The sequence below is a fragment of the Stenotrophomonas sp. STEN087 genome (assembly GCF_056759115.1).
The window spans coordinates 1-57,671 of record NZ_JBRRCR010000002.1 but is presented as its reverse complement, the minus strand read 5'-3'; the positions used below and the strand labels follow the sequence as shown (position 1 = coordinate 57,671).

The following is a 57,671-nucleotide window of genomic DNA, read 5'->3' as shown; positions in this document are numbered from 1 at the left end:
GCCGATCATCGTCTTCAACGAGCAGTAGACGGTGCATGTTTTTCAGGAATGTTTGCAGACCAGCCCGGATCGTAGTTGGCAGGGGGCGGAAACGTTATTGCCAAAAGCGACATGAGCTGCCGCGGGCAGGGTGGGGTTCAGTCGGCTGCACGGTTCGGCACGCGCGGTTACACGCGCCAGTGACATGGTCACATCGCCACCACGGTTGCGCTGAGGAAGCGAAGCGGCGCTGTCGCCAATCTGGGGACTCCAACAACGTGGAGTTCCACATGAGCAAGTCGCTGTCTCCTCTGATCGTCGCCCTGGCCCTGGTTGCCTGCCCCGCTGTTGCGCTTGCCGATGCCGGTGATCGAGTCGGTGCATACGGGGTGGTGGGCCTGGGCAAGGGCAAGGTCACCGCACACGGCAAGCAGTCCGCTGCGCACAAGAAGTCCAAGGACGTAGGCAGCTCGAAGCTGGCCTACACCCTGGGCGCCGGCTATCGCATCAACGAGTACCTGGCCATCGAGTCGGATTTCAGTGGAACGGCCAAGGGTAAAAAGAAGAGCTCCAAGAAGCAGGGCACCAGCCAGCGTGCCGATGTCAGCAGCCGCGCACTCACCGTTTCGGCACTGGGCATCATCCCGGTGGGCAACAGCGTAGAGCTGTTCGGTCGCGTGGGTGCAGGCCAGATGCAGACCAAGTACGCGCCTGGTGGTGATCTGGGCAAGGTGAAGGCGCGCGGCCTGGCGATGCAGTACGGCGTGGGCGCCAACATCTACCTGACCGACAGCAGTTTCCTGCGTACCGAGTATGACGTGCTGCGATCCCGCAAGAACAGTGAAGTGGCCAAGGCAGCAGGCGGCAAGCGCCTGAACAATTCGCAGCTGACCGTTTCCTACGGGTACAACTTCTGACGCCCGGGCCGGGGCGGGCGGTGTCTCTCTCCCACCGCCCGCCCTGGCGCGTGCACTGCCACGGGCGCGTGCGAATGAATGGTATTGCAGGGGTCTGGACCCCTTACATGCGGGCGCTGTCGCCCAAGCGGCGTGCCTTGGGCATGCTGGCCACGCTGCAGGGTGCCACTGAGGAAGCCTCGTGCTGGCAGGATCCGCTGAGCACCATCGCTCTGGCGCGTGGTCGCCAGGGCCAGCCGCCGGGCAGGCCGGTGCAGGTATCGGCCTGTGGCCGTTACGTGGTCGCCGTTGACGGGCTGATGATGGCGCCTGGCGGGCAGGGACTTGCCGCAATGATCAGCGCGCAGGGTATTGCGCGGGTGCTTCCGCAGCTGCGCGGTGCCTATGCGCTGGCGGTGCTGGATGTGCAATCGCTGGAACTGTGGCTGGTGCGCGATGTGGCCGGCCAGCACCCGCTCTACTATGGCTGGCTGCAGGGCGATTTCGCCTTCGCTTCTTCATTGGGCATGCTGCGCGCCGACCCACGCTGTGAGCCCACGATAAACCGTGATGTGCTGGCCCTGTACCTGCAGCGCGGTTACGTGCCTGCGCCGCACTGCATGCTCGACGGCCTGTTCAAGCTGCGTGCCGGTGCGGTGCTGAAGGTGGATGCGCGCATGCTGGTCAATGGCCCGCGCATGCACCACCCCGGCATTGACCAGCGCATCCAGTCGCTGGCCCATACCGCTCCAGACCCCATCACGCTGCACGCTGCGCAGGATGACCGGGTGGCCGTGCAGCGCTTGGACGCACTGCTGCATCGTGCGGTGGGCGATGCGCAGGCTGCGGGCGCGCGGGCATGCTTCCTGTCCGGCGGCATCGATTCATCGCTGGTGGCAGCGGCCTTGCAGGCGCAGTGTGCATCGCCCATCGAAACGCTGTGCGTGGGCTTCCGCGACGAGGGCCATGACGAGCGTCCGTGGGCAGCGGCCGTGGGCAAGGTGCTCGGTGCTCATCATCATGAGGTGGTGCTGTGTGGTGCTTCGGCGCGTGAGCTGCTGCCGGAGGTGGCCGAGGCCTGGTGCGAGCCGTTCGCCGATGCGTCGCAGTTGCCGACCCTGCTGGCCAGCCAGTGGATGGGCCACCGCTGGGGCCGGGCCCTGGCCGGCGATGGCGGCGACGAGTTGTGGCTGGGCCACGCGGCCCACGCCAAGGCGCTGCGCAACGCACGCCTGGCCCGCTGGCTGCCTTCACCGCTGCGCCGCCTGGCCGGCAGCTGCGTGAAGCGGTACGGCGAAGCACCACGGCTGGGCGGCTGGCCGGCGCTGATGGCGAACGTGGCCAGTGCTGATATCCGCCATCATTTCCATCTGCGCACGGTGCGCTGGCGGCAGCCCTGCCAGCTGGTGAACGGCGCGCGGATGCTGCGCACTTTGTATGACGACCCGCATGGCGTGCCGCTGCATGCCGACGACGCGCTGCAGCTGCAGCAGCTGGAAGTATCGATGGAACTGGCAGAGGGCATTCTCACCAAGACCCATCGTGCGGGCCTGCATGCGGGCCTGCAGGTGCATGCGCCGCTGCTGGATGCGGAGGTGATGGCGTTGTCCTGGCAACTGCCCACGCACATGAAGTACCGCGACGGCCAGCACAAGTGGTTGCCGCGGCAGGTGCTGCGGCGCTACCTGCCGGAAGCGCTGGTGAACCGTCCCAAGCGCGGGTTCGGGCCGCCGCTGGCGACATGGCTGCGCGGTCCACTGCGGCCATGGGCCGATGCACTGCTGTCGCCCGCCGCGCTGCGTGCGCACGGCCTGTTTGATGAACAACGGATTCTGGCGATGTGGCACCAGTTCATGGCCGGCGAGCGGCGCTGGCACCCGCTGTTGTGGACCGTGCTGATGTTCCAGGCCTGGTACCAGCGGCACATGCTCGGCCCGGCCCTGCAGGGGCGGCCCGTGCTCGGGTAGGTGTCGACCTTGGTCGACATTGCTTTGGTAGGTGTCGACCTTGGTCGACACAGATCAGGAGCGCCAACCGAGGTTGGCCTCTACCAGAGCAGGTCTCAGCCGCTGACGTAGGCGGTGATCTCCGCTTCCGCCAGCAGCTGCCGCAGCTGCGCGATGGACGCCCGCCGCATCGGCTTCTCATCCACCGACGACAGAGGTGCCTGGCGCAGGGCGTCATAGGGCAGCACGGCCAGATCGAAGGTCAGTTCCTCCGCGCTGAACACCCAGACCGGGACATCCAGGCTGCGTTCGCGGTCCAGGCGCAGCCGCCGCACGCGCGATTCGGCGGGGATGCGGTGTTCGTCCAGGAAGCGGTGCACGGCCTCGGCGTCGTCGCTGTGCAGGTGCAGCTGCACGGGGCTGTTGGCGTCGGCGGTGCCATCCAGCACCGGCCCGACCAGGCGCGGGGCGAAGCCATGCAGGAACTCCAGGGCATTTACTGCCGCTTCGCGGCGCCGCTGCAGTTCGTTGCCATGCTGGGGGCCGGCGAACAGCCGCTGGTGTTCGCGCAGGGCGTCTTCGATCTCGGAATTGCGGGGCAGGGAGGCATCGTCGTGGATGCCGAGACGGCTGGCGGCCTTCAACTTGGCCTGGTGGTAATCGCGGATGCCGCCTTCGGCCATGAGGCGGGCGGCTTCGTGGGCGAGGCGGTGGCGCCGCTCGCGGGTCTGGCTGGCAGCATGCTGACGTGCCCGATGCATGCAATGACTCCTGATGCGACCTGCGGACAGGTTAGCGCAGTGATGTGACATCTGCGTGGGGGCGGGCATTGGTAGCGGCCAACCTTGGTTGGCATCTACCGGTAGCGCCGGGCCATGCCCGGCGGATGTCCAAGTGCCAACCAACGGTTGGCACCCACCTGTACCGGCACCCATGCCGGCCTTAGAAGATATCGAACGCGGCGGCGTCGGCCTGCGGGGTGTTCTGCAGGTTGAGGTCGTAGTCGGTCAGGCGGTCCATGTCTTCCACCTTCACCCACTCCACCGCGCCGTTGAGCGTGGCCTGGACCATGCCGGCCGGCGGTTCGTTCTCGGCCAGCGGCACGTCCTTCAGGGCTACGCGCATGTAGTCGATCCAGATCGGCAGGGCGGCCTTGCCACCGTATTCGCGGTAGCCCAGCGAGCGGAAGTCGTCGCGGCCCACCCAGACCGTGGTGACGTACGGGCCGCCGAAGCCGGAGAACCAGGCATCGCGGTGGTCGTTGGTCGAACCGGTCTTGCCACCCAGGTCGGCGCGGCCGAGCACCTTGGCGGCGGTACCGGTACCGCGCTGGACCACGTCGCGCATCATCGACACCAGCTGGTAGGCCGTGCGGGCGTCGATCGCGCGCGGGGCGGTGCGGGCGTCCGGGTTGACCGGTGCGGCCGGGGTTTCGGTGGCCGGCTTGGCAGCCGCGGTGGCATCGGGCTTGGGCGCGGGCGCGCCGAAGTTGAAGCCATCCACCACCTGGTTCACCGGCTGGTCGCTGGTGCCGGCGCACTCGCGGCAGGCCAGGGCCGGGTTCTCCTTGAACACCACGGTGCCGTCGCGGTCGGTCACCTGGTCGATCAGCCAGGTGTCCACGCGCGAGCCGCCGTTGGCGAACACGGCGTAGCCGCGGGCCACCGACAGCGGGGTGAGCGAGGCGGTACCCAGCGACATCGACAGGTTCGGCGGCAGTTCCGATTCGGCAAAGCCGAACTCACTGATGTACTTGCGTGCGTAGTCCACGCCCATGCCGTCGAGCAGGCGCACCGAGACCAGGTTGCGCGACTGCACCAGCGCTTCGCGCAGGCGCATCGGGCCGCGGAAGCCACCGCCATCGTTCTGCGGGGCCCAGGTCTTGCCGCGGCGGTCGCGGAACACGACCGGGGCGTCGAGCACGATCGAGGCCGGGTTGTAACCCTTGTCGAAGGCGGCCGCGTAGACGAACGGCTTGAAGCTCGAACCCGGCTGGCGACGGGCCTGGGTGGCACGGTTGAACTTGTTGCCGGAGAAGCTGAAGCCACCGACCAGCGCCTTCAGGGCACCACTGTGGGCATCCAGCGAGACCAGCGCGGACTGGCCGCGCGGGATCTGGTCCAGCAGCCACTCGCCTTCCTTGGCACCAGCGCGCACGCGCACGATGTCGCCGCGCTGTACCAGCTTGCCCGGGGTCTTGTTGGTCCACTTGGCGGCGCCGGCCGGCAACACGATCTCGCTGCGGTTGGCCAGGACCACGGTGGCGCTGCCGTCGGCGCCGGTGCTGGCGACGATGGCCGGCAGCAGTCCGGCCTGGCCGACGATGCCGCGCAGGTGCTCGGCCAGGGCGGCGGCGTCATCACCGGCGCCCAGCTGCACCTGCTTCTCCACGCCGTGCCAGCCGTGGCGGTGGTCGTACAGCAGCAGGCCGTCACGCACGGCCAGGTTGGCCGATTCCTGCAGGGTGGCATCGATGGTCGTGGTGACGTGGTAACCCTTGTTGACCACGTCGCCGCCAAAGCGGGCGATCATTTCCTGGCGCACCAGCTCGGCCACGTACGGGGCGTACACCTCCACCGGCGGCTCATGCGGGGTGGCGTGCATCGGCACGGCCTTGGCCGCATCGGCCTCGGCCTGGCTGACGAACTTCAGGTCGGCCATGCGCTGCAGCACGTAATTGTCGCGGCGCTGGCGGGCACGTTCCGGGTTGGAGATCGGGTTGCCGGAGGAGGGGAACTTGGGGATGCCGGCCAGCGAGGCCATTTCGTCCAGGTCCAGCTCGTTCAGCTTCTTGCCGTAGTAGAACTCGGCGGCGGCAGCCACACCGTAGGCGCGGTTGCCGAAGAAACTCTTGTTCAGGTACAGCTCGAAGATCTCGTCCTTGCTCAGCTCGGACTCGATCTTGCGGGCCAGCAGGATCTCGGCCAGCTTGCGGGTGTAGCTGTACTCGGAGCTGAGAAAGAACTGGCGGGCGACCTGCTGGGTGATCGTCGAACCACCCGGCACGCGCTTGTCACTGGTGGTGGCCAGCAGCCACACCGCGCGGGCGATGCCCTTGTAGTCCACGCCGCCATGCTCGTAGAAGCGCGCATCCTCGGTGGCCAGGAAAGCCCGCTTCAGGTTCTCCGGCACGTCCTTCATGGTGATGGGGGTGCGCCGGGTCTCGCCGAAGACGGCCATCAGCTTGCCGTCGGCGGCATAGACGTACATCGGCTCCTGCATCTCGACATCGCGCAGGGCCTGCACATCGGGAAGCTTGGACGATACGGCGTAGTACAGGCCGCCGATTGCGGCAGCACCGACCAGCGCCAGGACCAGGACAACAATAAAGATCCAGCGCAGCCAGCGGCGGAGACGGGTCATCGACGTCAGATTCCGATTGCGGATTTCACGGTCGCAGAGTATAGATTACGCAAGGTGACGGCTGGGGCCGGTACCGGGGAACGCAAGGGGAATCGCCAGGGGCTGCGTGTTCATCCTGTGAAGGGGTTCACAGCAGGGCGGTTGCGATTTGCTAAAAATACGTTATTAATGCGCGGACGCAGATCCTGTGTCCAAGTGCCCGTCGGCAGGGGAGAAACCGTGGGGCTCATCCCAAAAAGTCAGTCGCCGCTCATTGGCGTCGACATCAGTTCGACTGCGGTAAAGCTGTTGCAGCTTTCCCGCAGCGGCAACCGTTTCCGCGTGGAACACTACGCCGTGGAACCGTTGCCGCCGAATGCTGTGGTTGAAAAGAACATCGTCGAAGTAGAGGCCGTGGGTGAGGCCATCCGCCGGGCGATGAACCGTTCCGGCAGCAAGGCCAAGCTGGCCGCGGCCGCCGTGGCCGGTTCGGCGGTGATCACCAAGGTGATCCCGATGCCGGCCGACCTCGACGAGGGCGACATGGAAGCCCAGATCGAGCTGGAAGCGGTCAACTACATTCCGTACCCGATCGAGGAAGTGAACCTGGATTTCGAGGTGATCGGGGCGATCCCGAACAACCCGGAGATGGTCCAGGTGCTGCTGGCTGCCTCGCGCTCGGAAAACGTCGAGCTGCGCCAGTCGGCGCTGGAGCTGGGCGGCCTGCAGGCCAAGGTAATGGACGTGGAGGCCTTCGCGGTCGAGAACGCCTTCGCCCTGGTGGCCAGCGAGCTGCCGGTGTCCCACGACGGTGTGGTGGCCCTGGTCGACATCGGCGCCACCATGACCACGCTGAACGTCCTGCGCGGCGGCCGTAGCCTGTACAGCCGCGAACAGGTGTTCGGCGGCAAGCAGCTGACCGACGAGATCATGCGCCGCTACGGCCTGAGCTACGAGGAAGCCGGTCTGGCCAAGCGCCAGGGCGGGCTGCCGGAGAGCTATGAAGTGGAAGTGCTGGAGCCCTTCAAGGAAGCGACGGTCCAGCAGATCAGCCGCCTGCTGCAGTTCTTCTACGCGGGCAGCGAATTCAACCGGGTCGACCACATCGTGCTCGCCGGCGGTTGCGCCGCGCTGGCCGGTCTGCCGGAGATGGTCGAAGAGCAGCTGGGCGTGCCGACCGTGGTCGCCAACCCGCTGGCACAGATGACCCTGGGCCCGAAGGTGCAGGCGCAGGCGCTTGCCCAGGATGCCCCCGCGCTGATGATCGCTACCGGTCTGGCACTGAGGAGCTTCGACTGATGGCACGCATCAATCTATTGCCTTGGCGCGCCGAACGGCGCAAGCAGCGCCAGCGCGAGTTCGGCGTCATGCTCGGCATGGCCGCGCTCGGCGGCCTGCTGCTGTCCCTGCTGATCTGGTTCTACTACGACATGCAGGTCAGCGGCCAGCAGGAGCGCAACGCGTACCTGCAGACCGAGATCGACAAGGTCAAGAAGCAGAACGAGGAGATCAAGCGCCTCGACGAGCAGAAGAGCCGCCTGCTGGCGCGCAAGGCCGTCATCGAACAGCTGCAGGCCAAGCGTTCGCAGATGGTCCATTTGTTCGACGCGCTGGTCCGCACCATTCCCGATGGCGTGGTGCTGACCGCCCTGACCCAGGACGGCGACATGCTCACCCTGGAAGGCCGCACCCAGTCCAACGCACGCGTTTCGGCGTACATGCGCAACCTGGAAGTGTCCGGCTGGATGACCAATCCCGAGCTGTCGATCATCGAGGCCAGCAACCCGGAGAAGGACAAGGAAATCCGTGCCGGTGGCCCGGTGGCTGACATCAAGGCCCTGCCGTACCTGTTCAAGGTGACGGTGAAGCTGCCGGCACAGAGCGACGAGAACACCACCCCCGGCCTGAATGCCGATGGCTCGGTGGCGACGCCCGCTGCTGCGGCTCCCGCTGTTGCGCCGTTGTCGGCAGGCCCGGATGCGGCTGCTCCCGCAGCTGGCCAGGCTCCGGCACCCGCGGCAGCCCCGGCCAACGCGCCGGCTGCCCAGCCCGCGCCGGCAGCGCCGGCCGCCAAGCCGGCGGCCCCGCCCAAGCCTGAGGGGAGCCGCCTGGCGCAGCCGCCGCAGGCCTTCCACGCCCCGCTGCAGGGGGACCGCGCATGAGCAAGAAAGTCGACCTCAAGAGCCTGGACTTCAACGACATCGGCAACTGGCCGCGGAACGCGAAGATCGTGTTCTGCACGCTGATCGCCCTGGTCATCATGTTCGTGGCGTACATGCTGCTGATCAGCGGCAAGCGCGAGGAACTGGCAAGCCTGGAAGGCCAGGAAGCCACGCTGCGCGAACAGTTCAGCACCGAGCAGGCACGCGCGGTGAACCTGGAACCGCTCAAGCAGCAGCTGGCACAGATGGAGCAGGTCCTGCAGCAGATGCTGCGGCAGCTGCCCAGCAAGACCGAGATGCCGGACCTGATCATCGACATCTCGCAGACCGCGCTGTCCAGCGGCCTGACCAACCAGCTGTTCGAGCCGGAACAGGAACAGATCAAGGAGTTCTACGCCGAGAAGCCGATCAAGCTGAAGATGGTGGGCAGCTACCACCAGTTCGGCGCGTTCGTCAGTGGCGTGGCCTCACTGCCGCGCGTGGTCATCCTGACCATGCACGACATCAACCTGAAGCCGGCCGACAAGACCGGTGGCAGCATCCGCGCCGGCGCGCTGGAGCTGTCCGGTACGGTCAAGACCTACCGGTATTTGGATGAGTCCGAGATCGCAGAGCAACAGGTTGAACCCGGCAAGGAGGCACAGAAGTGATCCGTTCCTTCATTGCACGGGGTGGCATGGCGATGGCGGTGTTGTTGCTGGCCGGCTGCGGCCGCGGCATCACCAGCACGCCCGGCGACGCCCCCAATCTGGAAAAGTGGGTTGAAAGCGAGCGCGCACGACCGGCGCAGCCGTTGGAGCCGCTGCCGGTAATGCAGCAGTTCGAGACCTTCGAATATTCCGCGCAGGGCATGCGCGATCCGTTCACCGATGCCTGGGCCAATCCGCAGCAGGGGGCTGGTGGAACCCGTCCGGATCCAAACCGGCGCAAGGAGCCGCTTGAAGGCTTCCCGCTGGATGCGCTGGACATGGTGGGCACCATCGGTACCGGAGGCGGCACGGTCGCCCTGGTGATGGGGCCCGACAAGGTGACCTACCGGGTGCGCCCGGGTGGATACCTTGGGCAGAGCGACGGGCGGGTCACCGCGGTCTACGAAGACCGCGTGGAACTGATCGAACTTGTGCCGGACGGTGCGGGGGGCTGGCTGGAACGTCCGGCCACGCTCGCGCTCGATGATCAATGATCGTTTACTGGGGATAGCACGATGACTTTTCACCAAGCCAAGGGGCTGCGACCCATCCGGCGCTCTACCTTGAACCGCATCAGCGCGCTGGGAGTCGCGCTGATGCTGGCCTGCGCCCCGGCGCTGGCTGCCGCACCGGCCGAGAAGCCGGCAGGCACCGCCGTAGCGACGCAGGCCTCCGCGCCGGCCTCGCTGTCGGTGCAGCGGATCGATTTCAAGCGCGGCGATGACGGCAGTGGCCGTCTGATCGTCCAGTTCGACGGCCAGGGCGCGATCCCTGACCTGCGCACCCAGGACAACAGCGTGGTGGTCGACGTCGGCAATGCCCGACTGCCGGCCAACCTGCAGAAGCCGCTGAACGTCACCGACTTCGCCACGCCGGTGCAGCGCATCGACGCCAAGCCGTCCGGCGCGGGCACCCAGCTGGTGCTGAGCACCGGCGGCGCGGTCGAATCGCTGGCCTACCAGAGCGGCAACGAGTACGTGGTCGAGATCAGTGCCCGCAAGGCACCGGCCGCCGTCGGTGCCGTCACCGCAGGCAGTGTCACCCAGGCTGCCAAGGGCGTGCCGGAGCGTGGCTACAGCGGCAAGCCGGTCACCTTCAACTTCCAGGACGTGCCGGTGCGCACCGTGCTGCAGTTGATTGCCGAAGAGTCGAACCTGAATGTCGTGGCGTCCGATTCGGTGCAGGGCAATGTGACCCTGCGCCTGGTCAACGTGCCGTGGGACCAGGCGCTGGACATCGTGCTGCGCGCCAAGGGCATGGACAAGCGCCGCGACGGCAGCGTGATCTGGGTCGCGCCGCAGGCTGAACTGGCCAAGTTCGAGCAGGAAAAGGAAGACGCACGCATCGCCATCGAGAACCGCGAGGATCTGGTGACCGATTACGTGCAGATCAATTACCACAGCGCCACGCAGATCTTCAAAGCGCTGACCGAGGCCAAGGGCATCGGTGGTGGCGGTGGTGGTAGCGGTGGCGGCTCCAGTTCCAGCCAGGAAGAGAGTGGCTTCCTGTCCTCGCGCGGCCGCATCGTCGCCGACGAGCGCACCAACACCCTGATGATCAGCGACATCCCGAAGAAGATCGCGCGCATGCGTGAGCTGATCAACGTGATCGACCGCCCGGTCGACCAGGTGCTGATCGAGAGCCGCATCGTCATCGCCACCGATACCTTTGCCCGCGAACTGGGTGCCAAGTTCGGCATCAGTGGCAGCCGTGACAATGTGTACTTCAGCGGTGATCTTGAAGCAAACCGTGAGACGCGGGAATCCCAGGTGGCCACTGCAGCCACCAATGCCAATGCCGTGCGCGACTGGATCGCCGGCGGCAGTGTCGGGCCGGCTCCGATACCGGTTGCCTCGGCGATCAAGCGAGGCTTGAACTGGGACCTCCCGGTGGCCTCCACCAGCAACCCCGGTTCGCTCGCCCTGTCCATCCTCAATGCGGGTTACCTGCTGGACGTCGAACTGTCGGCCATGCAGGAAGAGTCGCGTGGTGAAGTGATCTCCAACCCGCGCGTGGTGACCACCAACCAGCGCGAGGCCCTGATCAAGCAGGGTAAGGAAATCGGCTACGTCACCATCAGCGGCGGCGGTGCGGCCGGCGGTGCGCAGACCCCGAACGTGCAGTTCAAGGAAGTGGTGCTGGAGCTGAAGGTCACCCCGACCATCACCGACGACAACCGCGTGTTCCTGAACATGGCGGTCAAGAAGGACGAAGTGCAGCGCTACATCACCCTGGCCGGCTACGGTGAAATCCCGGAAATCAACCGCCGCGAGGTCAACACCGCCGTGCTGGTGGAGGACGGCCAGACCGTGGTGATCGGTGGCGTGTACGAGTTCACCGACCGCAGCAGCGTCAGCAAGGTGCCGTTCCTGGGCGATGTGCCGTTCCTTGGCAATCTGTTCAAGAAGCGGGGCCGCAACAAGGACAAGGCCGAACTGCTGGTGTTCGTGACCCCGAAGGTGCTGCGCGTGGCCAAGAAGAACTGAGCCAGCCCGCACACGCTGTACGAGACGGGGCCGCCATGTGCGGCCCTTTTTCGTGGTGGACCCACGGCCTGCGCGGATGGCCATTCATCCGTCCTTGATCCAATCCGCGGATCGGCCTGCGATGATGTGGGGAACCCGTGCCGTTCCGCGCCGGTCAAAGGCCCCCATGAATCTGCCACCGCCGATGCCCGAATCCGCCACGCCGCCGCCCGCGCCGACCCCCTCGCAGCTGCATGCGGCCTTCACCGGCCTGCGTGATGCCCTGTCGGCCGAGATCGTCGGCCAGGCCGCGCTGGTCGAGCGCCTGCTGATCGCCCTGCTGGCCGACGGCCACCTGCTGGTCGAAGGTGCCCCCGGCTTGGCCAAGACCACCGCCATCCGCGCGCTGGCCTCGCGCCTGGAAGCCGATTTCGCCCGCGTCCAGTTCACCCCGGACCTGCTGCCGGCCGACCTGACCGGTACCGAGATCTGGCGACCGCAGGAAGGCCGCTTCGAATTCGTACCCGGCCCGATCTTCCACCCGATCCTGCTGGCCGATGAGATCAACCGCGCCCCGGCCAAGGTGCAGTCGGCGCTGCTGGAAGCGATGGGTGAGCGCCAGGTCACCGTCGGCCGCCATACCTATGCACTGCCGTCGCTGTTCCTGGTGATGGCCACACAGAACCCGATCGAGCAGGAAGGCACCTTCCCGCTGCCGGAAGCGCAGCTGGACCGTTTCCTGATGCATGTGCGCATCGGTTACCCCGACCAGGCCGCCGAAGCGGAGATCCTGCGCCTGGCCCGCGACCGCGCGCGCGGTGCACTGGACAACGCCGCGCCGGCACCGGAAAAACTGCCGATGCAGGTGGTGTTCGACGCTCGCCGCGAAGTGCTGGACCTGCACATGGCGCCGGCGCTGGAGCGTTACCTGATCGAGCTGGTGCTGGCCTCGCGTGATCCGTCGCGCTACGACGCCGGCCTCGGCCGACGCATCGCCTGGGGCGCAAGCCCGCGCGGCTCGATCGCGCTGGAGCGCTGCGCGCGTGCGCGTGCGTGGCTGGCTGGTCGTGACTTCGTCACCCCCGATGACGTGCGCGCCGTGGCCGCCGATGTACTGCGCCATCGCGTGCTGCCCAGCTATGAAGCGACGGCCGAAGGCTGGGATGGCGAGCGCCTGGTGCAGGAACTGCTGGCCCGCGTGCCGGCGCCCTGAGCCCGCATATGTCCGATCCATCCCCGCCGCACAGCGCCAGCGTGGCCGAAGGCGATGGCCTGCGCCCGCAGCTGGCCGAGCTGGTGGCCCTGCGCCGGTTGGCGCAGCGACCGCCGCCGCCGCGCCGTGGGCGCGTGGGCAATGCCGGCCAGGCCCCGTCACCGATGCGCGGGCGCGGCATGGAATATGCCGAATCGCGCGAGTACGTACCCGGCGATGACGCCCGCCATATCGACTGGCGGGTGACCGCGCGCACCGGCCGCGCCCATACCAAGCTGTTCCAGGCCGAGCGCGAACGGGTCAGCCTGATCGTCGCCGACACCTCGCCGGCGCTGTATTTCGGTACGCGCGTGCGCTTCAAATCGGTGCAGGCCGCGCGCGCCGGTGCCGTGGCTGCGTGGTCCGCACAGCGTCGTGGCGACCGCATCGGCGCGCTGCGTGGCAGCGACCATGAACCGCCGATCGCTCCGGCCGGCGGGCCACGTGGCGTGCTGCGCGTGCTCGACGCGCTGACCCGCTGGTACGCGCAGCCACCCGCCGATGACCTCGGCCTGGAGCGCGCGCTGGACCACGCCGGCCGTGTGCTGCGCCCCGGCGCGCGCATGCTGGTACTGGCCGATCCCCAGCAGGCCGTGCGCATCGCACCGGCACGCTGGAGTGCCTTGGCCCAGCACCACGATCTGAGCCTGCTGCTGCTGGTCGACCCGCTGGAACTGCAGCCGCCCTCGGCACCGCTGCAGTTCCTGGCCGCGCAGCAGCGCATCGGCCTGGATCTGCGCCGCAGCGAAGTGCAGGACCACTGGCGCGCGCACTTCGTTGAACCGCTGCAGGCCCTGCGCCAGCAGCTGGCTGCACGCCGGGTGGATGTGCAGATCCTTTCCACCGATGCGCCCAGCGACGCCTGGCTGGCACCTGCACCGACCGAGGTGCCGGCGTGAGCGCGGCCCTGCCGTTGCGCGATGTCGCGCTGCCGCCGTCGCCCTCGTGGTGGCCGCCAGCGCCGGGCTGGCTGATGTTGGCCGGCGCCGTGCTGCTGGTGCTGGGCATCGTGCTCTTCATCCGCGAGCGTCGCCGCCGTCGGCGCCAGCGCTGGCTGCAGTTGTTCGACCAGGAACTGCAGGCTGCGCCCACCGCAGCGGCCGAACTGGCCGCCATCGCCGGCCTGCTGCGCCGCGCCGCGCGCCTGGCCCAGCCGGGCAGCGAAGCGCTGCACGACCAGGCCTGGTGGCAGCGGATCGATCCGGAGGATGACCTGTCCGAGCCGCAGCGCCGGCTGCTGGCCGAAGGCGCGTACCGCCCGCAGGTGGCCGCGGACGACGTGGCCGAGGTCCGCCGCTGGGCACGCGAACGTTACCTGCAGCTGCTGCAGGAGCGTCGCCGATGAGCCTGTTGGCAAGTTACTGGCCCTGGCCGGACCTGCAGCTGGCTTGGCCGCTGGCATTGCTGGCGCTGCCGCTGCCGCTGCTGATGCATCTGTGGAAACGCCGGGCCGAACCCGGCGCTGCCCTGCGCGTGCCCTATGCCGCCGCCGAGCTGCAGGCGCTGGCCGGCGGCGGGCGGGTCGATGCGTCCTGGCTGCGCACGATCATCCTGTGGCTGGCCTGGGCCGCACTGTGCGTGGCGATGGCACGTCCACAGCAGCTGGGCGAAGCGATCACGCCGCCGCAGGAAGGCCGGCAGATGATGCTGGCGATGGACGTGTCCGGCAGCATGAGCGAGCCGGACATGGTGCTTGGTTCACAGGCGGTGGAACGGTTGACCGCGGCCAAGGCGGTGCTGGCCGACTTCCTCGACCGCCGCGCCGGTGACCGTGTCGGCCTGCTGGTGTTCGGCGACCGTGCCTACACGCTCACCCCGATCACCGCCGACCTGGCCAGCGTGCGCGACCAGTTGCGCGACAGCGTGGTCGGCCTGGCCGGGCGCGAGACCGCCATCGGCGATGCCATCGCGCTGGCGGTCAAGCGCCTGCGCAGCCAGCCGGAAGGGCAGCGTGTACTGATCCTGCTGACCGACGGCGTCAGCAATGCCGGTGTGCTGGAGCCGCTGCGCGCGGCCGAGCTTGCGCGTGCCGAAGGCGTGCGCGCGCATACCGTCGCCTTCGGCAGCGATGGCAGCATGCGTCTGTTCGGCATCCCCATCGCCAGTGACCGCGACCCGGTGGATGAAGCCACCCTGCGAAAGATCGCCGAAATGACCGGCGGCCGTTTCTTCCGCGCCCGCGATACCGACGAGCTGGCCGGCATCTATGCCGAGCTGGACCGGCTGGAACCGATCGCGGCGAAGGGCCCAAGCCTGCGCCCGCGCAATGAACGCTATGCCTGGCCGCTGGCCCTGGCGCTGTTGCTGGGCGCATTGGCATGGCTGTGGCCGGAGCGCCGCCGATGATCGCCACGTTTCTGCAGACATTCCACGCCGCGCTTCCCGATGGGAACGCACTGCATTTCCTGCGGCCCGAGTGGCTGTGGGCGCTGCTCGCGCTGCCGCTGATCATCGCCGCCACGCTGTACCGGCAACGCCGTAGTGATGCGTGGCGGCAGGCCGTCGACGCGCACCTGCTGTCGCACCTGCTGGCCGCGGGTGGACGCCGCCGCGCGCGTCTGCCTTGGGCCATCCTGCTGGGCTGGACGCTGGCGGTGCTGGCCCTGGCCGGCCCGAGCTGGCGCCAGCAGGCGCAGCCCATGTACCAGGCCGGCACGCCGCTGGTGGTGGTGCTGGACCTGTCCAGCCGCATCACCGCCACCGACCTGCCGCCGTCGCGGTTGCTGCAGGCACGGGCCAAGATCGGCGCGCTGCTGCGTGCGCGGCAGGGCGGCCAGGTGGGTCTGGTGGTGTATGCCGATGACGCCTACACCGTCGCACCGTTGACCGATGACACCGCCAACGTGGCGCTGTACCTGGATGCGCTGTCGCCGGAGGTGATGCCGCGCGATGGACAGCATGCCGACCGCGCAATCGACTGGGCGACCCAGCTGCTGCGGCAGACCGGCACGCTGCGTGGGCGCATCCTGTTGATCAGCGACCAGGCCGATGCCGCCGCCGCGCTCGCCGCGACGCAGGCGCGCAGTCTCGGCCTGCAGGTGTCGGTGCTGGGCCTCGGCACGCCCACCGGTGCGGCCTACCGCGATGGCTCCGGGCAGATCGCCCAGGCCGCGCTGGATGAAGGCAGCCTGCGCACGGTGGCTACCGCCGGTGGCGGCCAGTACGCGCGCATCGCTGCCGATGATCGCGACCTGCGTGCACTGGATGTGCTGGATGCCAGCGATGGCACCGCGCGGCAGGGCCCGGGGCAGGGCAGTCAGTGGCAGGATGAAGGCTACTGGCTGCTGCCGCCGTTGATGCTGCTGGCCCTGCTGGCGTTCCGCCGCCGCGCGGTGCTGGCCGCGGTGCTGGCGGTGGGCCTGCTGCCGTTGGCTGGCAACCTGCACGCGCAGCCACAAAGTGCGCCGGCGAAAGAAACCGGCACGCTCTGGCAGCGCGCCGACCAGCGCGAGCACGAACGCATCGCCGAAGGCGTGCAGGCCTACCGCAATGGTGATTTCGACACCGCGCGCGCGCGCTTCGAGGGCATCGACAGTGATGCCGGCCTGTACAACCTCGGCAACGCGCTTGCGCGCCAGGGCGACTACGACGGTGCCATCGCCGCCTACGACCGTGCGCTGGCCAAGCATCCGGGCATGGCCGATGCCGTGGCCAACCGCGCGGTGGTGGACGCTGCGCGCAAGCGCAAGCCGCCGTCGAACAAGGGCCAGAGCAACCGCTCCAACCAGGACAAGGGGCAGGGCCAGCCGCCGCCGCAGCCGAAGCAGGGGCAGCAGCCAGGTCAACAGGGCCAGCAGAGCCAGCAGGACCCGAAACAGGGCCAGCAGGATCAACAGCCTCCGCCGCAGGGCAAGCCCGGCGAAAACAAAGACGGCCCGAATGCCGGTCCACAGGCCGCCGACGCGAAGGCACAGGCGCAGGCCGACGCCGAACAGCGCCAGCGCATGCAGCAGGCCATGCAGCAGTCCAGGCCCGGTGAACAGGGCAAGCCGGCCACGCGTGGCGACGGGCGCACGCCGCAGCAGCGCGAGGAACAGCAGGCGGTGGAGGCGTGGATGCGCCGGGTGCCCGATGATCCGGGCTCGCTGCTGCGGGCCAAGTTCCAGCTGGAAAACGAACGTAGAAAGAGGGAAGGGCGATGATCGGCGTGCCGCGCAGGACATTCCAGGTGACGGTGCTGCTGGCGATGCTGCTGGTGTGGCTGCCGTCCGCCGCGCTGGCGCAGACGCGTGCGTGGCTCGACCCGGCCAGCACCACCCTCGGTGAGCCGGTCATCCTGCAGGTGGAAACCGACCAGGGCAGCCCGGATTTTGCGCCGTTGAATGCGGACTTCGTGCTCGGCGCGCAGGGCAGCAACCGCCAGGTGCAATGGAGCAACGGCAGCATGCAGCAGCGCAACGTGTACTCGGTGACGCTGACCCCACGCCGCAGCGGCACCTTGCTGGTGCCCTCGCTGCAGGTCGGCAGCCAGCGCACCGAACCGCTGCAGCTGCAGGTGGGCACCGGCACGGTGGCCACCGCACAGAGCAATGCCGCCGCTTTCGTCGAGACTGAAGTAGACGACGCGCAGCCTTACGTGCAGCAGAGCGTGGGCGTGGTGGTGCGCCTGTACTTCGCCTCACAGCTGGCCTCGGGCGAGCTGGTGCTGGATACGCCTGATGGTGCTTCGCTGCAGCGGGTGGGCGAGGACCGCACCGACGTGCGCCAGGTCAACGGCCGCCGCTACAACGTGGTGGAGCGCCGCTTCCTGCTGATTCCCGAACGCAGCGGGCCGTTGCGGCTGCCCGGTGCGCGCTTCAACGGGCGCACGGCCGGTGGCTTCTTCGATGATTTCTTCGGTGCCGGCGGCGACGGGCGCACGAATGCCGTCGCCCCCGAGCGCACCCTGCAGGTGCGCGCGCAGCCGGCGCAGGCACCGCAGCCCTGGTTGCCGCTGCACGGCCTGCAGCTGCGCTACACCACGGCGCCGGGCAGTGCGCGTGCGGGCGAAGCGGCCACCGTGGTGGTCGAGGCGGTGGCCAACGGTGCGACCCGCGCCCAGTTCACCGATCTGCCGGTGCCCGACGTGGGCGATGCCGGGCAGGTCTTTGCCGAACCGGCCCAGTACGATGAGACCTTCAGCGGCAGCACGCCGCGCCTGAAGATCACCCGGCGCTATTCGATCGTGCCGCGCCAGGCCGGCACGCTGGTGGTGCCGGGGCCGAAGGTGAGCTGGTGGAACGTGGACAGCGGCAACGCCGAGCAGGCCACGTTGCCGGACCTGACCCTGACGGTGGCCGCCGGACGCAGTGGCACCCCGGCGCCCCAGCCCCTCGATACCCAGGCCGCGCTGCCCGGCGACGACGCGCAGCCGGCCGCAGCAACGGCAGTGCCGCTCGGCGCGGCCGTTGCGCGCCCGTGGCCCTGGATCGCGGCTGCCATTGGCCTGGCCGTGCTGTGGCTGCTGACCCTGGCCTGGGGCTGGCGCCGTGGCCGTCGCGCACCGTCTGCCGGCGCACCGATCACCGCAGGTACCAGCCACAGCGGCGCATCGCGTGGCAGCGTGGCCGAGCTGCGCCGCGCACTCGACGGCGAGGGCTTCGACCAGGTGCAGGCACAGCTGTGTGCGATGGCCGGGGTCGAACGCCTGGAGCAGGTGATCGAGCGCCTGGCCGATCCGGCCCAGCGCCAGGTGCTGCTGGACCTGCAGGCCGCGCGCTGGGGCGGGCAGGGTGAAGCTTCGGTGCTGCGTGCGCGCCTGCGCGAGTGCTTCCGTGACGGACCGCACTGGTCGGCGCCGCAGAAAGCCGTCGACACTGGGCTGGCGCCGCTGTACCCCACGCAGCGACCCTGAACCGGCGCGGCTTGCGCGCTTTGTTAGAGTAGATTCATTTTTCGAGGAATGCCGCGTATGACAGCAGCTGCTGCCGACAAGAAGAAGTTGCCCCTGCACTGGAAGATGGGCATCGGCTTTGCGATCGGCCTGATCCTGGGGTTGACCGTGCATGCCCTGGGCGGCAGCGTCGATGGTCTGCAGGCTGGTGCCAAGTGGGTCATGGACTACATCACCACGCCGGCGTCGGGTCTGTTCCTCAACCTGATCTTCATGCTGATCGTGCCGCTGATCTTCTCGGCGCTGATCATGGGCGTGTCCGAGATGGGCGACATCCGCGCCCTCGGCCGCATCGGCTGGAAGACCTTGGCCTACACCATTCTGTTGTCCGGCATTGCCGTGGGCATCGGCCTGGTGCTGGTCAACGTGCTCAAGCCCGGCGCGGGCGTCGACCCGCAGACGGCCGCGCTGATGCTGTCGGAGAACGCCGAGCGCAGCAAGGAGATCGTGGCCGGCATCCATGGCACGCCCAAGGGCATGGACATGCTGCTGTCGATCGTGCCGAGCAACGTGCTGCAGGCCGCATCGGACAACGGCGCGATCCTGTCGCTGATGTTCTTCGCGCTGATGTTCGGCATCGGCATGGTGCTGACCGACGAAGAGAAGGTCGCCCCGCTGCGTCGCGCCATCGAAGGCGTGTTCGAAATCTCGATGACCCTGATCAACCTGGTCATCCGCCTGGCCCCGTATGCGGTGGCCTGCTTCATGTTCAACCTGGCTGCGCTGTTCGGCTTCGAGCTGATCCTCCGCCTCGGCGCCTACGTGGGCGTGGTGGTGCTGGCGCTGGCCCTGCACATGTTCGTGACCTACGGCGTGTCTGTGTGGTTGTCGGGCCGTTCGCCGCTGTCGTTCTTCCGCGATACCCAGGAAGCGACGGTGATGGCCTTCTCCACCGCCTCCAGCAACGCCACCCTGCCGACCGCGCTGCGCGTGGCCGACCAGATGGGCCTGCCGCAGCGCGTCTCGCGCTTCGTGCTGACCGTGGGCGCCACCGCCAACCAGAACGGCACCGCGCTGTTCGAGGGCGTGACGGTGATCTTCCTGGCCCAGTTCTTCGGCGTGGACCTGTCCATCGGCCAGCAGGTGATGGTGATGGCGGTCTGCATCCTGGGCGGCATCGGTACTGCGGGTGTGCCGTCCGGCTCGCTGCCGGTGGTGGCGATGATCTGCGCCATGGTGGGGGTGAACCCGCTGGGCATCGGCCTGATTCTGGGCGTGAACCACTTCCTGGACATGTGCCGTACCGCGCTGAACGTGACCGGCGACCTGGCCCTGACCACCCTGGTGGCCAAGGGCGAAGCGGCCGACACCCCGGCCGAGGCGGCTGCCGCCGCGGCGCGTCTGGACAACTGATCGGTAGTGCCGGCCGCTGGCCGGCAGAGCCTGAACGGGGTCGGATCCCTCTCCGCAAGGAAAGGGCTCCGACCCCGTCTCGTTTCCGGGCGACGTTGACCTGACCCTGCCGGGCGTCTGTGGGACAATGGCGCGCCCGCAGTTTCGCGGCCGCCTCCCGATTCCGACAGAACCATGACGCAGCCTACCCGTCGCCAGTTGGCCAACGCCATCCGCTTCCTTGCCGCTGATGCGGTTGAAACCGCAAATTCCGGCCATCCCGGCATGCCCATGGGCATGGCCGATATCGCCGAAGTGCTCTGGAACGACTATCTCCGGCACAACCCGAACAACCCGCAGTGGTTCAACCGTGACCGCTTCGTGCTGTCCAACGGCCACGGCTCGATGCTGCAGTACGCGCTGCTGCACCTGAGCGGCTACGACCTGCCGATCGAGCAGCTCAAGCAGTTCCGCCAGCTGGGCAGCCACACCGCCGGCCACCCGGAACGCCACGAGACCCCGGGCGTGGAAACCACCACCGGCCCGCTGGGCCAGGGTTTCGCCAACGCCGTGGGCTTCGCCCTGGCCGAGAAGCTGCTGGCACAGCGCTTCAACCGCCCGGAGCTGGAAATTGTCGACCACCGCACCTGGGTGTTCATGGGCGATGGCTGCCTGATGGAAGGCGTGTCGCATGAAGCCGCTTCGCTGGCCGGCACCTGGGGCCTGCACAAGCTGGTCTGCTTCTGGGACAACAACCACATCTCCATCGACGGCAACGTCGAGGGCTGGTTCACCGACAACACCCCCGAGCGTTTCGAAGCCTACGGCTGGAACGTGGTGCGCGATGTCGACGGCCATGACCCGGAAAGCATCAAGGCCGGCATCGAGGCCGCGCTGTCGCAGAGCGACAAGCCGACCCTGATCTGCTGCCGCACCACGATCGGCTTCGGTTCGCCGAACAAGGCCGGCAAGGAATCGAGCCACGGCGCCGCGCTGGGCAAGGACGAGCTGGCCGCGACCCGCAAGGCGCTGGACTGGAACTACGGCCCGTTCGAGATTCCGGAAGAGATCTACGCCGGCTGGCGTGCCGGCGGTACCGGTACCCTGCGCCAGGCCGAGTGGGAACAGCAGTTCGACAAGTACGCCGCGCAGTTCCCGGCAGAAGCCGCCGAGCTGACCCGTCGTTCGCATGGCGAGCTGCCGGCCGACTTCGTCGCCCAGGCCGATGCCTACATCGCCAAGGTCGCCGCTGAAGGCGCCACCATCGCTTCGCGCAAGGCCTCGCAGCTGGCCATCGAAGCCTTCGCGCCGCTGCTGCCGGAAATCGTCGGCGGTTCGGCTGACCTGGCGCATTCGAACCTGACCCTGTGGAAGGGCAGCAAGTCGGTCGCCAGCGATGATGCCAACGCCAACTACGTGTACTACGGCGTGCGCGAGTTCGGCATGACCGCCATTGCCAACGGCCTGGCCCTGCACGGTGGTTTCATTCCGTTCGACGCCACCTTCCTGGTGTTCAGCGATTACGCCCGCAACGGCATGCGCATGAGCGCGCTGATCCCGGCCCACGCCATCCACGTCTACACCCACGACTCGATCGGCCTGGGCGAAGACGGCCCGACCCACCAGCCGGTGGAGCACCTGGCCTCGCTGCGCTACATCCCGAACAACGACGTGTGGCGCCCGTGCGATGCCGTCGAGTCGGCCGTGAGCTGGAAGGCCGCGATCACCCGCCAGGACGGCCCGAGCTGCCTGGTGTTCAGCCGCCAGAACCTGCCGCACCAGCCGCGCAGCGCCGAGCAGATCGCGCAGATCGAGCGCGGTGGCTACGTGCTGGCCGATGCCGCCGGTACCCCGGACGTGATCCTGATCGCCACCGGTTCGGAAGTCTCGCTGGCCACCGAAGCCAAGGCCCAGCTGGACGCCGCCGGCCTGAAGACCCGCGTGGTCTCCATCCCGTCCACCGACGTGTTCCTGCGCCAGGATGCGGCCTACCGTGAATCGGTGCTGCCCAACGCCGTGCGCAAGCGCGTGGCGATCGAAGCCGGCGTCACCGGTTTCTGGCGCCAGTTCGTCGGCCTGGACGGCGCGGTGATCGGTATCGACACCTTCGGTGCCTCGGCCCCGGCGGACAAGCTGTTCAAGCACTTCGGCATCACCACCGACCACGTGGTGGCAGCCGCCAAGGCGCTGTAAGCAGCCCCGCGAAGCAGGAAAGGGAAAGGCCGGCGCAAGCCGGCCTTTGTCGTTTTCAAAAAGGGGACGGAGGGGATTAAGTCGTTTGTGCACAAACGACTTAATCCCCTCCGTCCCCTTTTTTACATCGCCGCGCGTACGTCCATCAGCGCGAACCCCAGCAGGTTCAGCCCACGCCACTGCGCCGGGTTGTGCGCGTCGGCGTGGTCCTTGGCCAGGCCGATGCCCCAGATGAAATCCACCGGGCTGGCTTCGACCAGCACCTGGCCTGCGGTGGAACGCAGGAACGCGCCCAGTTCCGGGTTCTGCGCGAACTTGGCCGTGTTGCCCTCCACGACCAGGTCGTAGCGGGCCTGCGTCCAGCGCGCTTCGTCGAAGCCTTCGATCTTGCGACCGAGTGCTTTGGCCTTGTCCGGCGTGGCGCTGGCGATGATCTTGTCGAGCAGGTCAGTGGCACCGAACAGGCGTGCCTTGCCGGCCATCATGTAGTGCTCGGCGGTGCGGTAGTGCACGCCATCGCTGTCGAAGCCGGCGTCATACCACTGGCTGAAGCAGGAGGCGGACACGCCGCTGCGCGGCGGCTGGTGGCCCCAGAAGCAGAGGAAACGCAGGTCTTCACCTGCAGCCTGGCGCTGCTGCAGGTCATGCAGGAAACGGGAATCGTCTTTCATCCCTAAAGGATACCGCGTCAGCGATGACGCCCTGGTAGTAGGTGCCAACCTTGGTTGGCACTGACGCTTGTCCGCCGGGCATGGCCCGGCGCTACCGTCGCCGCGATTACGCGATTACGCGATTACGCGATTACGCAATCACGCGGTGCGGGCGAGGGCCAGGCGCAGCAGGCGTGCGTTGATGCGCTCGCCGAGATCCTTCGGTGCCTGCAGGCCCATGCGCTGCAGGTACACCGCGTCGCCATCGCCGGCGGGCTGGCGCAGTGCGGCCCACAGCGTGCGCAGCTTTTCGCCGCGCGTCTGCGTGTTTGATTTCAGCCAGCCCAGTGCCTTCACCAGCACCTGCTCGATCTCGTTGAAGTCGCTGCCCAGCGGATAGTCGGGCAGGGTGCCATCGGCACGGAACGGTGCCAGCGCCGTCGCCAGCGCCTGCGGTGTGTTGCGCTGTTCGCGCTGCGGTTCGGGGTGCCGCCCGGTGCGCAGCTTGCGCGATGCATAGGCCTGCTGCAGCAGGCCCGCCTGGAACGGTGCCTCGGTGATCGCGGTCATCGCCTGCACGCAGTCGTCGTCGGTCAACGCGCGCAGGTCGGCAATGCCGTACTCGTTGAGGTAGATGTCACGCAGGTGGCGCGGAATAGTGGTGTGCCCGTAGTTCCAGCGCACGTTCGACGCGCGCTGGCCCTTGTCGTCGCGCGCGGCGCGGAACATCAGCACGCTGCGCGCCTCCGGCAGCGCATGCGCCATCGCCACGAAGTTGTACTGCCCACCCACCCCGGAGACCACGCGGCCGTCGTCAAGCGCATCGGACACCGCTGCCCCGAGCGCGGTGGCCATCATGCAGGAATTGAAGAAGCGCGCATGGCGGCGCTGCAGGCGCTCCAGCGTCTCGTTGCCGCCATACAGCTGGTTGATCTCGCTGATGCGGCGCATCCCGATGGCGCTGCGCTCGTCGTCGGGCAGGGTCCGAAGCCATTCGTAGAACTCGGGCGAACCCAGGTAGAACGCGCCGTGCAGGTACTCACCCTCTGCTTCCAGCGTGGCGTGGTCGATGGACAGCGTGCTGCCGTTCTCGATGCGCTGCATCAGCGCCAGATCATCGTGCACCTTGCGCCGGATGACGCCGGTCTGCACCAGCCGGCGGAAGCCTTCGTTGAGCATTTCGCTGCAGCCGTACAGGCCGACCTCGAACGGATCGAGGCCGCCGATTTCCTCCACCAGCGGATGGCTGGCCAGTTGCGGGTCCAGGGCATTCAGCACGCGGCGGTAGCGCGCGTTGTCGGTATGGCGCAGCACCAGCGCATGGCTGAGCGCATCGGCGAGCGTACCGATGCCGATCTGCAGCGTGCCGCCGTCGCGCACCAGGGTGCTGGCGTACAGGCCGATGGCGTAGTCCGCGTCGGCCACCGGCTGCCGCGGCAGGCCGAACAGCGCCGGGTAGGGCGGTGGCGGGGTGATCACCAGATCGAAGAAGGACACATCCACCGTGGCTGTGCCGCCCAGGTAAGGCAGCAGCGGGTCGATCTCGGCCACCAGCAGCGGGCGCGGCAGGCCTCGTGCGGCCATCGCATCCAGGGTGTCCTGGGTGATGTCGTTGTTGCACGACAGCGAGAGCCGGCGGTCGTCCGGGCGCATCGCCACTTTCTGCACGATCACCTGCGGCGCGCGCTGCGCCACGGCATCGGCGGCGTGGGTGTAATTCAGGCTGGTATAGCTGGACTGCGCCTGCCGCGAACCGAGCAGCGCGCCGGACTGCATGTAAAACTCCTCCACCTCCACATGCGGCGGCAGCGCATCGCGGGCGATGGCATCGGCGTAGGCCAGGCGCGGGAAGTCCTCGCCGAAATGGCGCTGCACGAACGGCGCCATGAAGCGCGCTTCCAGGCCATCGCCGCGCGCCTGCGGCGGGTTCAGCGACAGCGCGGTGTAGAGCTGCAGCGGCCGCGACGGATCCCCCTCCACCCGCGAATACAGCGCATTGAGCAGCCGGTGCGGCTTGCCCAGTGCCAGCGGAGCGCCCACCCGCAGCGGCCCTTCCACGCGCGCGAACAGCCAGTCAACGGCGGCGTCCAGGTCGGTCAGGTGTTCGGTCATGCGTGGCGGTCCTGCGGCAGGGGGAGTGCTGGCATTACAGCATGTCGGGCTTGAACCGCCGTCGACGCGAGATTTCCGCGCCCGCCACCATGAACTGGCCATCGCCGCGGTAGTGGAAGGTACGGGGCAGTTTCGGCCGCGGCGCGACGTGGGCGCGGACGATTTCCCAGATGAAGAGATTGCTGGCCTCGACCTGGCTGTCGTCGTGCAGGCGGCATTCGAAGCTGGAATGGCACTGGCCGACCAGCGGCGCGGCCACGTCGCGGGCGGGCACCGCATCCAGGCCGAACCGCGCGAACTTGTCCACGTCGCGGCCGCTGCAGTTGCCGATGTCCACCACCGTATCCAGCAATTCCACGCCCGGCACGTTGATCACGCACTGCCGGCTGTCGCGGGCCAGGGCGAAGCTGTGGTTCTCGTTCCAGATGTAGGTGGCCAGCAGCGAGGGCGAAAAGCCCATCACCATCTGCCAGCCCAGCGTCATCAGGTTGCGCTGGCCACCCGCGGCGGTGCTGACCAGCACGATCGGGCCGGGCTCGAGAAAGCGGCGGGCCTGTTCGACCGGGAAGTCGAGTTTGCGCAGCGGCTTCATGCAGGCTCCGGGGGCAGAAGGGCCGATGCTGGAGCAGGCCGGATGAACCTGCGGTCGAGGGCTTGACATCGGATTCGATTACGCGCGTAATCGGGCTGTCGATTACGGATGTAAACCATGACCCCGATCAGCGAAGCAGAAGCCGTCGTGATGGAGGTGCTCTGGCAACAGGCACCGCGCAGCGCCGATGACGTGGTGGCCGCACTGGCCCACCGCGAATGGGCCGAGCCGACCATCAAGACCCTGCTCAACCGCCTGCTGACCAAGGGCGCGATCGCCGCCGAGCGCGATGGCCGCCGTTATCTGTACCAGCCGCTGCTGCAGCGCCAGGCCTGGGTGGAAACGCAGAGCCAGGATTTCATCGGCCGCGTGTTCGATGGCCGGGTGGCGCCGCTGGTGGCGCATTTCAGCGAGCGCGGCCAGCTGAGTGCGCAGGACATTGCCGAACTGAAGAAGCTGATCCAGGAGATGGACGATGAATGAGCTGCTCGATGGACTGTGGCAGGCCAGCCTGTGGCTGGCGCTGGGCGTGCTGCTGCTGGCGGCCGCGCGGCCACTGCTGGTGAAGCTGGGCGGCGCAGAGCTGGCCTACCGCAGCTGGTGGCTGCTGCCGCTGCTGCTGGTGGCCCTGCTGCTGCCCCTGCCGGCGTTGCGGGCATTGCCGGTGCTGCAGCATGTGCCGACGCTGCCGCTGAAGGTGGTGCCCGGTGCGGTCGAGGGCGCTGCCGCGCAGCTGCCGATGTGGCCGTGGCTGCTGGCCCTGGCCTGGGGGCTGGGCGCCGGCCTGCACCTGGCGCGTGAACTGCGCGCACAACGCCGCTTCGAGCGCGGCCTGGGCACGCTGCAGGCACGCGGCGATGGCAGCTGGCAGGCCAGCGCCGACCCCGGCCTGCCCGCGCTGGTCGGCCTGTGGCAGCCGCGCATCGTGGTCGGCCCGCACTTCGACCAGCAGTTTGATGCCGACGAACAGGCGCTGATCCTGCGCCACGAACGCAGCCACCGCCGCAATGGCGACCACTGGGCCAATGGCGCCCTGCTGCTGGCACGTTCCGTGTTCTGGTTCCACCCGTTGTTGCCCTGGGCTGCGCGCCGCTTCCTGCGCGACCAGGAACTGGCCTGCGATGCGCGCACCGTTGCCGCGCAGCCGACGCAGCGCCGTCTTTATGCCAGCACGCTGTTGAAGGCGCAGCTGGTCCACCCGGTTGCACCGATGGCCTGTCATTGGCGCAGCCAACCCGTGTTGAAGGAGCGTATCGCCATGTTGAAGCAGTCGCAGCGGAAGGCATTGCCGAAGGTGTCCGGCCAGGTGTTGCTGATGGGGTTGTGCATGGGTGTTGCTGCGTTGGCCTGGGCCAGCCAGGGCGCGGTGAAGGGCACGCCGTCGGTCAGCGCCGAACCGTTCCAGCACGCCGCGGCGGATGCCGCCAAGGCCGGCCTGGACAGCCCGATCCAGGCCCAGAAGATGTCACCGCCGAGCTATCCGGCCGACGCCATCGAGAAAGGCCTGACCGGTGTGGTGAACCTGATCGTGTCCGTCGATGCCAAGGGCAACGTCACCGACGTGCAGGTGGAAAGTGCGACCAACCCCGGCGTATTCGAAGCTGCCTCGATCGCAGCGGCGCGTAAATGGACCTACACGCCGGCGATGAAGAATGGCAAGGCGGTGGCCGGCAAGCTGCGCATCCCGGTCACCTACGCCATGGACAACACCGAATCTGCCGGCGGCCAGGCGCAGTGAAGGCAGCGATGAAGGGCGCACCGCTGTGCATCGCAGCGGTGCTGCTGGCCGGCTGTGCCAGCCATGAGCGGCTGACCACGGTCGACACCCGCAGCGAGAACGTCGGCCACCAGCGCCTGCAGCCCGACGCCGGCGGTGGTGCTGGGCAGATCCAGCCCTATACGCTGGCCGCCAGCGAGGGCTACCGGATGCCGCAGCTGTATGCGGCACCGGACCCGGTGGTCGGCGAGAGCGATCCACGCACCTCGCTGCCGCCCACCACGGTCTGCCTGCAGGTGGTGGTGGACGCGCAGGGGCGGGTTGAACGCAGCCAGCCGTTGACCGACCGCAGTGAATGCAGCGCAGGGGCGGTGGCGGAGAACGGGCCGCTGCTGCAGGCCGCACAGGACGCGGTCGCGCAGTGGAAGTACTCGTCAGCGGCGGTCTGCCGTTTCGCGCCCGGGAAAGAGCCCAAGGACCGCAGCGATTGCCAGGGCGCCGACAGCATCGAACCGGTGGCGGTCACCCTGCAGTACGCCTTCACCTTCGAGATCGTGAAGGGCCAGCACGTGGTACGCACGCAGGGCAGGTAAGGGGTAGCGCCGGGCCATGCCCGGCGGTTTCCTGTTGCTGCAGTCAGGCGCCGCCCTGGATGTTGGCCTTCACTGCCGGCTGCATCAGCTTCGGCTCGGCCAGGGTCGCATCACGCGCTTCGCGCACGCTGACGAACGCCGCTTCATCCACGCCGTCGTGCACATGGATGTTGTGCGCGCGCTGTTCGCCGATGGTGGTTTCGTTGGCGAACGCGCGTCCGCCCGGGCCGTAGTCGTGGCAGACGAACACACGGGTGGCATCAGGCAGGGCCAGCAGGCGCTGGATGGAGCGATACAGCTGCGCGGCATCACCGCCGGGGAAATCGCAGCGGGCGGTGCCGCCATCAGGCATGAACAGCGAATCGCCGGTGAAGACCGCATCGTCGATCAGGTAGGCGATGCTGTCGCTGGTATGCCCGGGCACGGCAATGATGCGGCCCTGCAGCTGGCCCAGCGCGAACGTCTCGCCATCGGCGAACAGATGGTCGAAGTGCGCATCCTGCGCCGCCAGCTGCAGGCCGTAGCGCGGCGCGAAGGTGGCCTGCACCGCGCGGATGCCTTCGCCGATGGCCAGGGTCGCCTGCGGGAAGCGTTGCTTCAGCCGTCGCCCGGCCGACACATGGTCGGCATGGGCGTGGGTTTCCAGCAGCCAGCGCAGCTGCAGGCCCTGCTGTTCGATGGCGTCCAGCAGCGGGCGCACCGGCGCGTCGCTGCTGGCATCGGTGTCCGGGTCGTAATCCAGGACCGGATCGAGCAGCGCCGCCTCCCTGCTGGCCGGGTCGACGACCAGGTAGCTGAAGGTATTGCTGTCGCGGTGGAAGAAGGACTGGACCTGGACCGCCATCGGAACCTCCTCAGCGCGTGCCGAGCACGCGGTTCAGCAGCTGCGCGAGATTTTCGCCGGCCAGCCGCAGCTGTGCTTCGGCCACCGGGCGATAGCGCTCGGTGTATTCATCGCCGATCTTGTGCGTGGCCGGGTACACGCCCGGCTGCACCGAGATGCGGCAGCTGGCTTCGGCCCAGCGCTGCGGGTCCCGCTGCGGGTTGGACTGACGCGCCAGCTTCGGTGCCGGCAACGCACGCAGCACCGGCAGGTAACCGGCGTCATCCAGCTTGCGGGTGTTGAGCATGCCGCTGTCCCACAGCGAATGCAGGTTGGTACCGCGGTTGCCGAACTGCAGCTGGAAATCGTTGCCGCCCTTGTCGTGGCCGTAGCCGGCGTGCATCGGCTGGTGCACGTCACCGACCATGTGCACGACGAACTTCAGCGCCTGCAGGCGCTCGCCGTCGGTCAGGCTGTGGTCGCCAAGAATGGCGCTCTGCGCCTTCAGTGCCTCGACGATGCAGTTGCCGTTCCTGCAGTGCTTGGCGGGCTCGTACTGGCAGCCGTCCTCGGCGATGTTGACGTAATGCCAGCCGGCGGAGCGGCGGCCCAGGCCGGGGTCCTTGGCACGCAGCTGGTCGGCCCACGGCGCGATGCTGGCCAGGGTGGCGCCGGGCTCGGCGGCCAGCAGGCGGTCGACCTCGGCACGTGCGGCGGGGTTGAGGCGGGTGTCGGCCACTTCGGCCACCAGGCGATGGCCTTGCGCGCCCCAGGCATGGGCGGGGGCGGACAGGGTCAGCAGGGCCGGTGCGAGGGCGGCAGCGAGGATCAGGGAGTGCAGGGCTTTCATGCGCCCATTCTAGCGGGGCGAGGGTAACCGCGGGATTGACGCAATGTGTCCAGAAAAAAGCCCCGGCACACACACCGGGGCAACATGCTGCGAGGGTTTTGAGTGTCTTAGAACTTGAAGACGTACGACACGCCGTACACCAGCGGATCGATGTTCACCGTGCCGATCTTCTCGCCATCCAGTTTCACCTTGCTGTCGATGTCGATCCAGCGCATGTCCACGCGCAGCGCGCCCTTTTCGCCGATGGCGAAGTCCACGCCGGCATGTGCGGCCAGGCCCCACGAGTCTTCCAGTTTCAGCTTGCTGCCGGCCAGCGCGCCGGTGGTGTCCTCGCTGAAGAAGGTCGTGTAGTTCAGGCCGGCGCCGACGAACGGCGAGACCTTGCCGGCGCTGTTGAAGTGGTACTGCAGGGTGACCACCGGCGGCAGCTGCTTGCTGCTGCCCACCCGGCCCAGGCCGTTGATGTTGATGTCGTGCTTGAACGGAAGGGCCGCCAGCACTTCGATGCCCAGGTTGTCGGCGATGAAGTACTCGCCGGTGATGGTCGGCTTGACGTCGTTGTCCACGTCCACCTTCAGGGTGCCACCGGCCAGCGAGCCGTTGTTCGACTTCGGGGCGACCTGGTGGACGCCGGCCGAGACGGTCCAGTCGCCCTTGGACTGGGCCATGGCCGGGGCGGCGGCCAGCGAGACGGCGGCGGCCAGGCCGGCCAGGATCAGGGGGGAGGTCTTGCGCATGGGGGGTGTTCTCGTTGCGGGGTGGATGTGGCCAGTCTCGGCCTCACGCCGCGCTAACGCTTTGATCCGGATCAAATCCTGTCTGGCCGCCTGCCAGCCCCCGGGTGCTGGCCCGCGGTGGTCAGGGCGGTGCTGCTAGACTTGTGGGCCCTATCCATCCCGCCGCACCTGTCGCGGCTGCAGGAGCTTCTGAACATGGCAATCAAGGTTGGTATCAACGGTTTCGGTCGCATCGGACGCAACGTCCTGCGCTCGGCGGTGCTGAACTTCGGCGATGACATCGAAATCGTGGCCATCAACGATCTGCTGGAGCCGGACTACCTGGCGTACATGCTGAAGTACGACTCCGTGCATGGCCGCTTCAAGGCCGACGTGGCCGTGCAGGGCAACGACCTGCTGGTCAACGGCAAGAAGATCCGCCTGACCCAGGAACGCGACCCGGCCAACCTGAAGTGGGACGAAGTCGGCGCCGACGTGGTGCTGGAAGCCACCGGCCTGTTCCTGACCAAGGAAACCGCGCAGAAGCACATCGACGCGGGCGCCAAGAAGGTCATCCTGTCGGCCCCGTCGAAGGACGACACGCCGATGTTCGTGTTCGGCGTGAACGACAAGACCTACGCTGGCCAGGCGATCATCTCCAACGCCTCGTGCACCACCAACTGCCTGGCCCCGCTGGCCAAGGTCATCAACGACAAGTGGGGCATCAAGCGCGGCCTGATGACCACCGTGCACGCGGCCACCGCCACCCAGAAGACCGTCGATGGCCCGTCCAACAAGGACTGGCGCGGCGGCCGTGGCATCCTGGAGAACATCATTCCGTCGTCCACCGGCGCAGCCAAGGCTGTCGGCGTGGTCATCCCGGAACTGAACAAGAAGCTGACCGGCATGAGCTTCCGCGTCCCGACCTCGGACGTGTCGGTGGTCGACCTGACCGTCGAGCTGGAAAAGGAAGCCACCTACGCCGAGATCTGCGCCGAAGTGAAGGCACAGAGCGAAGGCGCGCTGAAGGGCATCCTGGGCTACACCGAAGACAAGGTGGTGGCCACCGATTTCGTCGGTGAAACCCACACCTCCGTGTTCGATGCCGACGCCGGTATCGCCCTGGACGGCACCTTCGTCAAGCTCGTGTCGTGGTACGACAACGAGTGGGGCTACTCGAACAAGTGCCTGGAAATGGCCAAGGTCGTCGCGGCCAAGTAAGGCCCGCGAAGATCCGCTCACGAACCCCGGCCTGGCCGGGGTTCGTCGTATATGGGCCCGGCTGACGTAGCATGGGCCACGGACCGCTGCCGCTGGGGCGCGGCTGCGTCGGGGTAGACGAAGAATGGAAGCACTGATCGTCCTGTTGGTTCTGGCCCTGCTGGCGATACCGCTGCTGCTGGTGGTGGCGCTGGTGATGATTGCCGGCCTGCGCCGGCGCGTGGCCGCGCTGGAAGGCGCACTGGCCGAGGGCATCACGGCCGTCGCCGCCCCGCTGCGTGAAGCCGAGGCTCCCGTGCCACCGGCTCGGCCGGCCGCCGCCGCTGCCGAGACCAGCGAACCGCCGTTCCTGCGCCCGGCCGCTGCCGCGCCGCCCCCGGTCCGGCCCCCCGAACCCTCCGTTGCGCCGCCCGCACCGGCACCCGCCGCACCGCCGCCGGTACCGGCATGGCCGCCATTGCCAGCGGAACCGGCGATGCCCAACGTGATCGAACGCGCCGTGGGCGCGGTCAAGCGCTGGTTCACCGAAGGCAACGTGCCGGTGAAGATCGGCATGCTGGTGCTGCTGGCCGGCGTCGCCGCGCTGTTGAAGTACGTCAGCGACCAGGGGTGGCTGGTGGTGCCGATCGAGCTGCGCCTGGCCGGCATTACCGTTGGCGCACTCGGCCTGCTCGGTTTCGGCTGGCACCAGCGCGAACGCCGCCGGTTGTTCGCGCTGGCCCTGCAGGGCGGCGCCATCGGCGTGCTGCTGCTGACCATCTTCGCCGCGTTCAAGCGCTTCGAACTCATCAACCCCGGCTTCGCCTTCGCCAGCTCGATCCTGCTGGTGGCGGGCCTGTGCGTGCTGGCCGTGGTGCAGAACTCGCGCACGCTGGCGGTGCTCGGCATCCTCGCCGGCTTCATGGCGCCGCTGTGGCTGTCCACCGGCAGCGGCAACCACGTGGGCCTGTTCAGCTACTACGCGGTGCTCAACGCGGGCATCTTCGCCATCGCCTGGTTCCGTCCGTGGCGCGCGCTCAACCTGCTGGGTTTTGCCTTCACCTTCGGCATCGGCACGTTCTGGGGCGTGCTGCAGTACCGCGCCGACAAGTTCGCCAGCACCGAGCCGTTCCTGCTGCTGTTCTTCGCCTTCTACCTGCTGATCCCGCTGCTGTACGCACGCCGCCAGCCGGCCGAGCGCCGCGACCTGGTCGATGGCAGCCTGGTGTTCGGCACGCCGCTGATCGCGTTCTCGCTGCAGGCCGGCATGCTGCACGAGCAGCCGATGACGCTGGCGCTGTGCGCGCTGGGCCTGGCCGCGATCTATGCCGTGCTGGCGCGCGCGCTGATCCACCGCGCCTCGTACAGCGTGCTGGCGCAGTCGCACGCGGTGCTGGCCGTGGGCTTTGCCACCCTGGCGGTGCCGCTGGCGCTGTCGGCGCGCGCCACCGGTGCGGTGTTTGCGCTGGAAGGCGCGGGCCTGGCTTGGCTGGGGCTGCGGCAGCAGCGCTGGCTGCCGCAGGTGGCGGCTGCGCTGCTGCAGCTCGGCGCCGCGTTCGCGTTCGTGGTGGGCGCCGACTACTGGCACGGCGACACGCGGTTCCTGCTCAACCCCACCGCCATCGGTGCGCTGCTGCTGGCCGTGGCCGGTTTCGCCAGTGCGTGGAGCTACCAGCGCCGCGCGCGGCATGACGTGGCCGTGGTTTATTACCTGTGGGGCCTGCTGTGGTGGCTGGGCGGATTCGTCCATGAGATCGGCCGCTTCATCGAGCACGCGGCGCAGGCCGACGCGCTGTTGGTGCTGGCGGCGGTCACCGCCTGGCTGGCGGCCGAGGTGCAGCGTCGCCAGCCGGCCCGCGCGCTGGGCATGACCGCACTGGTGATGCTGGCCGCCGGCTTCCCGCTGGCCCTGCTGCAGAGCGATGCGCACCAGCAGCCGTTTGCCGGTTACGGCGCGCTGGGCTGGGCGGTGTTCGCCGTGCTGGGCGTGCGCACCCTGCTGTGCCTGCGCCAGGGCGGCGACGGTGTGGCCCGTATCGCCCAGTTCCTGTGGTGGCTGCTGTGGCCGTCGCTGCTGTCCCTGCTTGCGCTGTGGGGCGGCGATACCGCGCACCTGGCCCAGGGCTGGAGCGCGCTGCTGGTGACCCTGCCGTGGCTGCTGCTGGCGGCGTTGTCGCTGTGGCGCTGGACGTGGCTGCGCTGGCCGCTGGGTGACGCCTTCGATGCTGCGCGCGTGGCGCTGCAGAGCGTGGTGTTCGGCGTGCTGGCCTGCGCCTGGTGGATCGGCATCACCCTCGCCGGCGATGCCGCACCGCTGCCGTGGCTGCCGGTGCTGAACCCGGCCGAGCTGGCGCAGTGGCTGAGCCTGCTGCTGGCCGCGCGCTGGCTGTTCGGCGGCCAGGCCCCGGCGCTGTTGCAGCGCCTGCGCGTGCCGCTGCTGGCGCTGGCCGGGTTCATCGCCCTGACCAGCACCGTGCTGCATGGCGTGCACCACTGGGGCGGTGTGCCCTGGGCGCCGTCGATGGCCCGCGAGAGCCTGGCCCAGACCAGCCTGACCGTGCTGTGGAGCGTGCTCGGCGTGATCGCCTGGGTCTGGGGCTCGCGCCGGGGCCAGCGCGTGCTGTGGATGGTGGGCGCCGTGCTGATGGCCGTGGTGCTGGCCAAGCTGGTGCTGATCGACCGCCAGCACCTGGGCAACCTGCTGGGTATCGCATCGTTCATCGCCTACGGCCTGCTGTGCACGGTCGTGGGCTATCTGGCGCCGGCGCCCCCGGGCACCGCGCCGACCGTGGAGAACACGCAATGAAGAAGTGGAGCACGGCATTGCTGCCGATGTTGCTGGCGCTGGCTGGCGTCGCATCGGCGCAGGCCACCGATTACCGCGCGCACTATGCCGAACAGTGGCCGTTGAGCCTGTCCAGCGCGCAGTCCGGCGCCTACCGCGTGGTGCTGGAACCGGCCATCTACCGCCGCGCCGGCAGCGCCGATCTCAGCGACCTGCAGGTGTTCAACGCCGCGGGCCAGGCGTTGCCCTCCGCGCTGCTGGCCCCGGACCAGCCGCTGGCGCAGCCGCCGGTGCAGCGCGAGCTGCCGTGGTTCGCGCTGCCGCCGTTGGCCGAAGCGCAGCGCAATGACCTGCAGCTGCTGACCGAGCGCGACACCGATGGCCGCGTGCGCCGGGTCGAAGCGCGCGTGGGCGGCGGTGCCGTGGCGAACGGGCAGGGTGGTTGGCTGATCGATGCCAGCGTGCTGGGCCAGCAGCCATTGGCCGCACTGGTGCTGGACTGGGCCGACAGCGGGCAACCGCTGCAGGCGCAGGTACAGCTGGATGCCAGCGACGACCTGCAGCACTGGCGCGCGGTCGCGCGCGATGTGCCGCTGGTGGATCTGCAGCGCGCCGGCAAGCGCCTGCTGCAGCGCCGCCTGCAGGTGGATGGCAACGCACGCTACCTGCGCGTGCTGCCGCAGGGCGACGCGCGCCTGCCGGCCCTGCGCAGCGTGCTGGCCGAACTGCCGCCGGCGCCGGCGACGTTGCCGTGGGAGTGGCTGTCGCTGGAACCCACTGCTGCCGGCAAGGGTGAATACACCTTCGAACTCGATGGGCGGTTCCCGGTCAGCAAGGCCGACGTGGCCAGCACCGACAACAGCCTGGTGCAGTGGACGCTGTACAGCCGCGACGATGCCGATGCGGAATGGCAGCGTCGCAGCGCACCGTGGATCGCCTACCAGGTGCAGCAGGGTGCAGTGGGCCAGCGCCAGCAGTCGGCCGCGCAGAGCCTGGGCGGCATCTGGCGCGACCGTTACTGGAAGCTGGTGGCCAGCCCGGTGGAAACGGCCGCGGTACCGACCCTGCGCCTGGGCTACCAGCCTGAAGTGATGGTGTTCCTGAGCCAGGGCGCGGCGCCGTACGCGCTGGCCGTGGGCAGCGCCACCGCACGCCGTGCCGAAGCGCCGATCGCGGTGCTGATCGAGGAACTGCGCCAGCGCAACGACCCGTCGTGGCAGCCGACGCTGGCGCGGCTGGAAGGCGGCCCGGAGACCCTGGCTGGTGATGCAGCGTTGAAGCCGCAGCGCGACTGGAAGGCGTGGTTGTTGTGGGCGCTGCTGGGGTTGGGCGTGCTGGTGGTGGGTGGCCTGGCGGTCAGCCTGCTGCGGCAGAAGCCTGCGCCTTCGGCGTAGGGTCCGGCGAACGGCGCAGCCCCTCGTGGGTGGGCGGTTGGTAGAGTCGACTGTTAGTCGACTGGCCTTGCGAGGTAGGCCGGGCGGGTGGGCTGGGCAGGGGACGCCGTGAACCCATCCATGGGGGCTTGGCCGCGGCATCCATGCCGCGGACACCCCGGCCCACCCCCAGCACCAAGAAGCGCCAGCGCTTTGGCTGTTGCTGTTGCAGTTCGCTGTTGCCGTACGCCTCTGCCTGCCGCAGGCATCGCCACCCGATACAATGCCCGTCTGCCGTAACCGGCATCCTGTCCCCGAGCCAAAGAGTTGCCCATGTCCATCGTCCGCATGACCGACCTCGACCTCTCCGGCAAGCGCGTGCTGATCCGCCAGGATCTGAACGTGCCGATCGAGAATGGCCGCATCACCTCCGAACAGCGCATCACCGCTTCGCTGCCGACGCTCAAGCGCGCGCTGGAGCAGGGTGCCGCCGTGATGGTCACCTCGCACCTGGGCCGCCCGAAGGAAGGCGTGTGGAGCGAAGCCGACTCGCTGGCGCCGGTCGCTGCGCGCCTGTCCGAGCTGCTCGGCCGCGAGGTTCCGCTGGTGCGCGACTGGGTCGACGGCGTCGACGTGCAGCCGGGCCAGCTGGTGCTGCTGGAAAACTGCCGCATGAACGTCGGCGAGGGCAAGGATGACGAAGCCCTGTCCAAGCAGTACGCCGCGCTCTGCGACGTGTTCGTGATGGATGCCTTCGGTACCGCGCACCGCGCCCAGGCCTCCACCCACGGCGTCATCTGCTTCGCCCCGGTCGCCGCCGGTGGCCCGCTGCTGATGGCCGAGCTGGACGCGCTGGCCAAGGCGCTGGATGCACCGGCCAAGCCGCTGCTGGCCATCGTCGCCGGCAGCAAGGTCAGCACCAAGCTGGAACTGCTGGCCAACCTGGTCGGCAAGGTCGACCAGCTGATCGTCGGTGGCGGCATCGCCAATACCTTCATCGCCGCCGCCGGCTACAACGTGGGCAAGTCGCTGTACGAACCGGACCTGCTGGATACCGCGAAGAAGATCGTGGCCGATGCGCAGGCACGTGGCGCGGCCATTCCGCTGCCGGTGGACGTGGTCACCGCCAAGCAGTTCCTGCCCGATGCCGCCGCCGAAGTGAAGGCCGTCGACGCCGTGGCCGAGGATGACCTGATCCTGGACATCGGCCCGCAGACCGCCGCGCAGTACGCGCAGCTGATCGAGAAGGCCGGCACCGTGGTCTGGAACGGCCCGGTCGGCGTGTTCGAATTCGAAGCCTTCAGCAAGGGCACCGAAGCGCTGGCCCGTGCCATCGCCAGCTCCAGGGCGTTCTCCATCGCCGGTGGCGGTGACACCCTGGCGGCCGTCGACAAGTTCGATATCGCCGGTGATGTCAGCTACATCTCCACCGGTGGCGGCGCGTTCCTGGAATTCCTGGAAGGCAAGACCCTGCCGGCCGTGGCTGCGCTGGCCGCACGCGGCGCATGAGCGCCGATCTGCGTGCTGACGGAGAAGAGCGTGCAACGCTCTTCTTCGACATGGATGGCACCCTGATCGATTCGGAAGTGGGCATCACCACCTGCATCGCCTATGCGCTGCAGAAGATGGGCCAGCCGGTGCCGCCGCAGGAAGCCCTGCTGGGCTGGATCGGGCCGTCGCTGCGCACCACCTTCGGCCCGCTGTTCGGCGACGACGTGCGGGTGGAGGAGGCCGTGGCCTTCTACCGCGAGCGTTTCGACGCGGAAGGCTGGCGCGAGCACACGATCTACCCGGACATCGAAACGACCGTACGCGCGCTGCATGGCCGCGGCCACCGCCTGGCGGTGGTAACCGCCAAGAACGAGCCGCACGCGCGGCGCATCGTCGAGCACCTGCCGTTCGGCAGCCTGTTCGATGAGGTGATCGGTTCGACGCCGGACGGCTCGCGCAGCAGCAAGCCGCAGCTGGTCGGCGAGGCGCTGCAGCGCCTGCAGCTGCAACCGGCGCAGTGCTGGATGATCGGCGACCGCCGCATGGACATCGAAGGCGCGCGCCACCACGGCCTGCGCAACGTGGGCGTGCTGTGGGGCTTCGGCGGCGAAGCCGAGCTGACCGAGGCCGGTGCCGGCCACCTGGCCCGCGAACCGGCGCAGTTGCTGGCCCTGCTGGCCTGAACGGGACCGGGGTCGGATCCCTTTCCCGCGGAAAGGGCTCCGGCCCCGTTGTTGCCATGCCCGGCGGGCGCCGCACGCCCGCCGGCCAGCCTATGTCCGGAACATGTCCGTTCGATGTCCCGCAGAGTCAGGCGCCCCAAGGCTGTAACCGTATACATGGGGCGTGAAGGATGTGCTAATTTCCCACCTTTAACGGGAGAGGCCCATTCACCATGTTCGAGCGTCAGCGTCGCACCAAGATCCTAGCCACCCTCGGTCCGGCGACCGACCCGCCGGGCGTGCTGGAGGATCTGTTCCGCGCAGGCGTGAACGTGGTTCGCCTCAACTTCAGCCACGGTGACCCGTCCGGCCAGGCCAAGCGCGCCGCCGACGTCCGTGCCGCCGCAGCCCGCGTGGGCGTGGAAGTGGGCATCCTGGCCGACCTGCCGGGCCCGAAGATCCGCATCGAGCGCTTTGCCGAAGGCAAGGTGTACCTGAAGGCCGGTGACCGCTTCGACCTGATCGCCAGCGACAACGCCGGCCCGGGCGATGCCAGCCAGGTGGGTGTGAGCTACCTCGGCCTGCCGCAGGACGTGGGCCCGGGCGATGTCCTGCTGCTCGACGATGGCCTGATGCAGCTGCAGGTGGTTGAAGTGCAGGGCGAGCGCATCATCAACACCGTGCTCAACGATGGCGCGCTGTCCGACCGCAAGGGCCTGAACAAGCAGGGCGGCGGCCTGTCGCTGGGCGCGCTGACCGAGCGCGACAAGGAACTGATCGGCATCGTCGCCAAGATCGGCGTCGACTTCATCGCCGTGTCCTTCTGCCGCAACGCGCAGGACATGAACGATGCGCGCGAGATCGCCGAATCGCACGGCTGCTACGCCGCGCTGGTGTCGAAGATCGAGCGCACCGAAGCCATCGAGAATCTGGAAGAGATCGTCGAAGCCAGTGACGTGGTGATGGTGGCCCGTGGCGACCTTGGCGTGGAAATCGGCGATGCCGAACTGCCGGGCCTGCAGAAGAAGATCATCAAGGCCTCGCTGGCGCAGAACAAGGTGGTGATCACCGCCACGCAGATGCTGCAGTCGATGGTGGAAAGCCCGATCCCGACCCGTGCCGAAGTGCTGGACGTGGCCAACTCGGTCATCGACGGTACCGATGCGGTGATGCTGTCGGCTGAAACCGCCGCCGGTGCCTACCCGGTGAAGGCGGTCGAAGCGATGGCCCGCATCTGCCTGGGTGCCGAGCGCCAGTTCCAGACCGAGACCGACTTCAACGCCTCGCCGCGCAACCTGGAACGTGCCGACCAGGCCATCGCCATGGCCACCATGTTCCTGTCGCAGCACGTGGGCGTGCGCGCCATCGTCGCGATGACCGAATCCGGTGGCACCGCCCGTTACCTGTCGCGTTTCCGCGCCAAGGCACCGGTGTTCGCGGTCACCCGCCATGACGGCGCCCGCCGCCAGATGGCGCTGATGCGCGATGTGTACCCGATCAACTTCGACAGCCGTGGCCTGACCCCGCGCGAAGCCGCACGTGGCAGCATCCGCCTGCTGGTGGAATCGGACCTGCTGCAGGCCGGTGACCGCGTCGTGTTCACCAGCGGCGAGCACATGGAAACCCTGGGTGCGACCAACACCCTGCGCCTGCTGGAAGTGGGCGAAGACGGCCGCGCCAGCGGCCTGGGCGATCTGTAAGCCCTGACGGTATCGGGTCGGCGCTGCCGATCCGGGGTCAGAGCCCCTGCGGGGATCTGACCCCACGCCGACCTGGGGGCGCAGGACATCGTTTGTCCTGCGCAGACATGGAAGCGTTTCCATCCTGTCCTCCACGGCGAGGCAACGGGCAGCGGGGCTATACTTACGTTTTTCCCGCACCCGCCACAGGAAATACATGAGCATCGAACAGCTGGCTGAAACCGCCCAGGCCATGGTCGCCCCGGGCAAGGGCATCATCGCGATCGACGAATCCACCGCTACCATCGCCAAGCGTTTCGCCGGCGTCGGTATCGAGAACACCGAGGAGAACCGTCGTGCCTACCGCGAGCTGCTGCTGACCACGCCGAAGCTCAACGAGCACATTTCCGGCGCCATCCTGTACGACGAAACCATCCGCCAGTCGACCAAGGACGGCGTGCCGTTCGCCAAGTACATGGCCGACCACGGCATGATTCCGGGCATCAAGGTGGACAAGGGTGCACACCCGCTGGCCGGCTGCCCGGGCGAGCTGGTCACCGAAGGCCTCGACGGCCTGCGTGAGCGCCTGCAGGAGTACTACAAGCTGGGTGCGCGCTTCGCCAAGTGGCGTGCGGTCATCAACATCGGCGACAACACCCCGTCGGGCACCTGCATCGAGTCCAACGCCCACGCGCTGGCCCGCTATGCCGCCCTGTGCCAGGAATGCGGCCTGGTGCCGATGGTCGAGCCGGAAGTGATCATGGACGGTGACCACGACATCGAGACCTGCTACGAAGTCACCGAAGCCACCCTGCGTTCGCTGTTCGACGCGCTGTACCAGCAGAACGTGCTGCTGGAAGGCACCATCCTGAAGGCCTCGATGGTCATCTCCGGCAAGGGCTGCGATGAGCAGGCCGACGCCGAGGAAGTGGCTGAATCGACCGTGATGTGCCTGAAGAGCACCGTGCCGGCGATCCTGCCGGGCGTGGTGTTCCTGTCCGGTGGCCAGACCGACGAGCAGTCGACCGAACACCTGAACGCGATGAACCAGCTGGGCAACCTGCCGTGGCCGCTGAGCTTCTCCTACGGCCGCGCCATGCAGCAGGCCGCGCTGAAGCTGTGGGCCAAGGACATGAAGGGCAACTACGCCGCTGCCCAGAAGACCGTGTACGAGCGCGCCAAGGACAACGGCCTGGCCGCGCTGGGCAAGTGGAACGGCTGAGCCGCCCGCTTCCCCGCATGAGGTAACACCGCAGACGCCGGCACCATGCCGGCGTCTGCTTTTGTGGGTATCGTTGCTGCTCCTTCGCGCAGGGCCTGTGCGCGCGGGATGTCCGCCAGGGCCAGGGAGAGGTTCAATGCGTACCACCGCGATCGCGCTGTCCATCGCCACGGTGCTGTCCGTGGCAGGCTGCAGCCGCATCGGCCAGCCTGCGCCGACGCCCAAGGCGCCGGTCCTGCAGTTCGACAAGCCCGTGTCCGGCGAGATCACCTCGCGCAGCGGCATGAATTTCAACGATGGCAGCCACTACCAGCTCTACCAGATCACCGTGCAGGACAAGCAGCGCGTCGGCATCACGCTGACCGGCACCGTCCGCGGTGCGATGACCGTCTTCCACGACGGCAAGGTGGTGGCCCGCAGCCGCACCCACTACGAGGGCAGTGACGTTGCCGTCGCGTTCCGTGCCGAGGGCGGCGGCAGCTACCAGGTGGCGGTGAACGCCAATGCGCCGGAAACCTATGGTCCTTTCCGGCTGCGCGCGGAAGTGCTGAAGCCCCATGACGGCTCGCCGATCATCAACGCGGGCCATGTGTCCGACCTGCTGCTGGAGTCGTCGCAGGCGTACACGCTGCAGGTGGACACGGCCGGCCTCTACACCATCGACCTGCGTTCGGACGTGTTCGACACCCTGCTGGCGCTGGAGGGCGAGGGCCAGGATGCCGAGAACGACGATGGCGGCGAAGGCAGCGATTCGCGCCTCAGCCTGCTGCTGCAGCCGGGCCGCTACACGCTCAACGTCAGCAGCCTGGATGAGGAGGAGAACGGCGCGTTCACCCTGGATGTCCAGCGCAGCAACGCGCCGGCCGCGATGGTCGAGCAGGACGGCACGACACTTCCAGCGCCGGGCAGCGTGTTCACCACGCTTGATGGCGAAGGCCGCCGGCGTTTCCTGCTGCGCCTGGACGCGCCGAAGCAGGTGCAGCTGGATGCGGTGTCCAGCCAGGTCGACACCGTGCTGCGCCTGGTCGGCGGCGATATCGACATCGAGGACGATGACGGCGGCAACGGCACGGACGCGCGCCTGCAGGAGACGTTGCCGGCCGGCCACTACACGGTGGACGTGTCCAGCGTGGAGGGCGATTCCGGCCTGGTGGAGCTGCGCATCCAGTAGATCCACGCCATGCGTGGATGGCCTTTCATCCAACTGCGCTGCCGCACCTCAATGCGCGGCGACGTACCCGGCATCACCCAGCGGCGGCAGCGGCAGGATGCGTTCGGCCTCCACCGCCTGGCCGGCCGCACTCAGCGCCTGCTGGTAGGCCTTCGCCGTGGCGGTATTGAACGCCACCAGCACGATGCGCATCGGCTGCGCATGGCTGCGCTGCCACGCCAGCGTTTCGGTCACCGCCACCTGCGCGGCCTGGTACAGCGGGTAGCCGTAGACGCCGCAGCTGATGGCCGGGAACGCGATTGACTGCACGCCCAGCGATTCGGCCAGCTGCAGCGATTTCCAGTAGCAGTTGGCCAGCAGGGCGGGTTCGTCGCGTTGGCCGTCATGCCAGACCGGGCCGACCGTATGCAGCACGTGCCGCGCGGGCAATGCATAGGCGTCGGTGGCACGCACTTCACCGGTCGGGCAGCGCACACCCGGGCGCAGTTCCGGCAGGCGCTCGCACTCGGCCAGCAAACCTGGGCCAGCCGCACGGTGGATGGCACCGTCCACACCGCCCCCGCCGAGCAGGGTTTCGTTGGCCGCGTTGACGATCGCATCCACCGCCAGGGTCGTGATGTCGCCCTGCCACACTTCGATCTTCATGCGTCCGTCTCCTGCCTGTTGTTGTTGCGCGCCGTGCCCGCGCTGGCTGCACCCACCGTAGTGGAGAGGGCATCCATGCTGCGTCATGACCGTCTCACGCGCTGCGATTACGGCCTTCACGCACGATGGGGGCAATAACCTTCACGCAGGCTGAAGCAGAAAGGGGTCAGATCCTTTTCCGCATGGAAAAGGCTCTGACCCCTGTCGTTGGTCCACGCAGGTGAGGTCAGAGCCCTTTCCCTGCGGGAAAGGGATCCGACCCCGTGCCGCTTACGGCAGGCCGGCCAGCCAGTCGTCGTCGGAACCTTCGTTCACATCGGCGAACAGCGGCGTGGAGAAATAGCGTTCACCGGTGTCCGGCAGCATCGCCAGGATCACCGAACCCGGTTCGGCGCGGGCAGCTACGTCCAGCGCGCTGGCGAGCGTCGCGCCGGCGGAGATGCCGACGAAGATGCCTTCCTCCGCCGCCAGGCGGCGCGCGGTGGCGATGGCGCGGTCGTCCTCGACGGTGAGCAGTTCATCGACCACGTCGCGGTTGAGCACGTCCGGCACGAAATCCGGGGTCCAGCCCTGGATCTTGTGCGGCTTCCAGTCATCGCCCTTCAGCAGGGCGGCGCCGGCCGGTTCGGTTGCCACGATGCGGGTCTGCGGGCGGGCGACCTTCAGCACTTCGCCGACGCCGGTGAGGGTGCCGCCGGTACCCCAGCCGCTGACAAAGTAGTCCAGGCGCTTGCCGGCGAAGTCGCGCAGGATCTCCGCCGCCGTGGTGTTGCGGTGATAGGCGGGGTTGGCTGGGTTGGCGAACTGGCTGGCCAGGAACCAGCCATGCTCTTCGGCCAGCTCGCGCGCCCTGCGCACCATGCCGCTGCCGCGTTCGGCGGCCGGGGTCAGGATGACCTTGGCGCCATAGGCGCGCATCAGCTTGCGGCGCTCCACCGAGAAGGTCTCGACCATGGTGGCGACGAATTTGTAGCCGCGCGCGGCGGCGACCATCGCCAGGGCCACGCCGGTGTTGCCCGAAGTAGCCTCCACGATCGTGTCGCCGGGCTTGAGCAGGCCGCGTTCCTCGGCGTCGAGGATGATGGCCAGCGCCAGGCGGTCCTTCACCGAGCCGCCCGGGTTGAACGACTCGACCTTGGCGTACACGGTGACGCCCTGCGGGGCCAGGCGCTGCAGTTTGACGATGGGGGTGTTGCCGATGGTGTCGAGAATGGAGTCGTACAGGGCCATGGAAGCGCTCCGGAAGCGGGCCGCGCCGGGGGCCGGCGGGCGGAAGGGGGAGGCTGGCCGTTCAGGCCAGCGGCTGCCGGCTGACCGTAGCGCCGGCTTATGACGCCCGGAAATGACCAGATACCTTTCTTAAACAACGTTTGGTTATAAGCTGGTGATGGCAATAGACCCTAGAGTGGACCTCCGCCCCCCGCGCCCCCGCCCGCCATGACGCTTACCCAGCTCCGCTACCTGGTCGCCATCGCCGACGCCGAGATGAACATCACGCTCGCGGCCTCGCGCGTGCACGCCACCCAGCCTGGCTTGTCCAAGCAGCTCAAGCAGCTGGAGGATGAGCTGGGCTTCCTGCTGTTCGTGCGCAAGGGGCGCAGCCTGGAATCGGTCACCCCGGCCGGTACCGAAGTGATCTCCCGCGCCCGTGCGGTGCTGGCCGAGGCCAACAACATCCGCACCTATGCCGCCAACCAGCGGCGCGAAAGCCAGGGCCAGCTGATCCTGACCACCACCCACACCCAGGCGCGCTTCGTGCTGCCGCCGGCGGTGGCGGCGATCAAGCAGGCCTACCCGCAGGTGAGCGTGCACCTGCAGCAGGCCGGTGAGGCTGATGCGCTGGACCGCCTGAACCAGGGTGATGCCGATATCGCGATCATCAGCACGGCCGGTGGCGAGCCGACCGATGGCATCGCCGTGCCGCTGTTCCGCTGGCGCCGGCTGGTGGTGGTGCCCAAGGGCCACCCGCTGGACCGTGCCGGCCGCGCGCCGGACCTGGCCGCGCTGTCCCGCCAGCCGCTGATCAGCTACGAATCCTCCACCCGCCCCAATTCCTCGCTGCAGCGCGCGTTTGCGGCCAACGGGCTGGTGCCGGACCTGGCGCTGACGGCGCTGGATGCGGACCTGATCAAGACCTATGTGCGCACCGGCCTCGGCGTCGGCCTGCTGGCCGAGATGGCCGTGAGTGCCAACGACGAAGACCTGCGCGCGTGGCCGGCGCCGGAGCCGATCACCGAGTGCATTGCGTGGGCGGTGCTGCCGCGCGACCGGGTGCTGCGCGATTACGCGCTGGAGCTGGTGCATGTGCTGGCACCGCAGATTGATCCGCGCGACCTGCGGCGGGTGCTGGATGGCAACCAGGCAGCTGCGTGGCCGGTGCCGCCGACGTGGGAGTCGCTGACCCAGACCATCACGGTCTGAGGGGTGGGTTTTCGGCAGGGCTTGCAGCCCTGCACCTGCCGGTAGTGCCGGCCGCTGGCCGGCAACCTCAAGAGCAACAGCGGGCATTCCGTGGGATGGCGGGGCACTGTGGGTGTGCGGGGACGCCGTAAACCCATCCATGGGGGCTTGGTCGCCGCATCCATGCGGCTCACACCCCGCAAACCCACAGTGCCCCGCCTTCGACAGGTTCACGCGGCTGTTGGGAACTGCCGGTGGTGGGTGCCGACCGTTGGTCGGCACAACTGTTGGATATCGAATGAATTCATCCACGCATGGCGTGGCTCTACTGCGACAGGCTGGTGGTAGGTGTCGACCTTGGTCGACACGATTTTTCCATCAGATATCGAAATTCTTCTGGGGTCAGAGCCCGTTGCGCAGCAACGGGATCCGACCCCGTGCCGTACCGACAGATCGCGGCCAACTGTCGAAGGCGGGGTGGGTCCGGTTAAGGGGGGCGTGAGCCGCATGGATGCGGCGACCGAGCTTACATGGACGTACTTGCAGCGTCCCCTCAACCGGACCCACCCCGCCATCCCACGGAATGCCGGCTTTTGAAGTTGACGTTGCCTTGGCTCGAAGCAGGTGCAGGGCTGCAAGCCCTGCCAGGACAAAAAAAACAGGGCCGGACCCCGCCAGGGCCGACCCCCGCCTGGCGCCCTCTGCCAAGCAGCCTCGACTGTACGATGACAACGCACGACAAAGTGCGGCCGGATACATCCCGACATACGCCGACATTGCGCCCCCGAGCCTTGCATGGAACGGGTTCACGGCGCCACCGCAGCGCCGGTTCCACGCCGGTAAACGCTTGGCACATACCGCTTTCGCAGGCGCTTGCCTACACTCGGCGGCCATGCAACAACCAGGACCTTTCATGTTGGCTCGTATTGCTTCGACCCTGGCCCTTGGCCTCAGCCTGGCCGTCCTGGCCGGGTGCGCAGGCAAACAGGAGGCCGCCGCGCGTCGGCAGGGCGAAGCGGTGCCGGTCACCGCCCAGGTCGTGCAGCCCTCGCAGTGGAACGACACCCTGCAGGCGCTGGGCACGGCCAAGGCCCGTGAATCCATCAGCGTCACCGCCAAGGTCAGCGAGATCGTCGACCGCGTGCACTTCGAAAGCGGCCAGCAGGTCGCCGCCGGTGCGCCCATCGTGACCCTGCGCGGGCAGGCCCAGGAGGCGGCGCTGGTGCAGGCGCAGGCGACCTTCCACGAAGCCGACCAGCTGTACAAGCGGCAGCGCGAGCTGGCCACCCAGCGCCTGGTCTCCAGCGCCACCCTCGATACCCAGAAGTCGATCCGCGACGCCGCCGAAGCGCGCGTGGCGCAGATGCAGGCGGACATCGGTGACCGTCGCGTGCGTGCACCGTTCGCCGGCGTGCTCGGCATCCGCCAGGTCAGCCCGGGCACGCTGCTGACCCCGACCACGGTCATCGCCACCCTCGATGACATCGAGCGCATGCACGTCGATTTCCAGGTGCCGGAAGTGGAAATGGCCGCGCTCTCCAACGGCGACAAGGTCAGCGCGACCAGCGTCGCCTGGCCGGGCCGCACCTTCGAAGGCGAAGTGACCACCATCGATGCACGCGTCGATCCGGCCACGCGTGCGGTGACCGTGCGCGCCGACTTCGCCAACGCCGACCACGCGCTGCGCCCGGGCATGCTGCTGGACGTGCGCCTGTTCCGCCCCGAGCGCCCGGCGCTGGTGGTGCCGGAAATCGCTGTGGTGCAGGTCGGCCGCGATACGTTCATCTACCGCATCAAGGCCGACGACACCGTCGAACGCGTTGATGTGACCACCGGCGCGCGTCGTGCCGGCGTGGTCGAGATCCGCCAGGGCCTGCAGGGCGGCGAGCGCATCGTCGTCGACGGCACGGGCAAGCTGCGCGCCGGCCTGAAGGTCGCAGCCACCGACGCCGCGCCGGCCAGCGGCACCGCACCGGTCAAGTCGCCGGCTGCCGCACCGGCCGCAGCACCGGCCGAGGGCAACGGCGGATGAAACTGTCGGACATTTCCATCCAGCGGCCGGTGTTCGCCGTGGTGATGAGCCTGCTGCTGGTGGTGCTGGGCATCATGTCCTTCACCCGCCTGACCCTGCGTGAGCTGCCGGCCATCGATCCGCCCATCGTCTCGGTGTCGGTGGACTACACCGGTGCTTCGGCGGCGGTCATCGAAAGCCGCGTCACCCAGGTGCTGGAAGATGCGCTGGCCGGCATCGAAGGCATCGACACGATCAACGCGCGCAGCAGCAACGGCCGCTCGCAGGTCAGCATCGAATTCACCTCCAACCGCGATATCGAAGCGGCCGCCAACGACGTGCGTGATGCGGTCAGCCGCGTGGCCGACCGCATGCCCGAGGAGGCGCGTCCGCCGGAAATCGCCAAGGTCGAGAGCGATGCCGATCCGATCATCTGGTTCAACATGTCCTCCACAACGATGGACACGCTGGAACTGAGCGACTACGCCGACCGCTACGTGGTCGACCGCTTCTCCAGCCTGGACGGCGTGGCCCAGGTCCGCATCGGTGGCCGCCAGCGCTATGCGATGCGCATCTGGCTGGACCGCGACCAGCTGGCCGCGCGCGGCCTGACCACCGGCGACGTGGAAACCGCGCTGCGCAACGAGAACGTGGAACTGCCGGCCGGCCGCATCGAATCGACCGACCGCGACTTCACCCTGCGCGTCGAGCGCAACTACGTGAAGCCCGAGGATTTCGCCACCATCCCGCTCGGCAAGGGCAGCGATGGCTACGTGGTGCGCATGGGCGACGTGGCCAAGATCGAGCTGGCCTCGGCCGAACGCCGGGCGTATTTCCGCAGCAACGGTGAACCCGGCGTCGGCCTGGGCATCGTCAAGACCTCGACCGCGAACTCGCTGGACGTGGCCCGCGCCGCGCGCGCTGAAGCAGAAAAGATCGCCGCGACGCTGCCCGAAGGCACGCAGATCGTGGTCACCTTCGACAACACCACCTTCATCGAAGCGGCCGTTGACCGCGTCTACGCGACCCTGGTCGAAGCGATGCTGCTGGTGCTGGCGGTCATCTGGCTGTTCCTGGGCAGCTTCCGCGCCGCACTGATTCCCGCGGTGACCGTGCCGGTCTGCCTGGTCGCGGCCTTCATCGCGCTGTACGCCTTTGGTTTCTCGATCAACCTGCTGACCCTGCTGGCGCTGGTGCTGTGTATCGGCCTGGTGGTGGACGACGCGATCGTGGTCGTGGAAAACGTGCAGCGCCGCATCGACCTCGGCGAACCGCCGCTGGTCGCCTCCAAGCGCGGCACCACCCAGGTCGCCTTCGCGGTCATCGCCACCACCGCGGTGCTGGTGGCCGTGTTCCTGCCGGTCGGTTTCCTGGAAGGCAACACCGGCCGCCTGTTCCGCGAACTGGCCGTGGCGCTGGCTGCAGCGGTGGCGCTGTCGGCGTTCGTCGCGCTGACGCTGACCCCGATGATGGCCTCCAAGCTGCTCAAGCCGCATACCGGCCACGCGCCGCGCGGCCTCTACGGTGTCATCAACCGCAACCTGGAACGCCTGGCGTCCGGCTACGGCCGCGTGCTCGACCATCACGTCGACCGCCTGTGGATCTACCTGGTGGTGATGGCGCTGGCGCTGGCCGCCAGCTGGGGCCTGCTGAAGATCCTTCCGTCCGAGCTGGCCCCGGCCGAAGACCGCGGTTCGTTCCAGATCATGATCGACGGCCCGGAAGGTGCCGGCTACGACTACACCGTGCAGCAGGTGCAGCAGGTCGAAGCATTGCTGGCGCCGCATGTGGGTGCCGACAAGCCGATCGTGCGGGCCAACCCCCGTGTGCCGGGCGGGTGGGGATCCAGCGAGGAAATGCACACCGGCCGCGTCAGCGTGTTCCTGCAGCCGTGGCGCCAGCGCACCGAAAACACCGTGGACGTGGCCAACGAGCTGCAGAAGGAACTGGACACCCTGCGTGGCGTGCGCGTGCGGACCCAGGTTGGTGGCGGCCTGGTGCGCAGCGGCGGCCAGCCGTTCCAGATCGTGCTGGGTGGCCCCGAATATGCCGAGATCGCGCAGTGGCGTGACCGCATCCTGATGCGCATGGCCGACAATCCGGGCCTGGTCAGCCCCGATTCCGATTACAAGGAAACCCGTCCGCAGATGCGGGTGAACATCGACCGCCAGCGTGCGGCCGACCTCGGCGTGCCGGTCACCGCGATTGGCTCTGCGCTGGAAACCATGATGGGCTCGCGTCGCGTCACCACCTTCGTCGACAACGGCGAGGAGTACGACGTGCTGGTGCAGGCCGGCCGCGATGGCCGCGCCAGCCCCGCCGACCTGGCCGCGATCCGCGTGCGCGCCAACTCCGGCGAACTGGTGCCGCTGTCCAACCTGGTCACCCTCAGCGAAGTGGCCGAGGCCGGCACCCTGAACCGCTTCAACCGCCTGCGCTCGATCACCATCAGCGCCGGCCTGGCCCCCGGCTATCCGCTGGGCGAGGCCATCGCCTGGGCGCAGCAGGTCACCCGCGAGGAGCTGCCGCAGTACGCGCAGATCAACTGGAAGGGCGAGTCGCGCGAATTCCAGAGCGCGGGCGGCGCGGTGCTGCTGACCTTCGCCATGGCCCTGCTGGTGGTGTACCTGGTGCTGGCCGCGCAGTTTGAAAGCTTCATCCATCCGCTCACCATCATGCTGACCGTGCCGCTGGGCGTGCTCGGCGCGCTGGTCGGCCTGTGGGTGAGCGGCGGCACGGTGAACCTGTTCAGTCAGATCGGCATCGTGATGCTGGTCGGTCTGGCGGCCAAGAACGGCATCCTGATCGTCGAGTTCGCCAACCAGCTGCGCGATGACGGCCGCACCGTGCGTGCGGCCATCATCGAATCGGCCGTGGTCCGCCTGCGCCCGATCCTGATGACCTCGATCGCCACCGTGGTCGGCGCCATCCCGCTGGTGGTGGCCGGCGGCCCGGGTTCGGCCAGCCGCGGCACCATCGGCATCGTGATCATCTTCGGCGTCACCCTGTCCACGTTCCTGTCGCTGTTCGTGGTGCCGGCGTTCTACGCACGCCTGGCTCCGTACACCCGTTCGCCGGAAGCAGTGAAGCGCGAACTGGAGAAGCAGGAAGCCGAATCGCCTTCGGTCGGCGGCCATGCCTGACCGGCGCGCCAGTGGGGTCGGATCCCTTTCCCAAGGGGAAAGGGCTCTGACCCCAGACCAGCCCGCCGAAGGGGTCGGATCCCTTTCCCACAGGGAAAGGGCTCTGACCCCAAGCCAGCCCGCCGAAGGGGTCGGATCCCTTTCCCACAGGGAAAGGGCTCTGACCCCAAGCCTGCAGGGCGAAGGTTTCACCCTGCGCCCCTGGCACGCCGGCGACCTCGCATCGCTGCTGCACCACGCCAACGACCCCGCTGTCTCGCGCGGCCTGCGTGACCGCTTCCCGTACCCGTACACCCGCGAGGACGGCGAGGCCTTCCTGGCCGGCCGCGTACTCGCTCCCGGCACCCTCAACCTGGCCATCGAGATTGACGGTCACGCCTGCGGCAGCATCGGCGCGCAGCCAGGCACGGCCGAGCGCGGGCATACCGCCGAACTGGGCTACTGGCTGGGCCAGGCGCAGTGGGGGCAGGGCGTGATGACCCGCGTCGTGGCCCTGTTCGCCCCCTGGGTGATGGACGAGCTGCGCCTGTTCAGGCTGCAGGCCGAGGTGCTGGACTTCAACGAAGGCTCGGCCCGCGTGCTGCTGGCCAACGGCTTCGCCGAAGAGGGCACTGCCCGCTGCGCCGTCTACAAGCGCGGCGTTCTGCACGACCTGCGCCGCTTCGCCCGGGTACGCACCCAGCTGCCCTGAGCCGCAGGGGTCAGATCCCTTTTCGCGAGAAAAGGGCTCTGACCCCCAAATTGCCGAACTGGATAGCCGGGGTCAGGGCCCTTGCGCGGGGCGCAAGGGATCCGACCCCGTTTGTTCTGGCGCTACCGCAGCGACCTTCGATCAGGGAGAATCGGTCCCGTCCCTTCCAGCCGACGGGACGTCCTCACAACCCGCCGACTGGAGAGAGCGCGCGTGGAAGCTACCGTACATTTCATCAACAGCATCATCTGGAGCAAGGCACTCATCGCCGTGTGCCTGGGCGCCGGCCTGTTCTTCAGCCTGCGTACCCGCTTCATGCAGCTCCGCGGCTTCTTCGAGATGTGCCGCCTCACCGTCAAGGGCGAGAAGTCCGACGCCGGCGTGTCTTCCTTCCAGGCCCTGGCCATGTCGATGGCCGGCCGCATGGGCATCGGCAACATCGCTGGCGTGGCCACTGCCATCGCCTTTGGCGGCCCCGGCGCCATCTTCTGGATGTGGGTGATGGGCTTCTTTGGTGCGTCCACTTCGTATGTGGAATGCACCCTGGCGCAGATCTACAAGACCAAGGATGCCGATGGCCGCTACCGCGGTGGCCCGGCGTACTACATCGAAAAGGCCATGGGCCTGAAGTGGTATGCGCTGGCGTTCGCCATCGCCACGATCATCGCCGCTGGTTTCCTGATGCCGGGCGTGCAGGCCAATGCCATCGCTGACAGCGTCATCAACGCCTGCCGCGGCACCGCCGTGTGCGGCCCGCTGGACGGCCAGATGCTGGGCATGAGCTCGGTCGAAGCGCTGAAGCTGGGCATCGGCATCGCCGTGGCCCTGCTGCTGGGCGTGGTCATCTTCGGTGGCGTCAAGCGCATCGCCAACTTCGCCGAAGTGGTGGTGCCGTTCATGGCGGCCGCCTTCATCCTGATGGCCATCGTCATCATGATCATCAACTACGACCGCGTGCCGGAAATGTTCGGCATCATCTTCGACAGCGCGTTCGGCACCCATGCCGCGTTCGGCGCGATGATGGGCCTGGCGGTGGAGTGGGGCATCAAGCGCGGCATCTACGCCAACGAAGCCGGCCAGGGCTCGGGCCCGCACGCGGCTGCCGCGTCGGAGGTCTCGCACCCGGCCAAGCAGGGTTACGTCCAGGCGTTCGCCATCTACTTCGACACCATGATGGTGTGCACTGCCACTGCGTTCCTGATCCTGGCCAGCGGCACCTACAACGTGTACTCGCCGGTGGAAGGCGCCGCCCCGATCTTCCAGGGCCTGGCTGGTATTCCGGAAGGCGCCGGCTATGCGCAGGCGGGCGTGGAAGCGGTGCTGCCGGGTTGGGGGGCGGCGTTCGTCTCGATCGCCATCTTCTTCTTCGCCTTCACCACCATCATGGCCTATTACTACATGGCCGAAACCAACCTGACCTACGTCAACCACAACAGGAAGCGCCCGCTGACCGTGCTGGTGCTGCGCCTGGGCATCATCGCCATGGTCGTGTTCGGCGCATTCCATAATGCGACCCTGGCCTGGGCGCTGGGTGATATCGGCGTGGGCCTGATGGCCTGGCTGAACATCATCGCCATCCTCATCATCCAGAAGCCGGCCATGTTGGCGCTGCGCGACTACGAACGACAGAAGAAGCTGGGCCTGGATCCGACGTTCGACCCTGATGCCCTGGGCATCAAGAACGCGGACTTCTGGCGCCAGCGCAAGCAGGAGAGTGTGTAAGTGAACAACCCTTGGAACAACCGCCGTCCGTCCGCCCGTCCGCCGCGCGCAACGCCGTTGCCGCGCGCGGAGGTGCCGGCTACCGGCGGTGGCGGTGGCGGCCGCGGCGGCAACGATGAGCTGCGCCTTTTCGGCCTGAATGCCGTGCTGGCCGCCTTCGAAGCGCGCCCGCAGGCGCTGCGCAAGCTGTACCTGCTGGAGGCGCGCATTCCGCGCCTGCAGCCGCTGCTGAAGTGGTGTGTCGCCAACCGCGTGGGCTACCGCGTGGTGGAGGACGGCGACCTGAACAAGCTGGCCGGCACCACCCACCACGAAGGCGTGGTGGCCGACGTGCTGCGTGCGCCGGTGCTGCCGCTGGCGCAGTGGCTGCAGCAGGTGGGCGAAGGCCCGGCGCTGGCGCTGTGGCTGGATGGCGTGGGCAACCCGCACAACCTGGGCGCGATCCTGCGTTCGGCTGCGCACTTTGGCGCGAAGGCCCTGCTGCTGCCGGCCGGCAGCACGCTGGCCCTGTCCGGTGCCGCCGCACGCGTGGCCGAAGGTGGCGCCGAGGCCCTGCCGCTGGTGCAGCTGCCCGATGACGCGACTGCCATGGCGCAGCTGCGTGCTGCCGGCTTCGGCCTGGCCGCGACCCTGGTCGAGGGCGGCCAGGACGTGTTCCGCGCCGAACTGCCGGCGCGCCTGGTGTACGTGATGGGTGCCGAGAGCGAGGGCATGGACCGCGCGCTGGCCAGCCAGTGCGACCAGCAGGTCTCCATCCCCGGCAGCGGCGCGGTGGAAAGCCTCAACGTCGCCTCGGCGACGGCGGTGCTGCTGGCACAGTGGGCCAGCCGCCGCGGCTGAGTGCCCGGATCGGGGTCAGAGCCCTCGCCACAGGCGAGGGATCCGACCCCAGATGGTTGAACCGCGGGACCGGGGTCGGATCCCTCGCGCACGCGAGGGCTCTGACCCCAGGCAGTTGCTAAGCATGCTTTGCAATCCGCAACGCCTGCTGGTCATTTGAAACTTTCCTTATTGGTCCGCCATTTCCGGCGACGCAGGGTGGAACTCCATCCCTCGTTGTAACCGGAGTGGCTGTCATGTCCCACCTGCAACGCACCCTGTCCGTCTCCCTGCTGCTGGCCTGTGCAGCCAGTGCCAGCGCCCGTGCTGATGCCAACGAGCACAGCCTGGAAAACATAAATTTCATGGGGCCGTTGATCACCCCCAATCCCGCCGGCCTGCCGCAGGGCCGCTGGTTCCTCGAACCCTACCTGGTCCGCGTCGACAGCAACGCGCACTACGATGCCGACGGCGAGCGCCAGCGAAGCGCGCAGGACAGTGGTGCATGGGCCGTGGTCATGCCGGTGATGTACGGCTTCAGCGACCGGCTGATGGGCCAGATCAATCTCAGCGCCTCGCGCGCCGAATCCGGCAGCGGGCAAAGCGGCGGCTTCCGTGCCGGTGATACCACCGCCCGCCTGCAGTACCTGCTGCAGGCGCCGAATGCCGATGGCACCCGGCCCGCGGTGTCGCTGGCGCTGACGCAGCGCTTCAGCACCGGCAGCCACGACCGCATCAGCGGCAATCCGCTGGATGCACAGGGCAATGGCGTGCAGCGCACCACCCTGGCGCTGGGCGTGCAGCAGGTGGTGTGGATGCCGAACGGACGACCACTGCGCTGGCGCGGGCAGCTGATGGCCGGGCCTGCGCCCGCGCGTACGGCACTGTCCGGCGCCAGCATCTACGGCACCGGAGCGGGCTTCCAGGGCCACATCGCGCGAGGCTCGGTGCTGGGGTTTTCGGTGGCCGGCGAGTACAGCTTCAACGACCGTTGGGTGGGAGTGATGGAAGTCGCCGCCAGCCGCGAAACCGGCCAGCGCCTGATCGGCTTCGTGCCCACCGCCGACGGCAACGGACGTCATGTCAATGAACTGCGCCCGGCCAGCCGCTCGCTGACCCTGGCGCCCGCGGTCGAGTACCACTTCAGCCCGTCGCTGGGCCTGATCGCCGGCGTCGAGTTCACCGTGGCCGGCCGCAACACCGGTCGCATCGTCAGCCCCCAGGTCGCCCTGGGCGTGTTCTTCTGAGGGGCTGGCACATGATGAGTATCGAATCGATCGTCAACGTCCTGCTGGGCATCATCTGGAGCCCGTGGCTGGTCGTGCTCTGCCTGCTGGCCGGCCTGTATTTCAGCGTGCGCACACGCTTCATCCAGCTGCGCGCGCTGCCGGACATGCTGCGCCTGATGTTCCGCCACGAGCGCTCCGCCGCGGGCGTCTCACCATTCCAGGCGTTGTCGTTGTCCCTGTCCAGCCGGGTCGGCGTCGGCAACATCGCCGGTGTCGCCATGGCCATCGCATTCGGTGGTCCGGGCGCGATTTTCTGGATGTGGATCGTCGCCTTCCTCGGTGCCTCCAGCGCCTTCATCGAATCGACGCTGGCGCAGATCTACAAGGAGCGCGATGCCAGCGGCCAGTACCGTGGCGGCCCGGCGTACTACATCGAAAAAGGGTTGGGCCAGCGCTGGTATGCGGTGCTGTTCGCGCTGGTCACCGTGCTGGCCGGGGCGATGCTGGCGGGCACGCAGTCCAACGCCATCACCAGCGCGGTTAACGAGGCCTGGGGCATCCCGGTGGTGGGCACTACGGCGGTGCTGCTGGCCATCCTGGCGGCCGTGCTGTACGGCGGTGTGCGCCGCATCGCGCGGGTGGCCGAGTGGGTGGTGCCGATCATGGCCGTGGCCTATCTGCTGGTCGCGGCCGTGGTCATGGTCATCAACGCGGACAAGGTCCCCGAGGTCTTCGCGCTGGTGCTGCGCAGCGCGTTCGGGGTGGACGCCGCGTTCGGCGCGATGATCGGTACCGCCATCCAATGGGGCGTGCGTCGCGGCGTGCTGTCCAACGAGGCGGGCATGGGCAGTGGCGCGCATCCGGCTGCGGCGGCGGAAGTCTCGCACCCGGTCAAGCAGGGCCTGGTGCAGTCGTTCTCGGTCTACATCGACACCATGGTGGTGTGCAGCGCAACGGCGTTCCTGATCCTGTCGACCGGGCTGTACAACGTCTACGACCCGGCCGTGAACGGTGTGCCCGACGAGGCGCGCCTGCTGCTGGCCAACCTGCCGGGTGTCGAGGCCGGTCCTCGCTTCGTGCAGCATGCGGTGGAATCGGCGCTGCCGGGCTTCGGCAAGTCGTTCGTCGCGCTGGCGATCCTGCCGTTCGCGTTCACCACGATCCTGGCGCTGTATTACATGGCCGAAACCAACGTCAGCTACCTGTGCCGCGATCGTCCCGGACGCGTGACCGTCACCGGTTTCCAGCTGCTGTTCCTGGCCGCCACCGGCTATTCGGCGGTCAACACCGCAACGGTGGCCTGGGCACTGGGCGATATCGGCGTGGGCATGATGAGCTGGTTGAACATCATCGCCATCCTGTTGCTGCAACGGCCCGCTCTGGCGGCACTGCGTGATTACGAGCAGCAGAAGCGCAGGCAGCGTGATCCTCTGTTCAATCCGCAGACGATCGGCGTGCGCAACACACGGGTCTGGGAGAGCTGAACGAAAGCGGGGTCAGAGCCCTCGCCCAAAGCGAGGGGTCTGACCCCGTGACTTCACCGCGACCGGGGTCGGATCCCTCGCGCATGCGAGGGCTCTGACCCCAACCACATCACCGCATCACTCGTTCGGCGGCGTGGTCGCCTTGGCTTCACTGCCGAAGCTGCCATCGGCCTCGGCCGCCAGGTAGGCGAACACGGTGTAGGCGGCCACGTTCTGCGCAAGCGCCTTCGGGTCGATCTTGTCCAGGGTGTCGTCAGCGGTGTGGTGCAGGTCGAAGTAGTCCGAGCCGTCCTGCGCCAGCCATGCCCACGCGCCGCCCTTGGCGGCCAGCGGGCCGACGTCCGGGCCCGGGCCGCCCTTGTCGGCCATGTACTCGATGCCCAGCGGCTTCATCACTTCAGCAATCTGCGCGGTGGCTTCGCGCGAACCTTCCGGGTTCGGCGATCCGGTGTTGAACGCGTAGATGCGGCCGGCACCGAAATCGCTCTCGGCGGCCAGCTGGTGGCGCGCCACGTCCTTGGCATGGGCTTCGGCGTAGGCCTTGCCGCCGTACAGGCCCTGTTCTTCGTTGGCAAAGGCGACCACGCGGATGGTGCGCTTGGGCGCCTGCTTGAGCTGGCCGATGAGGTGGCCGGCGGCCATGGTGATGCCCACGCCCGCGCCGTCATCGATGGCGCCGGTGCCCAGGTCCCAGGAATCGAGGTGACCACCGATCACCACTACTTCCTTCGGCAGGCTGCGCCCGGTGATTTCACCGATGACGTTGTACGAAGTGGCGGTGCCATCCCAGCCGCAGTCCAGGGTCACCTTCACGGTGGTGCTGCCGCGTGCCACCAAGCGCGCCAGCTGGTCGGCATCAGGCACCGACAGCGCAGCCGACGGCACCGGGGTCAGGCCGTCGTCGTAACGGGTGATGCCGGTGTGCGGCACGCGGTGCGAATCGGTCCCGGCCGAGCGCATCAGGAAGCCGACCGCACCCTTGCGGATCGCCTCGGACGGGCCCTTGCTGCGAATCGCGCCGCCACGGCCGTAATCACGGCCATCGCGGAACGGCAGCATCTGGTAATCGACGAAGGCGATCTTGCCCTTCAGCGAGCCTTCCGGCGCAGCCTTCAGCGCGGCGAGGTCGGCAAAGCGAACGACTTCGGCTTCGACGCTGCCGCCCGGGCTGCCACCCAGCGCGGTGATCTGCAGCGGCTGCTGGTGCTTGCCGGTCACGGCGGCGTGTTCACTGCGGCGTTCCCACTTGGGGAAGGTCACCGGTTCCTTCCATACCTTGTCGAAACCGAGTGCCTTGAACTTGGCTTCGGCCCAGGCCACGGCGCGGGCATCGGCTTCGCCGCCAGCGATGCGCGGGCCGATCTCGGTGGTCAGCGATTCGACCACCTTCCAGCCGGTGTCATCGGCCAGCGCCTGGTCGCGCAGCTGGGCGGCCGTGGCCAGCGAGGCCGGGGGCAGGGTGGTGGTGCGCGGCGCCGCAAAGGCCGGCGCGGCCAGCAGGGCGAGGGAGGATGCGATGGCAAGGACGCGGCGACGCATGGACAGCTCCGGGAAGGGAATCAGCCTCGGAGCTTAACAGCCGTTCAGTGCCGCGCATGGGTGGGAGGTCACGGTGGCGGCGAACGCTGTTTTCCGGCCATGACCGGCAAAGCGGTAGCGGCCGGGCCAGACCCGGGGGGGGGCCCCAAACCCCTGGGAGGCCCGGGCAGGGCCCGGGGGGCCCAGTTAAAAGATGACCCCCCACGCACCCCCCCAGGCACACA

46 protein-coding genes (1 of these 46 running past the window's edge) are annotated in these 57,671 nt (G+C 68.1%); 34 read left to right on the top strand and 12 right to left on the bottom strand.

Translation table 11 applies throughout. From position 1 onward, the window contains the following. A protein-coding gene (locus tag ACVOK1_RS00960; protein WP_481560778.1) for a response regulator crosses the window boundary here: on the bottom strand, positions 1–37 show its 5' portion. Its footprint begins 653 nt before the window's first position; 37 of the gene's 690 nt are visible here — the first part of the coding sequence; it begins with the start codon at positions 35–37; its stop codon lies beyond the left edge, outside the window. Between the two features lie 232 nt (positions 38–269). Here ACVOK1_RS00960 and ACVOK1_RS00955 point away from each other — a divergent pair, with 232 nt between their 5' ends. Together ACVOK1_RS00955 and ACVOK1_RS00950 are read left to right on the top strand one after the other, a co-directional pair. Then, positions 270–896, top strand: a complete 627-nt coding sequence (locus ACVOK1_RS00955) for a porin family protein (protein WP_481560777.1) — start codon at positions 270–272, stop codon at positions 894–896. A 107-nt stretch (positions 897–1,003) separates the two neighbouring features. Continuing rightward, positions 1,004–2,842: an asparagine synthase-related protein gene (locus ACVOK1_RS00950; RefSeq protein WP_481560776.1), complete on the top strand. Its 1,839-nt coding sequence runs from the start codon at positions 1,004–1,006 to the stop codon at positions 2,840–2,842. 95 nt (positions 2,843–2,937) lie between these two features. Here the strand turns inward: ACVOK1_RS00950 and ACVOK1_RS00945 are convergent, their stop codons facing one another. Next, entirely contained in the window at positions 2,938–3,582 is a 645-nt protein-coding gene (locus ACVOK1_RS00945; protein ID WP_481560775.1) for a hypothetical protein, read from the bottom strand. Positions 3,583–3,763: 181 nt separating this feature from the next. Further along, positions 3,764–6,184, bottom strand: a complete 2,421-nt coding sequence (locus ACVOK1_RS00940) for a penicillin-binding protein 1A (protein ID WP_481560774.1) — start codon at positions 6,182–6,184, stop codon at positions 3,764–3,766. 219 nt (positions 6,185–6,403) lie between these two features. On the opposite strand from ACVOK1_RS00940, the gene ACVOK1_RS00935 reads away from it, so the two are divergent. The 13 genes from ACVOK1_RS00935 (at position 6,404) to tkt (ending at position 22,128) form a co-directional block, all read left to right on the top strand. Then, positions 6,404–7,462 carry a pilus assembly protein PilM gene (locus ACVOK1_RS00935; RefSeq protein ID WP_108769848.1) on the top strand — a complete coding sequence of 353 codons (1,059 nt, stop codon included), beginning with the start codon at positions 6,404–6,406 and terminating at the stop codon, positions 7,460–7,462. Beyond that, the gene (locus tag ACVOK1_RS00930) at positions 7,462–8,325 is read left to right on the top strand and encodes a PilN domain-containing protein (protein ID WP_481560773.1); all 864 of its coding nucleotides are present in this window, start codon (positions 7,462–7,464) and stop codon (positions 8,323–8,325) included. The genes ACVOK1_RS00935 and ACVOK1_RS00930 overlap by 1 nt, the downstream gene beginning before the upstream one ends. Beyond that, positions 8,322–8,975 carry a type IV pilus inner membrane component PilO gene (locus tag ACVOK1_RS00925; RefSeq protein ID WP_108769846.1) on the top strand — a complete coding sequence of 218 codons (654 nt, stop codon included), beginning with the start codon at positions 8,322–8,324 and terminating at the stop codon, positions 8,973–8,975. The genes ACVOK1_RS00930 and ACVOK1_RS00925 overlap by 4 nt, the downstream gene beginning before the upstream one ends. 26 nt (positions 8,976–9,001) lie before the next feature. Further along, positions 9,002–9,508 carry a pilus assembly protein PilP gene (locus ACVOK1_RS00920; RefSeq protein WP_108770744.1) on the top strand — a complete coding sequence of 169 codons (507 nt, stop codon included), beginning with the start codon at positions 9,002–9,004 and terminating at the stop codon, positions 9,506–9,508. A gap of 21 nt (positions 9,509–9,529) precedes the next feature. Then, complete coding sequence (locus ACVOK1_RS00915) at positions 9,530–11,500, top strand: type IV pilus secretin PilQ (RefSeq protein ID WP_481560772.1); 1,971 nt, start codon at positions 9,530–9,532, stop codon at positions 11,498–11,500. Positions 11,501–11,666: 166 nt separating this feature from the next. Next, positions 11,667–12,692 (top strand): AAA family ATPase, encoded by a 1,026-nt coding sequence (locus tag ACVOK1_RS00910; protein WP_481560771.1) that lies wholly within the window; start codon positions 11,667–11,669, stop codon positions 12,690–12,692. Positions 12,693–12,700: 8 nt separating this feature from the next. Then, positions 12,701–13,630 (top strand): DUF58 domain-containing protein, encoded by a 930-nt coding sequence (locus ACVOK1_RS00905; RefSeq protein ID WP_481560770.1) that lies wholly within the window; start codon positions 12,701–12,703, stop codon positions 13,628–13,630. Next, positions 13,627–14,076 carry a DUF4381 family protein gene (locus ACVOK1_RS00900; RefSeq protein ID WP_481560769.1) on the top strand — a complete coding sequence of 150 codons (450 nt, stop codon included), beginning with the start codon at positions 13,627–13,629 and terminating at the stop codon, positions 14,074–14,076. Before ACVOK1_RS00905 ends, ACVOK1_RS00900 begins: the two co-directional genes overlap by 4 nt. Continuing rightward, positions 14,073–15,077, top strand: a complete 1,005-nt coding sequence (locus tag ACVOK1_RS00895) for a vWA domain-containing protein (RefSeq protein WP_481560768.1) — start codon at positions 14,073–14,075, stop codon at positions 15,075–15,077. The genes ACVOK1_RS00900 and ACVOK1_RS00895 overlap by 4 nt, the downstream gene beginning before the upstream one ends. Continuing rightward, on the top strand, positions 15,074–16,873 hold the full coding sequence (locus tag ACVOK1_RS00890) for a VWA domain-containing protein (RefSeq protein ID WP_481560767.1): 1,800 nt from the start codon (positions 15,074–15,076) through the stop codon (positions 16,871–16,873). The genes ACVOK1_RS00895 and ACVOK1_RS00890 overlap by 4 nt, the downstream gene beginning before the upstream one ends. After that, positions 16,870–18,564 carry a BatD family protein gene (locus ACVOK1_RS00885; RefSeq protein ID WP_481560766.1) on the top strand — a complete coding sequence of 565 codons (1,695 nt, stop codon included), beginning with the start codon at positions 16,870–16,872 and terminating at the stop codon, positions 18,562–18,564. Before ACVOK1_RS00890 ends, ACVOK1_RS00885 begins: the two co-directional genes overlap by 4 nt. Positions 18,565–18,621: 57 nt before the next feature. Continuing rightward, complete coding sequence (locus ACVOK1_RS00880; protein WP_108769838.1) at positions 18,622–19,956, top strand: dicarboxylate/amino acid:cation symporter; 1,335 nt, start codon at positions 18,622–18,624, stop codon at positions 19,954–19,956. 174 nt (positions 19,957–20,130) lie between these two features. Beyond that, entirely contained in the window at positions 20,131–22,128 is a 1,998-nt protein-coding gene (tkt, locus tag ACVOK1_RS00875; RefSeq protein ID WP_481560765.1) for a transketolase, read from the top strand. 122 nt (positions 22,129–22,250) lie between these two features. On the opposite strand, the gene ACVOK1_RS00870 is transcribed toward tkt, so the two are convergent. The 3 genes from ACVOK1_RS00870 to ACVOK1_RS00860 form a co-directional block, all read right to left on the bottom strand. Continuing rightward, positions 22,251–22,799, bottom strand: a complete 549-nt coding sequence (locus ACVOK1_RS00870; protein WP_481560764.1) for an NADAR family protein — start codon at positions 22,797–22,799, stop codon at positions 22,251–22,253. Between the two features lie 138 nt (positions 22,800–22,937). Continuing rightward, positions 22,938–24,890, bottom strand: a complete 1,953-nt coding sequence (locus ACVOK1_RS00865) for an acetyl-CoA hydrolase/transferase C-terminal domain-containing protein (RefSeq protein WP_481560763.1) — start codon at positions 24,888–24,890, stop codon at positions 22,938–22,940. Positions 24,891–24,924: 34 nt separating this feature from the next. Next, positions 24,925–25,482 (bottom strand): flavin reductase family protein, encoded by a 558-nt coding sequence (locus ACVOK1_RS00860; RefSeq protein ID WP_481560762.1) that lies wholly within the window; start codon positions 25,480–25,482, stop codon positions 24,925–24,927. Positions 25,483–25,599: 117 nt separating this feature from the next. Here ACVOK1_RS00860 and ACVOK1_RS00855 point away from each other — a divergent pair, with 117 nt between their 5' ends. Genes ACVOK1_RS00855 through ACVOK1_RS00845 form a run of 3 tightly spaced genes read left to right on the top strand, consistent with a single transcriptional unit; the run spans position 25,600 to position 27,792 of the window. Then, positions 25,600–25,965 (top strand): BlaI/MecI/CopY family transcriptional regulator, encoded by a 366-nt coding sequence (locus ACVOK1_RS00855; protein WP_108769833.1) that lies wholly within the window; start codon positions 25,600–25,602, stop codon positions 25,963–25,965. Continuing rightward, on the top strand, positions 25,958–27,220 hold the full coding sequence (locus ACVOK1_RS00850; RefSeq protein WP_481560761.1) for a M56 family metallopeptidase: 1,263 nt from the start codon (positions 25,958–25,960) through the stop codon (positions 27,218–27,220). The genes ACVOK1_RS00855 and ACVOK1_RS00850 overlap by 8 nt, the downstream gene beginning before the upstream one ends. A gap of 8 nt (positions 27,221–27,228) precedes the next feature. Further along, on the top strand, positions 27,229–27,792 hold the full coding sequence (locus ACVOK1_RS00845; protein WP_481560760.1) for a hypothetical protein: 564 nt from the start codon (positions 27,229–27,231) through the stop codon (positions 27,790–27,792). A 43-nt stretch (positions 27,793–27,835) separates the two neighbouring features. Here ACVOK1_RS00845 and ACVOK1_RS00840 read toward each other — a convergent pair whose 3' ends face one another. The 3 genes from ACVOK1_RS00840 to ACVOK1_RS00830 form a co-directional block, all read right to left on the bottom strand. Continuing rightward, a complete protein-coding gene (locus ACVOK1_RS00840; RefSeq protein WP_481560759.1) occupies positions 27,836–28,636 on the bottom strand; it encodes an MBL fold metallo-hydrolase in 801 nt (266 codons plus the stop codon). A gap of 10 nt (positions 28,637–28,646) precedes the next feature. Beyond that, positions 28,647–29,465 (bottom strand): S1/P1 nuclease, encoded by an 819-nt coding sequence (locus tag ACVOK1_RS00835; protein ID WP_481560758.1) that lies wholly within the window; start codon positions 29,463–29,465, stop codon positions 28,647–28,649. 107 nt (positions 29,466–29,572) lie between these two features. Further along, positions 29,573–30,202, bottom strand: a complete 630-nt coding sequence (locus tag ACVOK1_RS00830; RefSeq protein ID WP_108769828.1) for an OmpW/AlkL family protein — start codon at positions 30,200–30,202, stop codon at positions 29,573–29,575. Between the two features lie 195 nt (positions 30,203–30,397). On the opposite strand from ACVOK1_RS00830, the gene gap reads away from it, so the two are divergent. The 8 genes from gap (at position 30,398) to ACVOK1_RS00790 (ending at position 41,764) form a co-directional block, all read left to right on the top strand. Next, positions 30,398–31,402 carry a type I glyceraldehyde-3-phosphate dehydrogenase gene (gene gap / locus ACVOK1_RS00825; RefSeq protein WP_079222994.1) on the top strand — a complete coding sequence of 335 codons (1,005 nt, stop codon included), beginning with the start codon at positions 30,398–30,400 and terminating at the stop codon, positions 31,400–31,402. Between the two features lie 124 nt (positions 31,403–31,526). After that, entirely contained in the window at positions 31,527–34,187 is a 2,661-nt protein-coding gene (locus tag ACVOK1_RS00820; RefSeq protein ID WP_481560757.1) for a DUF2339 domain-containing protein, read from the top strand. Further along, a complete protein-coding gene (locus ACVOK1_RS00815) occupies positions 34,184–35,560 on the top strand; it encodes a DUF3999 domain-containing protein (protein WP_481560756.1) in 1,377 nt (458 codons plus the stop codon). The genes ACVOK1_RS00820 and ACVOK1_RS00815 overlap by 4 nt, the downstream gene beginning before the upstream one ends. Before the next feature lie 312 nt (positions 35,561–35,872). Beyond that, positions 35,873–37,048: a phosphoglycerate kinase gene (locus ACVOK1_RS00810; RefSeq protein ID WP_481560755.1), complete on the top strand. Its 1,176-nt coding sequence runs from the start codon at positions 35,873–35,875 to the stop codon at positions 37,046–37,048. Next, positions 37,045–37,713 carry an HAD hydrolase-like protein gene (locus ACVOK1_RS00805; RefSeq protein ID WP_481560754.1) on the top strand — a complete coding sequence of 223 codons (669 nt, stop codon included), beginning with the start codon at positions 37,045–37,047 and terminating at the stop codon, positions 37,711–37,713. The genes ACVOK1_RS00810 and ACVOK1_RS00805 overlap by 4 nt, the downstream gene beginning before the upstream one ends. A 212-nt stretch (positions 37,714–37,925) precedes the next feature. Next, a complete protein-coding gene (gene pyk / locus ACVOK1_RS00800; RefSeq protein ID WP_406234923.1) occupies positions 37,926–39,392 on the top strand; it encodes a pyruvate kinase in 1,467 nt (488 codons plus the stop codon). A gap of 196 nt (positions 39,393–39,588) precedes the next feature. Continuing rightward, positions 39,589–40,593 (top strand): class I fructose-bisphosphate aldolase, encoded by a 1,005-nt coding sequence (locus tag ACVOK1_RS00795; RefSeq protein WP_108769822.1) that lies wholly within the window; start codon positions 39,589–39,591, stop codon positions 40,591–40,593. A 136-nt stretch (positions 40,594–40,729) separates the two neighbouring features. Continuing rightward, the gene (locus ACVOK1_RS00790) at positions 40,730–41,764 is read left to right on the top strand and encodes an ABC transporter substrate-binding protein (RefSeq protein ID WP_481560753.1); all 1,035 of its coding nucleotides are present in this window, start codon (positions 40,730–40,732) and stop codon (positions 41,762–41,764) included. A gap of 48 nt (positions 41,765–41,812) precedes the next feature. On the opposite strand, the gene ACVOK1_RS00785 is transcribed toward ACVOK1_RS00790, so the two are convergent. Both ACVOK1_RS00785 and cysK read right to left on the bottom strand, forming a co-directional pair. Continuing rightward, entirely contained in the window at positions 41,813–42,409 is a 597-nt protein-coding gene (locus ACVOK1_RS00785) for an O-acetyl-ADP-ribose deacetylase (RefSeq protein ID WP_108769820.1), read from the bottom strand. A gap of 270 nt (positions 42,410–42,679) precedes the next feature. Further along, complete coding sequence (gene cysK, locus ACVOK1_RS00780) at positions 42,680–43,639, bottom strand: cysteine synthase A (RefSeq protein ID WP_481560752.1); 960 nt, start codon at positions 43,637–43,639, stop codon at positions 42,680–42,682. Positions 43,640–43,846: 207 nt separating this feature from the next. Here cysK and ACVOK1_RS00775 point away from each other — a divergent pair, with 207 nt between their 5' ends. From ACVOK1_RS00775 to ACVOK1_RS00740, 8 genes are all read left to right on the top strand, one after another. Next, positions 43,847–44,830, top strand: coding sequence for a LysR family transcriptional regulator (locus ACVOK1_RS00775; protein ID WP_108769818.1), 984 nt, complete (start codon positions 43,847–43,849; stop codon positions 44,828–44,830). 892 nt (positions 44,831–45,722) lie between these two features. Then, positions 45,723–46,841: an efflux RND transporter periplasmic adaptor subunit gene (locus ACVOK1_RS00770; RefSeq protein ID WP_481560751.1), complete on the top strand. Its 1,119-nt coding sequence runs from the start codon at positions 45,723–45,725 to the stop codon at positions 46,839–46,841. Then, positions 46,838–49,963, top strand: coding sequence for an efflux RND transporter permease subunit (locus tag ACVOK1_RS00765; RefSeq protein WP_481560750.1), 3,126 nt, complete (start codon positions 46,838–46,840; stop codon positions 49,961–49,963). Before ACVOK1_RS00770 ends, ACVOK1_RS00765 begins: the two co-directional genes overlap by 4 nt. Next, on the top strand, positions 49,956–50,654 hold the full coding sequence (locus ACVOK1_RS00760; RefSeq protein ID WP_481560749.1) for a GNAT family N-acetyltransferase: 699 nt from the start codon (positions 49,956–49,958) through the stop codon (positions 50,652–50,654). Before ACVOK1_RS00765 ends, ACVOK1_RS00760 begins: the two co-directional genes overlap by 8 nt. A 213-nt stretch (positions 50,655–50,867) precedes the next feature. Further along, entirely contained in the window at positions 50,868–52,376 is a 1,509-nt protein-coding gene (locus tag ACVOK1_RS00755) for an alanine/glycine:cation symporter family protein (RefSeq protein ID WP_481560748.1), read from the top strand. Next, positions 52,377–53,216: a TrmH family RNA methyltransferase gene (locus ACVOK1_RS00750; protein ID WP_406234932.1), complete on the top strand. Its 840-nt coding sequence runs from the start codon at positions 52,377–52,379 to the stop codon at positions 53,214–53,216. Between the two features lie 236 nt (positions 53,217–53,452). Further along, the gene (locus ACVOK1_RS00745) at positions 53,453–54,442 is read left to right on the top strand and encodes a hypothetical protein (protein ID WP_481560747.1); all 990 of its coding nucleotides are present in this window, start codon (positions 53,453–53,455) and stop codon (positions 54,440–54,442) included. Positions 54,443–54,456: 14 nt separating this feature from the next. Further along, positions 54,457–55,908, top strand: a complete 1,452-nt coding sequence (locus ACVOK1_RS00740) for an alanine/glycine:cation symporter family protein (RefSeq protein ID WP_481560746.1) — start codon at positions 54,457–54,459, stop codon at positions 55,906–55,908. A 117-nt stretch (positions 55,909–56,025) separates the two neighbouring features. Here ACVOK1_RS00740 and ACVOK1_RS00735 read toward each other — a convergent pair whose 3' ends face one another. Then, entirely contained in the window at positions 56,026–57,447 is a 1,422-nt protein-coding gene (locus tag ACVOK1_RS00735; protein WP_481560745.1) for a M28 family peptidase, read from the bottom strand. Positions 57,448–57,671: the final 224 nt, after the last annotated feature.

Coding starts and splice junctions, on each gene's coding strand:
- ACVOK1_RS00815 (WP_481560756.1), top strand. CDS start 34,184: ATGAAGAAGTGGAGCACGGCATTGCTGCCGATGTTGCTGGCGCTGGCT.
- gap (WP_079222994.1), top strand. CDS start 30,398: ATGGCAATCAAGGTTGGTATCAACGGTTTCGGTCGCATCGGACGCAAC.
- cysK (WP_481560752.1), bottom strand. CDS start 43,639: ATGGCCCTGTACGACTCCATTCTCGACACCATCGGCAACACCCCCATC.
- ACVOK1_RS00835 (WP_481560758.1), bottom strand. CDS start 29,465: ATGAAAGCCCTGCACTCCCTGATCCTCGCTGCCGCCCTCGCACCGGCC.
- ACVOK1_RS00880 (WP_108769838.1), top strand. CDS start 18,622: ATGACAGCAGCTGCTGCCGACAAGAAGAAGTTGCCCCTGCACTGGAAG.
- ACVOK1_RS00865 (WP_481560763.1), bottom strand. CDS start 24,890: ATGACCGAACACCTGACCGACCTGGACGCCGCCGTTGACTGGCTGTTC.
- pyk (WP_406234923.1), top strand. CDS start 37,926: ATGTTCGAGCGTCAGCGTCGCACCAAGATCCTAGCCACCCTCGGTCCG.
- ACVOK1_RS00805 (WP_481560754.1), top strand. CDS start 37,045: ATGAGCGCCGATCTGCGTGCTGACGGAGAAGAGCGTGCAACGCTCTTC.
- ACVOK1_RS00830 (WP_108769828.1), bottom strand. CDS start 30,202: ATGCGCAAGACCTCCCCCCTGATCCTGGCCGGCCTGGCCGCCGCCGTC.
- ACVOK1_RS00895 (WP_481560768.1), top strand. CDS start 14,073: ATGAGCCTGTTGGCAAGTTACTGGCCCTGGCCGGACCTGCAGCTGGCT.
- ACVOK1_RS00810 (WP_481560755.1), top strand. CDS start 35,873: ATGTCCATCGTCCGCATGACCGACCTCGACCTCTCCGGCAAGCGCGTG.
- ACVOK1_RS00735 (WP_481560745.1), bottom strand. CDS start 57,447: ATGCGTCGCCGCGTCCTTGCCATCGCATCCTCCCTCGCCCTGCTGGCC.
- ACVOK1_RS00945 (WP_481560775.1), bottom strand. CDS start 3,582: ATGCATCGGGCACGTCAGCATGCTGCCAGCCAGACCCGCGAGCGGCGC.
- ACVOK1_RS00840 (WP_481560759.1), bottom strand. CDS start 28,636: ATGGCGGTCCAGGTCCAGTCCTTCTTCCACCGCGACAGCAATACCTTC.
- ACVOK1_RS00795 (WP_108769822.1), top strand. CDS start 39,589: ATGAGCATCGAACAGCTGGCTGAAACCGCCCAGGCCATGGTCGCCCCG.
- ACVOK1_RS00870 (WP_481560764.1), bottom strand. CDS start 22,799: ATGAAAGACGATTCCCGTTTCCTGCATGACCTGCAGCAGCGCCAGGCT.
- ACVOK1_RS00940 (WP_481560774.1), bottom strand. CDS start 6,184: ATGACCCGTCTCCGCCGCTGGCTGCGCTGGATCTTTATTGTTGTCCTG.
- ACVOK1_RS00920 (WP_108770744.1), top strand. CDS start 9,002: ATGGCGATGGCGGTGTTGTTGCTGGCCGGCTGCGGCCGCGGCATCACC.
- ACVOK1_RS00955 (WP_481560777.1), top strand. CDS start 270: ATGAGCAAGTCGCTGTCTCCTCTGATCGTCGCCCTGGCCCTGGTTGCC.
- ACVOK1_RS00950 (WP_481560776.1), top strand. CDS start 1,004: ATGCGGGCGCTGTCGCCCAAGCGGCGTGCCTTGGGCATGCTGGCCACG.
- ACVOK1_RS00790 (WP_481560753.1), top strand. CDS start 40,730: ATGCGTACCACCGCGATCGCGCTGTCCATCGCCACGGTGCTGTCCGTG.
- ACVOK1_RS00885 (WP_481560766.1), top strand. CDS start 16,870: ATGATCGGCGTGCCGCGCAGGACATTCCAGGTGACGGTGCTGCTGGCG.
- ACVOK1_RS00905 (WP_481560770.1), top strand. CDS start 12,701: ATGTCCGATCCATCCCCGCCGCACAGCGCCAGCGTGGCCGAAGGCGAT.
- ACVOK1_RS00915 (WP_481560772.1), top strand. CDS start 9,530: ATGACTTTTCACCAAGCCAAGGGGCTGCGACCCATCCGGCGCTCTACC.
- ACVOK1_RS00785 (WP_108769820.1), bottom strand. CDS start 42,409: ATGAAGATCGAAGTGTGGCAGGGCGACATCACGACCCTGGCGGTGGAT.
- ACVOK1_RS00925 (WP_108769846.1), top strand. CDS start 8,322: ATGAGCAAGAAAGTCGACCTCAAGAGCCTGGACTTCAACGACATCGGC.
- ACVOK1_RS00745 (WP_481560747.1), top strand. CDS start 53,453: ATGTCCCACCTGCAACGCACCCTGTCCGTCTCCCTGCTGCTGGCCTGT.
- ACVOK1_RS00760 (WP_481560749.1), top strand. CDS start 49,956: ATGCCTGACCGGCGCGCCAGTGGGGTCGGATCCCTTTCCCAAGGGGAA.
- tkt (WP_481560765.1), top strand. CDS start 20,131: ATGACGCAGCCTACCCGTCGCCAGTTGGCCAACGCCATCCGCTTCCTT.
- ACVOK1_RS00740 (WP_481560746.1), top strand. CDS start 54,457: ATGAGTATCGAATCGATCGTCAACGTCCTGCTGGGCATCATCTGGAGC.
- ACVOK1_RS00850 (WP_481560761.1), top strand. CDS start 25,958: ATGAATGAGCTGCTCGATGGACTGTGGCAGGCCAGCCTGTGGCTGGCG.
- ACVOK1_RS00765 (WP_481560750.1), top strand. CDS start 46,838: ATGAAACTGTCGGACATTTCCATCCAGCGGCCGGTGTTCGCCGTGGTG.
- ACVOK1_RS00910 (WP_481560771.1), top strand. CDS start 11,667: ATGAATCTGCCACCGCCGATGCCCGAATCCGCCACGCCGCCGCCCGCG.
- ACVOK1_RS00890 (WP_481560767.1), top strand. CDS start 15,074: ATGATCGCCACGTTTCTGCAGACATTCCACGCCGCGCTTCCCGATGGG.
- ACVOK1_RS00860 (WP_481560762.1), bottom strand. CDS start 25,482: ATGAAGCCGCTGCGCAAACTCGACTTCCCGGTCGAACAGGCCCGCCGC.
- ACVOK1_RS00770 (WP_481560751.1), top strand. CDS start 45,723: ATGTTGGCTCGTATTGCTTCGACCCTGGCCCTTGGCCTCAGCCTGGCC.
- ACVOK1_RS00855 (WP_108769833.1), top strand. CDS start 25,600: ATGACCCCGATCAGCGAAGCAGAAGCCGTCGTGATGGAGGTGCTCTGG.
- ACVOK1_RS00820 (WP_481560757.1), top strand. CDS start 31,527: ATGGAAGCACTGATCGTCCTGTTGGTTCTGGCCCTGCTGGCGATACCG.
- ACVOK1_RS00930 (WP_481560773.1), top strand. CDS start 7,462: ATGGCACGCATCAATCTATTGCCTTGGCGCGCCGAACGGCGCAAGCAG.
- ACVOK1_RS00845 (WP_481560760.1), top strand. CDS start 27,229: ATGAAGGGCGCACCGCTGTGCATCGCAGCGGTGCTGCTGGCCGGCTGT.
- ACVOK1_RS00775 (WP_108769818.1), top strand. CDS start 43,847: ATGACGCTTACCCAGCTCCGCTACCTGGTCGCCATCGCCGACGCCGAG.